This window comes from Allobosea sp. NPDC003192 (assembly GCF_050275675.1).
GTDB lineage: Bacteria > Pseudomonadota > Alphaproteobacteria > Rhizobiales > Beijerinckiaceae > Allobosea.
On record NZ_JBNNPK010000004.1, the window covers coordinates 1 to 54151 of the forward strand.

The following is a 54151-nucleotide window of genomic DNA, read 5'->3' on the forward strand; positions in this document are numbered from 1 at the left end:
GTCGAAGCCGAGGAGGTCATCGAGCCGGGCTTCGATCGAGACGCGCCGTCTGGGCTCCGGCGGGCGAGACGGCGAGCAGCGCCAGGGCTGCGACTGCCGCGCCTCGCCACATCGGGCGGCTCGGGATCGTGATCAGGCTTTTGTCCATGGCGTCTCGGCAACCGGTGTCAAAGGACCCTTGCCATCGAACCATGAAACCAGATTGTCGACCAGAAGCTGGCCCATCTGTTCGCGCGTATGCACCGATGCCGAGCCGACATGCGGCAAGAGCACGATGTGATCCATCGCGATCAGCTCGGCCGGCACGCGCGGCTCGTCCTCGAACACGTCGAGGCCGGCGGAAAGGATCGTCTTGGCCTTCAATGCCTCGATCAGCGCCTGCTCGTCGATCACCGTGCCGCGGCCGACATTGACGACGATGCCGTTCGGCCCGAGCGCCTTCAGCACTTCGGCATTGATGATGTGATAGGTCGAGTCGCCACCCGGCGCGACCGAGACCAGCGTGTCGACATCCTGGGCCATCTCGACGAGCGAGGGATAATAGCGATAGGCGACATCGGCCTGACGCGAGCGGCCATGATAGGCGATCGGCACGTCGAAGGCTTCGAGCCGGCGCGCCACCGCCTTGCCGATCCGCCCGAGACCAACGATGCCGACCTTGCGCTTGCGCAGCGAGGTAGTGAGCGGATAGGCGCCCTGCAGCCATTTGCCGGCACGCAGATAGCGGTCGACCTGCGGCAGCTGGCGTACGGTCGAGAGCAGGAGGCCGATGGCGAGGTCGGCGACCTCGTCGGTCAACACATCGGGCGTGTTGGTGACGACGATGCCGCGCTTGCCGGCAGCCTTGGCATCGACATTGTCGTAGCCGACGCCGAAATTCGAAACGACTTCCAGCTTCGGCAGCGCATCGAACAGCGCGTCGTCGATGCGCACATGCGCGCCACCGCCGGCGACGCCGCGCACCCGGTCCTTCACCGCGGCCAGAGCCGCCGCGCGATCCTGCTCCTTCCAGAGTTCGTGCACGGTGAAGCGCGCCTTCAGCTGGTCGGCGGCATAGGCCATCAGCGGCCCGGTCATGACAATCTCGATCTTGTTCTGCGCGGTCATGGTCCTGCTTTCCTGGAACACTACGTGGCTTGATTTCAAATTATTAAAACGATTAGATCAACATGGCTGCCCGAACGCGACTGGGGAATTCCCGTGGCACGCAAACAGAGGCTGCCTGCCGAGTCCGGTATGATATTCCGGCTCGGCTGTCGATTCAGCCCGATATAGTATGATTTAATCACGTGATTTTTGCCGCCTCGGGCTGTGCCCGCCCGGCCAGCAGGCGCAGAGTGCTGTTCAGGCTGTCGATCACCAGTCCGCTCATTCGCGCCGCTGCGAGGTCGCCATCGCGCTGCACGATCGCCTCCAGCACGCGCTCATGGTCGATCAGCGACGCCGTGAAGAAGAACTGGTCGTCCGGCGCCTTCAGGAACAGCGACCACTGGATCGTCGCGGACACGGCCGGCGCCAGACATTGCAATGGCGGATTGCGGGTCGCGGCGAAGATCGCCTCGTGGAAGGCGAGGTCGGCACTGACCGTCGGCTCGGCATAGGGCGGGTTCTCGACCATGCCGCGAAAGGCCGCCTCGATCCGCTTGAGATCGGCGTCGCTGCGCCGCTGCGCCGCCAGCCGCGCCGCGCTCGGCTCGACGAAAAGCCTGAGTTCGAACAGGTCGCGGATGAATTTCTCGTTGGGATCGGCTTCGAAATGCCAGGCCAGCACGTCCGGATCGAGCAGGTTCCAGGCCTCGCGCGGCGCTACCCGCGTGCCGCTCTTCGGACGGGCCTCGACCAGCCCCTTGCCGCTCAGGAACTTCACCGCTTCGCGATAGGCCGTGCGCGAGACCGAGATCTCGTCCTTCAGGTCATCCTCGTTCGGCAGCAGCGCGCCGGTCGGCGAGGCGCCGGTGATGATCGCGACCGCGAGCCTATGCGCCACCTGGCCGAACAGCCGGTCCGGATTGAGCCTGGTCGCGCGTGCATTGACGTGGAGCTGCATCGAACCGCGCTTTTTCCTCCGTGATCGACGGGTACCGGAGAGGTTGTCTCGCTGCCCGTCCGGCGCTTGACACGCCTGTTTCTATCGTATGACTTTATCCGGGAACGAGGTTGACGCAACAGGCGGCTCGCCAGACTTGCGCGGCCTCGTTCCGATCGGTCGTCAGAAACCGGTATCTGCAACGCCGCCGACGGGGATTGTGTCAGGCACCCCGGGGCAACCTAAAGAGCGGGAGAGAAACACAAGATGGCATCCGTCCAGATCGCCGACGTGCGTAAGGCCTATGGCTCGACGCAAGTCATTCATGGCGTCGACATCGACATCAACGATGGCGAATTCGTCATCCTGGTCGGCCCCTCGGGCTGCGGAAAATCGACCTTGCTGCGCATGATCGCCGGCCTCGAGAACATCTCGGGCGGCGAGATCCGCATCGGCCAGCGCGTCGTCAACGACGTGCCGCCGAAGGAGCGCGACATCGCCATGGTCTTCCAGAACTATGCGCTCTACCCGCACATGACCGTGGCCGACAACATGGCCTTCTCGATGAAGCTGCGGAAGGCGCCGAAAGCCGAGATCGACGAGCGTGTCAGCAAGGCCGCCGGCATTCTCGGCCTGACCAATCTTCTCGAACGCTACCCGCGCCAGCTCTCCGGCGGCCAGCGTCAGCGCGTCGCCATGGGCCGCGCCATCGTCCGCGATCCGCAGGTCTTTCTCTTCGACGAGCCGCTGTCGAACCTCGATGCGAAGCTTCGCGTGCAGATGCGCACCGAGATCAAGGAGCTGCATCAGCGCCTCAAGACGACGACGGTCTACGTCACCCACGACCAGATCGAGGCCATGACCATGGCCGACAAGATCGTCGTGATGCATGACGGCATCGTCGAGCAGATGGGCGCGCCGCTCGATCTCTACGACAATCCCGCCAACCTCTTCGTCGCCGCTTTCATCGGCTCGCCCTCGATGAACCTGCTGAAGGGCACGATCCGCGCCAATGGCTTCGAGACCGAAGGCGGCGTGATCTGGCCCGTCGGCAAGCATCCGGCCGACTCGAACGACCGGGCCGCGGTGCTGGGCATCCGCCCCGAGCACCTCATTCTCGATCCGAACGGCCTGTCCGCGGAGGTCGTGGTCATCGAGCCGATGGGCTCGGAGACGCAGGTCGTCGTCCGCTGCGGCGGCCAGGACCTGACCTGCATCTTCCGCGAGCGCATCAACGCCAAGCCCGGCGAGACGATCAAGATCCGGCCCGATACCTCGGTGACCCATCTCTTCGACGCTGCGACAGGCAAGCGCATCTGACTTCCGTCGCCGCCGCACGGAGAACACTCCGGCGGCGGTGACGTCCGACAAAATCGTGACGAGGCTCCCATGCAGGGCCTCGCGACAACCCGGAGGAGACAAGCGATGAGCATTTCCAGACGTGACGTATTGATTGGCGGCGCGGGCCTGGCAGCCGGCGCCACACTTGCCGCACCGTCGATCGCCCAGACTGCCAACATCGAGAAGGGCGCGACGCTGCGCGTGCTGCGCCCGACCAAGTTCGTCGATCCCGACCAGACGATCTTCAACGAGAACACCGAAGCCTTCACCAAGGCGACCGGCGTCCCGGTCCGTGTCGACTATGCCAGCTGGGAGGATCTGCGTCCGCAGACCGCCGTCACCGCCAACACCGGCGCCGGCCCCGACATCGTCGTCGGCTGGGCCGACGATCCGCACATCTTCGCCGACAAGCTGATCGACCTGACGCCGATCGCCGAGGACCTCGGCAAGAAGTATGGCGGCTGGTACCCGGTCGCCGAGAAGTACGGCAAGAAGGACAAGACCAACCAGTGGATCTCGATCCCGATGGGCGGCTCCGGCGGCCCGGCGGTCTATCGCGAATCCTGGGTCAAGGAGGCGGGCTTCGACAAGTTCCCGACCGACCATGCCGGCTTCCTCGATCTCTGCCGCAAGCTCAAGGCCAAGGGCCATCCGGCCGGCTTTGCCCTCGGCAACGCCGTCGGCGACGGCAATGCCTTCTGCAACTGGCTCGTCTGGTCGCATGGCGGCTACATGGTCGACGAGAACAACAAGGTCGCGATCAACAGCAAGGAGACGATCGAGGCGCTGAAATACGCCAAGGCGCTCTACGAGACCTTCATCCCCGGCACGCTCTCCTGGCTCGACATCAGCAACAACAAGGCGCTGACCGCCGGCGAAATCGGCCTGACCCAGAACGGCGTCTCGCTCTACTTCTCGATCAAGAACTCCAAGGACGAGAAGACCGCGGAGATCGGCAAGGACCTCAACCACGCGCCGATGCCTGTCGGTGCCGGTGTCGGGCGGCCGACCGAGACCTCCCTGGTCATCAACGCCATGGTGTTCAAGCACACCAAGTTCCCGAACGCGGCCAAGGAATATCTCCGCTTCATGATGGAGACGGAGCAGTACGACAAGTGGCTGAGCGGCTGCTTCGGCTACTGGACACAGCCGCTCAAGGGCTATGCGAAGAGCAAGGTCTGGGAGAGCGATCCCAAGATCCTGGTCTATCGCGACACCTGGGAGCGCGCTCTGTGGAGCGGCTACAAGGGCGCGATCACCGAGGCGGCCGGCACCGTCAACGCCGAATATGTCATGGTCCAGATGGTCGCTTCCGTCTGCGCCGGCCAGGCTACGCCCGAGCAGGCGGCCGCCGAAGCCGAGCGCCGCGCCAAGCGCTACTACCGCACCTGATCCGTCGACACCGCGCCGCCTACCGGCGGCGCGGCTCCATCACGGGATAAAGCGCCATGACGATTGCGGCGGAGGCCCGGCCGACCCCCCAGCACGAACAGAGCTGGCTGGTCAGGCTGTTCGACTACAAGCCCTTCCTGATTTTCATCTGCCTGTTGCCGGCAATCGGCCTGCTGCTGGTTTTCCTGAGCTATCCGCTCGGCCTCGGCATCTGGCTCGCCTTCACCGATACGCGCATCGGCCGCAGCGGCTATTTCATCGGCTTCGAGAATTTCGAGTCGCTCTGGCACGACCCGGTGTTCATCACCTCGGTCTGGAACACGCTGCTCTATACCGGCGTTGCGACCGTCGGAAAGTTCGGGCTCGGCCTCTGGCTGGCGCTCCTGCTCAACAACCACCTGCCGTTCAAATCGCTGCTCAGGGCGCTGATCCTGGTGCCTTGGATCGTGCCGACCGTGCTCTCGGCGATCGCCTTCTGGTGGATCTACGATCCGCAGTTCTCGATCATCTCCTATGTGCTGGTCGACGTGCTCGGCTGGCGCGACACCTATATCGACTTCCTCGGCTCGCCCTGGCCGGCCCGCTGGTCGCTGATCGCCGCCAATGTCTGGCGCGGCATCCCCTTCGTTGCGATCTCGCTGCTCGCCGGCCTGCAGACCATCTCGCCGGCGCTCTACGAGGCGGCGATGCTCGACGGCGCCAATGCCTGGCAGCGTTTCCGGCATGTCACCTTGCCGATGCTGATGCCGATCCTGGCGATCGTGCTGACCTTCTCGGTGCTGTTCACCTTCACCGACTTCCAGCTCGTCTACGCCATCACCCGCGGCGGTCCGATCAACTCGACACACCTGATGGCGACCCTGGCCTTCCAGCGCGGCATTCCCGGCGGCCAGCTCGGCGAGGGCGCGGCGATCGCGGTGGCGATGATCCCCTTCCTCGTGATGGCGACGCTGTTCAGCTACTTCGCGCTCGCCCGCCGCAAATGGCAGCAGGGAGAAGACAATGACTGATCAAGCCGCCCCTGCCCCGCGCCCGCATCTCGTCGACAAGGAGCGGACCGGCGTGATCGACTGGTCCTCCGGACCGCGCCGCTTCATCACGCTTTACCTGCCGCTCTCGCTCTTCGTGATCGTGCTGCTGTTCCCGTTCTACTGGATGGCGATCACGGCGATCAAACCGAACGGCGAATTGCTCGACTACAAGAACAACAACCCGTTCTGGGTGAAGTCACCGACGCTCGACAACATCAACAAGCTGCTTTTCCAGACCGACTACCCGCAATGGCTGCTGACGACGATGACGGTCGCCACTGTCGCGACCGCGCTCTCGCTCTTCGCCAGCGTGCTCGCCGCCTATGCGATCCAGCGCCTGAAGTTCAAGGGCTCGAACTATGTCGGCCTTGCCATCTACCTCGCCTATCTGGTGCCGCCCTCGATCCTGTTCATCCCGCTGGCGACGCTGATCTTCCAGTTCGGGCTGTATGACTCGCAGCTCGCGCTGATCCTGACCTATCCGACCTTCCTGATCCCGTTCTGCACCTGGCTCCTGATCGGCTACTTCAAGTCGATCCCCTACGAGCTCGAGGAATGCGCCATGATCGACGGCGCGACGAGGCTGCAGACCCTCTGGAAGATCACCTTGCCGCTGGCGCTGCCGGGATTGATCTCGGCCGGCATCTTCGCCTTCACCCTGTCCTGGAACGAGTTCATCTACGCGCTCGCCTTCATCCAGTCGGCCGAGAAGAAGACCGTGCCGGTCGCGGTGCTGACCCAGCTCGTCGAGGGCGACGTCTACCATTGGGGCTCGCTGATGGCCGGCGCGCTGCTCGGCTCGATCCCCGTCGCGATCCTCTATTCGTTCTTCGTCGACTACTACGTCGCCTCGATGACGGGTGCGGTGAAGGAATAGCTCCCGATGGGCGGCTAAGGCCGCCCATCTTTCAACCAAGGCAAATCGTTGTGACCTCAATCGCCTTCGTCGGGCTCGGCGCCATGGGTGCGCCGATGGCCGAGAATCTCGTCAAGCACCAGTTCCACGTCACCGGCTTCGACATGAGGGAGAGCGCCCGAGCCGCGCTCGTCGCGGCTGGAGGGCACGCCGCCGACAGCGCTGCGGCAGCGGCGAAGAGCGCCGAGGTGCTCGTGCTGATGGTGGTCAACGCTGCGCAAGCCCGCTCGGTCCTGTTCGATGCCGGCGCGCTCGCTGCGCTGGCTCCCGGCGCGACCGTCATCCTGATGGCGACCTGCCCTCCCGGCGAGGTCGAGGCCATTGCCGAGGCCGTGACCAAGACGGGCCGGCATTTCGTCGACGCGCCGGTCTCGGGCGGCGTCAAGGGCGCTGAAGGAGGCACGCTGACCATCATGGTCGGCGCCCCCGCGGAGAGCTTCGCCAAGGCCAGGCCGGTGCTCGACGCGATGGGCGACAAGGTCTTCCATGTCGGGCAGAAGCCCGGCCAGGGCGCGACGGTGAAGACCGTCAATCAGCTGCTCTGCGGTGTCCATATCGCGGTCGCTGCCGAAGCGCTCTCGCTGGCGCAGAAAGCCGGCATCGACGGGGCGCTGCTGTTCGAAATCATGGGCGGCTCGGCCGCCTCATCCTGGATGTTGAAAGACCGTGGCCCACGCATGCTCGACGACGAGCCGCCGGTCGCCAGCGCTGTCGACATCTTCGTCAAGGATCTCGGCATCGTCCTCGATGCCGGCCGCGCCGCCAAGGCGGCCCTGCCGCTCGCAGCCGCCGCGCACCAGATGTTCCTCGCCGCCTCCGGCCTCGGCCATGGCGGGCGCGACGACTCGCATGTGGTTCGCGCCTATCGGGCGCTGAACCGCAAGCCAGACAATGATGCCTGACGAAGCCTCAGGGCCGCGCTTTGGGCGCCGCCGTGGTCCCGCGCACGACCAGTTCCGGCGTCAGCACCACGCGCTGCGGCGGCGCCGACGGGTCGGCGATGCGCCGGATCAGCATCTCCGCGGTCTTGCGGCCCATCTCGTCCTGGAAGTTCTTGACGGTGGTCAGCCCCGGATACCATTGCGCCGCTTCCTGGACGTCGTCGCAGCCGATCAGCGAGAAATCGCTGCCAGCCTCCAAGCCACGATGGCGCAAGCCGAGCATCGCGCCGAATGCGGTGAGATCGTTGAAGCAGACGGCGGCCGTCGGCGGATTGGCGGCATCGAGCACCTTCTGGACGCCCTTGAGCCCGTTCTCGCGCGTGCCGTATGCCGAGTAGACGATGGACGGGTCGAGCGGCAGGCCATGCTTGGCCAGCGTCTCGCAATAGCCGCGATAGCGGTTGCGGCCTGTCGAGATCAGCGGGCTCTCGCCGAGGAAGGCGATGCGGCGATGGCCGAGAGCGAGCAGGTGCTCGACCGCGAGCACCGTGCCGTGCCGATCGTCCGAGCCGACGAAATCGAGGCCGATGCCGGGGATTTCACGCGAGAGCTGCACCAGCGGCACCTGCGCCGCCATCAGGTGCTGCAGCGTCTCGGCCGTGGTGCCGCCGGCCGGACAGATGATCATGCCGTCCGGGCGATACTCCTTGAGCGTGGTGAGGACACGGTCCTGCCGCTGCAGGTTCTCGGCATAGGTGCCGAGCAGGATCGAGCGGCCATGCGCCGCCGCCGTCTCCTCGATCGCCGCAAGCAGCTCGGCGAAATAGGGGTTGGTGATGTCGTGGAAGCCGACGCCGAGGATATTGGTCCGGTCGGTCCGCAGCGAGGCTGCGCTGCGATTGTAGCTGTAGCCCATCTCGCGCGCGATCTGCTGGACCCGCAGGCGCGTACCGTCAGCCACCAGCGGGCTTTCACGCAAGGCGAGCGAGACGGTTGCGGTGGAGACCTCCAGCCGATCAGCGATGATCTGCAAGGTAACGCGCCCGCGCCCACCGGGTCTCACACCCGCCTTCCCCGCCCCCGAGGGATCGCGCGAGTGTCCGTCATTCGCCATCAATCGCTTCTCCTGAAGCCTAGAAGCCGATGCATTCAACCAGTTCTTGGCCAAATCGTTCCGCATTACCTTGTTCCATCTCATATAATTCGGAGAAACTGAAGATGAGCACGACTAAAGAATCGATCGGCTTCATCGGCGTCGGTTACATGGGTCAGGGCATGGCGAGCTGCATTCTCGCCAAAGGCTTCCCGCTTACGGTCATGGGCCATCGCAATCGCACGCCGGTGGAGGAGCTGAAGGCGGAGGGCGCTGCGGAAGCCGCCACGCCGAAGGAGCTTGCCGAGAAGGCGAGCATCATCTTCCTCTGCGTCACCGGTTCGCCCCAGGTCGAGCAGGTCATCAATAGCCCGGACGGCATCGCTGCCGGCGCCAGGCCCGGCACAGTGATCGTCGACTGCTCGACCTCCGACCCGGTCTCCACGATCGCTCTGGCGGAACGGCTGGCTGCCATCGGCCTGCACCTCTGCGACGCTCCACTGGGCGGAACGCCCGCCCAGGCCAAGCTCGGTCAACTCTCGACGATGATTGGCGCCGACAGCGCGGTTTTCGAGCGCATCCGCCCGGTCTGCGAGGCCTGGGCTCAGAAGATCGTTCATCTCGGCCCGGTCGGCGACGGCCACAAGATGAAGCTGCTCAACAACTTCCTCTCCCTCGGCTACGGCGCGATCTACGCGGAGGCGCTTACTCTGGCGCAGAAGGTCGGCATCACCCCGCAGACCTTCGACAGCGTCATTACCGGCGGACGCATGGAGTGCGGTTTCTACCGGACCTTCATGCAATACGTGCTGGAGCGCGACCGCGACGCCCACAAGTTCACGCTCTCCAATGCGCTGAAGGATGTCCGTTATCTGGAGAGCCTCTCCAACGCCGCCGGCGTCCCCAACCCGGTCGGCGGGGCGGTCAAGAACGTCTATGCGGCCGCCGTCGCCAGCGGCAGGGGCGAGGACTACGTGCCGATGCTTTCGGACTTCGTCGCCGGGCAGAGCAAGGTCTCGCTCGGTTGACGCAAACGCCCGTGCCATAGCGGGACACGCTCGGACCACCACTGTGCCGAACGGAGCCGCCGGTAGCCAGTTGCGGTACAAAACCGACATGATGGCCTCCATCCACGGATGGAGGCTTCAAGGATCGTGCCCAAGTCAGTCGAGCCGGGCCGACCCCTCGGGCACGTGCCGGACACGCTCGCGATAGAGCAGGTAGAGCCCCGACGCGATGACGATCCCCGCGCCGATGAAGGTGAAGCGGTCCGGAATCTGGCCGAAGACAAACCAGCCGAGCAGGATCATCCAGACGATCTGCGAATAGATGAACGGCGCCAGGACCGTCGCCGGCGCCCGCTGGTGTGCCAGGATCAGCAGCCAATGGCCGACCGTACCGAAGAAGCCGGTGCCGCACATCAGGAGCCAGCTCTGCCAGTCCGGCGGCCACGACCAGAACAGCGGCAGCAACGGCAGCGTCAGGACGACGCCGCCGATCCCGGAATAGAACATCGTGGTCTGCGGCGAATCGCTCGAGGCCAGCATGCGCGTCGACAGGCTGTAGAAGGCGTAGCAGAAGCAGCCGCAAACACTGAGCAAGGCCGCCGGATGCAGGCCGCCCAGCCCCGGCCGCGTCACCACCAGGACGCCGAGGAAGCCGACGCCGATTGCGATCAGCCGGCGCGGGCCAGCCCATTCCCCGAGCAGCGGCCCGGCGAGCAGCGCAACCAGCAGCGGCGCCGCGAACATGATCGAGACCGTTTCGGCCAGTTGCAGATATTGCAGGGCGAAGAAGTTCAGCGCGGTCGAGCCGAGCAACAGCAGCGAGCGGAAGCCCTGCAGCCAGGGCCGCTTGGTCCGAGTGATGCCGGGATGACTCCAGGGATTGAGCAAAGCTGAGACCAGCGCGACGCTGACCAGATAGCGCGCCAGCACCACCTGCATCGGATGCATCGTGCCGGCGAGCCATTTCGCGCAAGCGTCGAGCAGGGAAAAGCAGATGATCGCCCCGCTCATAAGGGCGATCGCGGTCAGGCGTGTCCGGCGGTTGTCCGGAAGCGGAGCGGGAGCGGCCGACAAGGCTGAGCGTCTCGTCATGCTGGCGCGCTTTCCGATCGACCGAAACGGTCGATCGATCAGAATTCGCGCCAACCCATAATGTTGGAGCATGCTCTCATCGCAAAAGTGGTCCCCACTTTTGCGGAGCATGCTCTGGAGGAATGACGAGACATAGATGAACCGATTTAAGACTTGAAACCAGCCCGCCAGCGCATGCGAGTCATGCTGCCGACGCGCTCGATATCAGGCCGCGTCCTCGGTCTCGTCATCGACCTCGTCGACATCGGCACCGGCCTTCGACAGGCCCTTCGACGCCTTGCGCAGCAGCTTGCGCAATTGCTTGCGCTCCTTGGCGTCGAGCTTCTCGAGCAACTCTTCCTCGACCTGGTTCCAGACCGCATCGAGCGCCGCCGCAGTCTTGTGGCCGTTCTCGGTCAGCGCCACCTGCACCAGTCGGCCGTCGCGGCCGCCACCCTCGCGGGTGACGAGCCCCTGCAGCGAGAGCCGGCCGATGGTCTTTGACACCGTCGGCGGCTTGACGCGCAGCAGGGTCGCGAGCTCGCCCATCGTCATCGGTGCCGTCTGAAGTGATTTCAGGGCCTGCTCCTGGCCCGGAAAGAGTCCGAGCGCGTTGAGCCTTTCGCCCATTCGTGCCCTGTGGAGCCGCGCCGTCACGAGCAGAGCACGGCCGACGCTTTTTTCGAGGGACTTGGTCATGAGCCGGCCCTTGGAAAAGGTTGCGGATACTTTTCGCCGGCTGTGCAATCGCCCGCCTTCATGACAGGCCGATGACAATTGTCAGACAGGCTCTTAAATCCGTGCGATTTCCTGCTCGACCCTGGCGAGAAAAGCGGCGCGGCTCTGCGGCGTCGAGCGGTTCATGTCGTAATGCGCGAGATAGGACACCCGCGCCGCCGGATGGCACACCGCCCGCAAGCCGCGCTTGATCTGCCGGCGCGGCGGATCGCCCATCAATAGGGTGCGCCAGCGCGAACCGCCATAGCTCGTCACCGTCGTCAGCCGGCGAATATTCCAGAGATTGGGGCGAATCGAGCCATCGACCAGCTTGAACGAAACGCCCGGCAGGAAGACGCGGTCGAAATAGCCCTTCATGATCGCGGGGTAGCCATAGTTCCAGACCGGGAAGCAGAGGAACAACGCCTCAGCCCACAACAGGCGATCGACATAGCCGGCTACAGAATTCTGGTTTCTGGCCAGATCATGGTAGCCGACGCGCTCCTCCCGGCTGAGCACCGGATCGAAGCCTTCGGCATAAAGATCGCAATCGTCGACCTCGTGCCCGGCCCGACGCAGGCCGGAGACAACAGTCTCGTGCACTGCTGCGCCGAAGCTCGCGGGATCTGGATGCGCGTAGAGGACGAGCGCACGCATCGGCGGGCTCAGGCGCCGACGCCAGCTTCGCCGAGCGCCTTGAACAGGAAGGTCTTGCCCGAGCGGTAATCGTAGTTCGGGTCCTCCCAGGCGATCATCTTGCCAGGATTGAGCAACCCCTGCGGATCCGCCTCGCGCTTGAAGGCGAGCTGGACCTCGTCGGTCTGCTTCATCCCGCCCTCCTCCAGCGTATAGCGGTGCGGATTGAAGATCGGCGCGCCCATCTCCTCATGGATCGCCATGATCTCCTCCAGCCGCTCCTCGCTGGTAAAGCGCACCAACGGCAGGCCGAAGCAGGTGATCTTGCCGTCGAAGCGGACGAATTCGAGATGGCAGGTGACCTCGTCGCCGAAGCGGGCATGGATCCTGTCGACCTGGTCGACCTGGTTCGGGAAAGGATAGAGCACCTGCAGATAGGTGATCGACGGATCGACCCGCAGCGCCCGCAAGGTGGTGTGATTCCAGCCGAGCTCGAAGGTCGGCGGCAGCCCCTTTGCCTCCTCGGCCGTGAGCTTGTCGGAGCGCATCAGCAGCTGCGAGCCGCCGAAGCGGCGAGCGAAGGCCAGCATCGACTCGACCGCGAAATCGGCGACCATGATCATGACGCAATGGCTATCGCGCGGCAGGAACTTCCTGTGACGCAGGAAATAGTCGTGCGGCGCCGGAGCGGCGACCACGGCGAGGTTCTTCAGCGCCAGCCCGTCCTGCTCGCCGAGCGCATTGGCGAACTCGGTCGCGGCTCGCAATTCGTCGAAGCCGAGGATGACATCGACCCAGGCATAGGCCGGGCCGAGCGGCATCTCGACCTGGGTGATGATGCCATTGGTGCCATAGGCATGCGCGACCTTGTGCAGGTTTTCGCCCTGGAGCTCGAGGATGCGCGGCACCCCCTCCATCGTCGCGACGCGCAGCGAGATGATGTTGCCCCAGTCGCGCAGGCCTCCCCATTTGATCGAGCCGACGCCGCCGGAGCCCCCGGCGATGAAGCCGCCGACCGAGGCGGTGTGATAGGTCGAGGGGTGCAGCCTGATCTCCTGGCGCGAATGGGCCCGCGTTTCCTGGTCGATCTTGGCCAGCACCGCGCCGGGCTCGGCGACGTAGCGCCCGGCCTCGATGCTCGTCACCTTGTTGAAGCCGGCAAGGTCGAGCACGATGCCGCCCGAGAGCGGCATGGCCTGGCCGTAATTGCCGGTGCCTGTACCGCGCGGCGTCACGGGGATGCCGAGCGCATACGCTGCCGAAAGCGTCTCCAGCACCTGCGCCTCGCTGGTCGGCGAGACGATGATGTCGGCGACGACATGGTCGAGCTGGCGCTTCAGCTTCGGCGAATACCAGAAGAAGTCGCGGCTCTTCTGCTTGACCAGCGCCGGATTGTCCTCGGTGCGGATGCCGTTCAGGCGGCGTTTCAGCGCGTCGATATCGTAGCGTGCGGTCATGCGGGGCGGCTCATGAGATGATCGAGTTCGCGGTAATCGGGCAAGGTACGGTCGATGGTGCGACCATCGACCAGCACCGTCCGGTCGGCCTGCGGTCTGGCGAAGAACTCGGTCCAGTCGCGGGCGCGGGTCAGGATCAGATCGGCGGGGCTGCCGACTGCCAGCCGGCCAGCGCTTGAAAGTCCCATGACCTCAGCCGGCGTCGCCGAGATCGCTCTCGCCCAATCCCGGTCGGCATGGTCGAGCTGGAGGATGCAGGTGCCCTCGCGCAGCGTCTCGATCAGATCGAGGTCGCCATAGGCGTAGAACGGGTCTCGCGTATTGTCGGAGGCGATCGTCACCGGCACGCCCGCGGCCTTCAGCTCGTGCAGCGCCGTGACGCCGCGCCAGCGTGGCGTGCGCCCGCGCTGGCGATCCTGCAGGTACATGTTGCACATCGGCAGCGAGACCACGGCGATACCGGCCTCCCTGACCTTGGCGATGATACGCGCCTCGTCCTGCGGCCGCTGCAGCGAGAGCGAGCAGCAATGCCCCGCGAGAATCTTACCGGGAAAGCGGTGGCGCAGGGCCGCATCCGCGATGTGCTCGAGCGAGCGCGCCGAAGGGTCATTGGTCTCGTCGACATGGAAGTCGAGATCGAAGCCATGCTCGATCGCGGTCTGGAAGATCGTGTCGAGCGCGGCGTCAAGTTCCGGCACCATATAGGTGACGGCCCCGAGCAGGCCGTCGCCATGAGCTGTGACCGCACGCGTGATCGCCTGCATATGCGCCGGATCAGCGACGGCATCGATGCCGAACAAGGGCGAGGCCTGCAGCGCGATCCGGCCGGCCCATTCGGCCTTCAGCTCGGCATAGACCGGCCAGGAGATACCGATCTGCTTGCCGAGCGAATCGAGATGGGTGCGGATCGCCGCCGTGCCATGGGCGTAGGCGCAGCTCAGGCCGAACTCCATGCGGGCCCGCACATCCCCGGCCGACCAGTTCGCCTCGCGATCGGCCGCGACCGCGCTCAGCGCCCCCATGAAACTGCCGTCCGGATTGGGCCGACGCGGCCAGATATGGCCCTTGTCGAGATGGGTGTGGACATCGACCAATCGCGGCAACGCGATGCCACCATCGAGATCGAACGCGGGCACATCGTCGAGCGGGGGCGTGCCGGCCGGCAGGAGCGAGGCGATCGCGCCACCCTCGACGGCAATGTCGAGCAGCGCCAAACCGTCGCGATCACTCGCCAGGCTGCCGGCCTCGACCAGGCAGGCAGGCGCCCTGGCATTGCGCAGCACATAGCTGCCGGAAGCCGGGATTGCCGCAAAGCCGGTGGTCACGTCGCTGTCTCCGGCTTGCCCGCCGCCTTCTGATTCACCTGCGGACCATGCTGGCTCGCCGCGCTGCGATCAAGCTGTGCTGGCGACATCCCCGCCCGCGAGACATTCAAGGCACAGCTGCACTTGTCCGTTCTGTCGCAATGCAGCAAGAGAGCGGCGCAGGGCATCAAACCGGAAACTGGAATCCGCTTTTCGATCCGGTGCCTCACCAAGGAGCTGGTCATGACGGCACGCATCATCGACGGCAAGACGGCAGCGGCGGAGCTTCGAGACGAGATCGGCCGCGAGGTCGCAGCGCTCAAGGCCGCCGGCAAGCCCGTGCCCGGACTGCACGTCGTCCTCGTCGGCGAGGATCCGGCCAGCAAGGTCTATGTCGCTTCGAAGGAGAAGCTCGCGGCCGAGATCGGCATGAAGTCGGTCGCGCACCGCCTGCCGGCGGAGACGACCGAAGCGGCGCTGCTCGCCAAGATCGCCGAGCTCAATGCCGATGACGGCGTCGACGGCATCCTGGTCCAGCTGCCCTTGCCGAAGCATATCGACACCGGCCGCATCATCGACGCGATCGACCCCGCCAAGGATGTCGACGGCCTCCATCCGATCAATGCCGGCCTGCTCGCCGGCGGCAAGAACGGCCTCGTGCCCTGCACGCCGCTCGGCTGCATGTTGCTGCTGAAGCAGGCGCTGCCTTCGCTGTCGGGGCTGGAAGCGGTCGTCATCGGCCGCTCGGAACTGGTCGGACGCCCAGTCGCGCAACTGCTGCTGCAGGCCGACTGCACCGTCACCATCGCCCATTCGCGCACGCGCGACCTGCCGGCCGTGGTGAAGCGCGCAGACATCGTCGTCGCGGCGGTCGGGCGCCCGCGCATGGTCAAGGGCGACTGGATCAAGCCCGGCGCCACGGTGATCGATGTCGGCATCAACCGCATGCCCGACGGCAAGCTCGCCGGCGATGTCGACTATGCCGAGGCGGTAGAAGTCGCAGGCGCGATCACCCCGGTTCCCGGCGGCGTCGGCCCGATGACGATCGCCTGCCTGCTGCGCAACACGCTGACGGCCTATCGCGCCCGGCGGGGGTGATAGAACCACGTCATGGCCGGGCTTGACCCGACCATCTTAGGACGAGAAGGCGCCTTTTTCTGCACGAGATTCCCGGGTCGGCGCGGAGCGCCGCCCGAGAATGACGCGCATACCCCGATCACATATGGATCGGGCGCTTGTCGACGGCGAGCGCCGCTTCCTTGACCGCCTCGGCCAGCGTCGGATGGGCGTGACAGGTGCGGGCGAGGTCCTCGGCAGAGCCGCCGAACTCCATCAGCACGGTCACCTCAGCGATGAGGTCGCCGGCATGCGGGCCGATGATGTGGCAGCCGAGCACACGGTCGGTCGTCGCGTCCGCGAGGAACTTGACGAAGCCGTCGGTGTGCCGCATCGCCCGCGCCCGGCCATTGGCCGTGAACGGGAACTTGCCGACCTTGTAGGCGATGCCCGCCGCCTTGAGCTCCTCCTCGGTCTTGCCGATCGCGGCGACCTCGGGGGCGGTGTAGACGATGCCGGGAATGGCATCGTAATTCACATGGCCATGCTTGCCGGCAAGGATCTCGGCGACGGCGACGCCCTCATCCTCGGCTTTGTGCGCCAGCATCGGCCCGCGCACCACGTCGCCGATCGCGTAGATGCCGTCGACATTGGTCTTGAAGTGATCGTCGATGATGACGCGGCCGCGCTCGGTCGCGACACCGGCTTTGTCGAGCCCCAGTCCGTCCGTATTCGGGCGGCGGCCGATCGCGACCAGGACGATGTCGGCGTTCAGCGTCTTGGCCTCGCCGCCCGCGGCCGGCTCGACGGTGACGGTGGCACCGCCCTTCTTGGCCACGTCGACCTTGGTGACCTTCGAGCCGAGATGGAAGGTGAAGCCCTGCTTCTGCAGGATGCGCTGGAACTGCTTGGCGATCTCGTCGTCCATGCCGGGCAGGATGCGGTCGAGGAACTCGACGACCGTGACCTTGGCGCCGAGTCGAGCCCAGACCGAGCCGATCTCGAGGCCGATCACGCCGGCGCCGACGACCAGCAGCTCCTTCGGCACGGAGGCGAGCTCCAGGGCGCCGGTCGAGGTCACCACCGTCTTCTCATCGGTCGTAACGCCCGGCAGCGCCGCCGATTCCGAGCCGGTGGCAATGACGATGTTCTTGGTCTCGAGTTCCTGCGTCTTGCCGTCCTCGGCGGTGACGAGGACCTTGCCGGCGGCCGGGATCGAGGCCGTGCCGTGGAACGGATCGATCTTGTTCTTCTTCAGCAGGAAGGCGACGCCGTTGACGTTGGCGTCGATGGTCTCCTGCTTGTGGACCAGCATCTGCTTCAGATCGAGCTTGGGCTTGCCGACGGTGATGCCGAGGCTCGGGAAAGTATGGCCGGCCTCCTCGAACATCTCCGAAGCGTGCAGCAGTGCCTTGGAGGGGATGCAGCCGACGTTGAGGCAGGTGCCGCCATGCGTCTTGCGCTTCTCGACCACCGCGACCTTGAGGCCGAGCTGGGCGGCGCGGATGGCGCAGACATAGCCGCCGGGGCCGGTTCCGATGACGACAAGATCGTAGGACATGGTCTCTCTTTCGGTCAGTTCTTATGAGTTTTGCGCCAATGGCGCGTTGAAGGCCCAGAGATGGCCGAAGGGATCGCGCAGGCGGCCATAGCGGGCGCCCCAGAACACATCGCTCGCCGGCATGACGACATCGGCGCCCGCAGCCGCGGCCCTGGCGATGGCGGCATCGACATCGGCTGGCGTCGGCAGATTGATGCTGATCGTCATGCTAGCGCCGCTCCGCGAATTCGGTGCCATGACATCGCCGCCGAACTCGGGGAATTCGTCATGCAGCATCACCTCGCTGCCGAACATGGCGAGGTTCGCATGCATCACGCGCTCGCCATCCTCGGCCATCGCCTTGAAGGTGCACTGCGCGCCAAAAGCCTTCTCGTAGAAGACGATCGCCGCTTCACCGCCCTTGACGCAGATATGCGCCTGGATCAGCGGCGGATTGGGTCCGAAGGCCATGCTCCCTCCTCCTTCCGAGGTCAGACCAGCAGGCGGGCCGCCATCAGCACCAGCCCGAGCACGGCCGCCAGCCAGACCAGGCTGCGCCAGTACGGGACGCCGGCGAGATAGAGCGGGATGTAGACGATGCGGGCTGCTAGCCAGAGCGCACCGCCGATGAAGCCGATACCATCGGCCCGACCGCTCGCGATCAGCGCCACGGCCAGCACGGCGAAGGCCGGATACGTCTCCAGATAGTTGCGAAGCGCCCGCTCGGCCCGCCCGGCGACGACGCCCTGCGGCCTCACGTCTTCATCGCGCGGCCCGGCATTCCAGGCCGAGCCCAGTTCGCTGGTCGCCGCGATCGCTTGCGCTCCGATATGGACGAAGAGCAGGACGACGCTCGCGACGATCAGCGAGAGCATGGGCTGGCGTCCTCAGAGGTCGAGCACGAGGCGCGCCGGATCCTCCAGGCCCTCCTTGATGCGCACCAGGAAGGTCACGGCTTCCTTGCCGTCGATGATGCGGTGATCGTAGCTGACCGCGAGATACATCATCGGGCGGATCTCGATCTTGCCGCCGACCACCATCGGCCGCTCCTGGATCTTGTGCATGCCCAGGATCGCCGATTGCGGCGCGTTCAGGATCGGCGTCGACATCAGCGAGCCGTAGACGCCGCCATTCGAGATGGTGAAGGTGCCGCCCTGCATCTCCTCGATCTTGAGGGCGCCGTCGCGGGCCTTCTTGCCGAACTCGCCGATCTTCTTCTCGACGCCGGCGATGGAGAGCTCGTCCGCATCGCGCACCACCGGCACGACCAGGCCCTTGTCGGTGCCGACGGCGACGCCGATGTGGTAGTAGTTCTTGTAGACGATGTCGGTACCGTCGATCTCGGCGTTGACGGCCGGGATTTCCTTCAGCGCCTGCACGGCGGCTTTCACGAAGAAGCCCATGAAGCCGAGCTTCACGCCGTGCTTCTTCTCGAACACGTCCTTGTACTGGTTGCGCAGCGCCATGACGTTGGTCATGTCCACCTCGTTGAAGGTGGTCAGCATCGCGGCGTTGGTCTGGGCTTCCTTCAGGCGGCGCGCGATGGTCTGGCGCAGCTTGGTCATCTTCACGCGCTCTTCACGCGAGGCGTCGTCCGGGGCCGACGGCGCCCGGACCTGAACCGGAGCGGCGGGCGCGGCAGCGGCGACGGCCGGGCCGGTCGCGATCGCAGCCAGCATGTCGCCCTTGGTGACGCGGCCGTCCTTGCCGGAGGCGGCGACCTTGGACGGATCGACGCCGCTCTCGGCGGCGAGCCGCGCCACGGCCGGGCCGGAATCGGCGGCCTTGGTCGCCGGCGCGGTGGCGGCAGGAGCGGGAGCCGGCTTCGGCGCCTCTTCGGTCTTGGCCGGGGCGGCCGCGGCCTTGCCGTCGCCGGCGGCGATGGTGCCGAGCAGCGCGCTGACGCCGACCGTCTCGCCTTCCTTGGCGACGATCTCGCCGAGCACGCCGGCGGCCGGCGCGTTGACTTCGAGCGTCACCTTGTCGGTCTCGAGCTCGACCAAAGGCTCGTCCGCCTTCACCGCGTCGCCGGGCTTCTTGAACCACTTGCCGATAGTGGCCTCGGAGACGGATTCGCCGAGGGTCGGAACGCGGATTTCGGTCGCCATGTCAGGCCTCTTCTCGTGTCTTTTAGATCAGGCGTAGGGTCAGACCGCGAAGGTCTCGTCCAGGAAGGCGTTGAGCTGGGCGACGTGCTTCGACATCAAGCCGGTCGCCGTCGCGGCCGAGGCGGGGCGACCGACATAGCGCGGCCGCTTCGACTTCGAGCCGGCATGGCCCAGCACCCACTCCAGATAGGGCTCGACGAAGGTCCAGGCACCCTGGTTCTTCGGCTCCTCCTGGCACCAGACGACGTCGGCGCTCTTGAAGCGCGCCAGCTCCTGCGCCAGCGACTTCAGCGGGAACGGATAGAGCTGCTCGACGCGCATCAGATAGACATCGTCGATGCCGCGCTTCTCGCGCTCCTCCAGCAGGTCGAAATAGACCTTGCCCGAGCAGAGCACGACGCGGCGGATCTTCGAATCCTTGACCAGCTTGGTGGTCGACTTGCCGCGCTCGGCATCGTCGTGCAGCACGCGGTGGAAGCTCGAGCCCTCGGCCAGCTCGCTGAGGTCGGAGACGCAGCGCTTGTGGCGCAGCAGCGACTTCGGCGTCATCAGGATCAGCGGCTTGCGGAAGTCGCGCTTCAGCTGCCGGCGCAGGATGTGGAAATAGCTCGCCGGGGTCGAGCAGTTCGCCACCTGCATGTTGTCCTCGGCGCACATCTGCAGGAAGCGCTCGAGGCGGGCCGAGGAATGTTCCGGACCCTGGCCCTCATAGCCGTGCGGCAGCAGGCAGACGAGGCCGGACATGCGCAGCCACTTGCGCTCGCCCGAGGAGATGAACTGGTCGAACACGACCTGCGCGCCATTGGCGAAGTCGCCGAATTGCGCCTCCCACATCGTCAGCGCGTTCGGCTCCGACAGGGTGTAGCCGTATTCGAAGCCGAGCACCGCCTCTTCCGAGAGCATCGAGTTGATGACCTCGTAGCGCGCCTGGCCTTCGCGGATGTCATTCAGCGAGGTATGGCGAGCTTCGGTCTCCTGGTCGATCAGGACGGAGTGACGCTGGCTGAAGGTGCCGCGCTCGCAATCCTGGCCGGAGAGGCGCACGGGGTTGCCGTCGAGCAGCAGAGAGCCGAAGGCGAGCGCTTCCGCCGTCGCCCAGTCGATCCCCTGCCCGCTCTCGACCGCCTTGCGGCGGTTGTCGAGGAAGCGCTGAATCGTCTTGTGGACGTTGAAGCCTTCCGGAACGGAGGTGATCCGCTCGGTGATCTCCTTCAGGGTCGCTTCCGGCACGCCGGTGGCACCGCGGCGCGGATCGTCCTCGTCGGCGCGGATCGCCTTCATGCCGGCCCAGCGGCCGTCAAGCCAGTCGGCCTTGTTCGGCTTGAAGGCCTGGCCGGCATCGAACTCGACCTCGAGCTTCTCCTTCCAGGCGGCGCGCATCTGGTCGAGCTCGCCCGGCTGGATCACGCCCTCGGCCTCGAGCTTGGCGCTGTAGAGCTCCAGCGTCGACTTGTGGCCGCGGATCTTGCGGTACATCAGCGGCTGGGTGAAGCCCGGCTCGTCGCCTTCGTTGTGACCGAAGCGGCGATAGCAGAACATGTCGATCACGACCGGCTTGTGGAACTTCTGCCGGAACTCGATCGCGATCTTGGCGGCGAAGACGACCGCTTCCGGATCGTCGCCGTTCACATGGAAGACCGGGGCTTCGACCATCTTCGCCACGTCGGACGGATAGGGCGAGGAGCGCGAATAGCGCGGATAGGTGGTGAAGCCGATCTGGTTGTTGATGATGAAGTGCAGCGAGCCGCCAGTGCGGTGGCCCTTCAGCCCGGAGAGGCCGAGGCATTCGGCGACCACGCCCTGGCCGGCGAAGGCGGCATCGCCATGGATCAGCAGCGGCAGCACCTTGGAACGCTCGACGATGTCGCCGAACTGGTCCTGCTTGGCGCGGACCTTGCCGAGCACGACCGGATCGACGATCTCGAGATGCGAGGGGTTCGCGGTCAGCGAGACGTGGACATTGTTGCCGTCGAACTCGCGGTCGCTCGACGCGCCGAGGTGGTACTTGACGTCGCCAGAGCCCTCGACGTCATCGGGGGCGAAGGAGCCACCCTTGAACTCGTGGAACAGCGCGCGATGCGGCTTGCCCAGAACCTGGGTCAGCACGTTGAGGCGGCCGCGATGGGCCATGCCGAAGACGATGTCGCGCACGCCGAGCGAGCCGCCGCGCTTGATGATCTGCTCCAGCGCCGGGATCAGCGACTCGCCGCCATCGAGGCCGAAGCGCTTGGTGCCGGTGAACTTGAGATCGAGGAACTTCTCGAAGCCTTCGGCCTCGACCAGCTTGTTCAGGATCGCCTTCTTGCCTTCGCGGGTGAAGGCGATCTCCTTGTCCGGTCCCTCGATCCGCTCCTGCAGCCAGGCCTTCTGCTCGGGATCGGAGATGTGCATGAACTCGACGCCGAGCGTCTGGCAATAGGTCCGCTGCAGGATCGCCGTCATCTCGCGGATGGTGGCGAATTCCAGACCAAGGACGTTGTCGATGAAGATCTTGCGGTCGAGATCGGCCTCGGTGAAGCCGAACGCCGCCGGCGACAGCTCCTCCGGATCCTTCTGGCTCTCGATACCAAGCGGGTCGAGCTGGGCATGGAGATGACCGCGCATGCGATAGGCGCGGATAAGCATGATTGCGCGCACCGAGTCGCGCGTCGCCTGCTGGACGTCAGCGGCGGACAGCGCCGCACCGGCGGCCTTGGCCTTGGCGCCGAGCTTCTCGCCGACAGCCTTCTCGACCGCGGCCCAGTTGCCGTCGAGCGCCGAGACCAGCTCGCCGCCGGCCGGGATCGGCCAGTTCGACTTCTTCCAGGACGCGCCCTTGGCGTTGTCGACGATCGCCTGCTTGTCGTCGTTCAGCGCGGAGAAGAAGCCCTGCCACTCCGGATCGACCGACTTGGGGTCAGCCTGATAGCGGGCGTAGAGATCCTCGATATAGGCCGCGTTGCCGCCATAGAGGAAACCCGTCTGGGCGAGAGCCTCGTTGATGTCCTGGCGAGCCATGATCGTCCTGCCTTCCTCTCCGTCATCCCGGGGCCGGCGCAGCCGGAGCCCGGGATCCATAACCGCGACAGCACCCTTGCTGTCGCGACTTGTGTTCATGGGTTCCGGGCCCGCGCCTGCAGCGCGTCCCGGAATGACCCGTTCCTCAGCCCTTCAATACTTCGACCAAGGTCTTTCCAAGGCGCGCCGGCGACGGCGAAACCCGGATGCCGGCCGCTTCCATCGCCGCGATTTTGTCTTCCGCGCCGCCCTTGCCGCCGGAGATGATCGCGCCGGCATGGCCCATGCGGCGGCCGGGAGGAGCCGTACGGCCGGCGATGAAGCCGACCATCGGCTTCTTGCGCCCGCGCTTGGCCTCGTCCTTGATGAACTGCGCCGCGTCTTCTTCGGCCGAGCCGCCGATCTCGCCGATCATCACGATCGACTTGGTCTTCTCGTCGGCGAGGAACATCTCGAGCATGTCGATGAACTCGGTGCCCTTGACCGGGTCGCCGCCGATGCCGACGGCCGTGGTCTGGCCGAGACCTTCGTTCGTGGTCTGGAACACCGCCTCATAGGTCAGCGTGCCCGACCGCGAAACGATGCCGACCGAGCCGGGCTTGAAGATATTGGCCGGCATGATGCCGATCTTCGACTCACCCGCAGTGACAACGCCCGGGCAGTTCGGCCCGATCAGCCGGGTCTTCGAGCCGGAGAGCGAGCGCTTGACGCGCACCATGTCAAGCACCGGGATGCCCTCGGTGATGCAGATCACCAGCGGGATCTCAGCATCGATCGCCTCGCAGATCGCGTCCGCCGCGCCTGGCGGCGGAACATAGACGACAGACGCGGTGGCGCCGGTCTTCTCGCGCGCCTCGGCGACGGTGTCGAAGACGGGCAGGCCGAGATGGAGCGAGCCGCCCTTGCCGGGCGAAGTGCCGCCGACCATCTGCGTGCCATAGGCGATCGCCTGCTCGGAGTGGAAGGTGCCGTTCTTGCCGGTGAAGCCCTGGCAGATGACCTTGGTGTTCTTGTCGATCAGGATGGACATTGGTTTACCTCAAGCCTTCTTGATCGCAGCCACGATCTTCTGGGCGGCGTCGTCGAGATCATCGGCCGGGATGACGTTGAGGCCCGAGGTCCGGATGATCTCCTTGCCTTCCTCGACATTGGTGCCTTCTAGGCGCACCACCAGCGGCACTTCGAGGCCGACCGCCTTCACCGCCGCGATCACGCCGCGGGCGATGACGTCGCACTTCATAATGCCGCCGAAGATGTTGACCAGGATGCCCTTCACCTTCGGGTCGGCGGTGATGATCTTGAAAGCCGCAGTGACCTTCTCCTCGGAGGCGCCGCCGCCGACGTCGAGGAAGTTGGCGGGGCTTTCGCCGTAGAGCTGGATGATGTCGAGCGTCGCCATGGCGAGGCCGGCGCCGTTGACCATGCAGCCGATCGTGCCGTCGAGCGCGATATAGGCGAGATCGTATTTCGACGCCTCGATCTCCTTGGCGTCTTCCTCAGTCTCGTCACGCAGTTCCATCAGCTCGGGATGGCGATAGAGCGAGTTCGAGTCGAACGAGACCTTGGCGTCGAGGCACTTGACCTGGCCCTGCGTCGTCACGATCAGCGGATTGATCTCGAGCATGGCCATGTCCTTGCCGACGAAGGCGGCATAGATCTGCGCGAGCACCTTCTCGGCCTGCTTGGCCTGGTCGCCGGAAAGCCCGAGCGCCTTGGCGACGGTGCGGCCGTGATGTGGCATGATGCCGGTCGCCGGATCGACCGAGAAGGTCAGGATCTTCTCAGGCGTGTCATGGGCCACCTTCTCGATGTCCATGCCGCCCTCGGTCGAGACCACGAAGGCGATGCGCGAAGTCTCGCGATCGACCAGCGCCGAGAGGTAGAACTCCTTGGCGATGTCCGAGCCATCCTCGATGTAGAGGCGGTTGACCTGCTTGCCGGCCGGGCCGGTCTGCAGCGTCACCAGCGTGTTGCCAAGCATTTCCTTGGCATGGGCCTCGACCTCTTCGATCGACTTGGCGAGGCGCACGCCGCCCTTGGCGTCGGCCGGCAGTTCCTTGAACTTGCCCTTGCCGCGCCCGCCGGCATGGATCTGGCTCTTCACCACATAGAGCGGTCCGGGCAGCTTCTTCGCGGCCTCGACGGCCTCCGCCACCGATAGCGCCGGGAAGCCGGCGGAGACGGGCGCGCCGTACTCCTTGAGAACCGCCTTGCCCTGATATTCGTGGATGTTCATGCCTGATGTCCTGTGCCGGTAAAGGGAGAGGCGATGGTGTGATGGCCGACGAAGTTGCCGCCGGCCATCACGCCATCCGTCTGTCTCACGCCAATGACGCGTCGATGCTCTTGCAGGCGTCGATCAGGCTCTGGACCGAGGCGACCGACTTGGCCAGCATCTCCTTCTCGGCGCCGTTGAGGCGGATCTTGACGACCCGCTCGACGCCCTTGGCGCCGATCACCACCGGCACGCCGACGAACATGTCCTTGACGCCGTACTGGCCCTTGAGCGCGGCGGCCGCCGGCAGCACGCGCTTCTGGTCCTTGAGATAGCTCTCGGCCATGGCGATCGCCGAGGCGGCCGGGGCATAGAAGGCCGAGCCGGTCTTAAGCAGGTTGACGATCTCGCCGCCGCCCTTGCGGGTGCGCTCGACGATGGCGTCGAGACGCTCCTGCGTCGTCCACTTCATCTTGACGAGGTCGGGCAGCGGGATGCCGGCGACGCCCGAGTAACGAACCAGCGGCACCATGTCGTCGCCGTGGCCGCCGAGCACGAAGGCCGAAACGTCCTTGACCGAGACCTTGAACTCGTCGGCGAGGAAGTGGCGGAAGCGGGCCGAGTCGAGCACGCCGGCCATGCCGCAGATCATGTTGGGCTTCAGGCCCGAGAACTTCTGCAGGGCCCAGACCATCGCGTCGAGCGGGTTGGTGATGCAGATCACGAAGGCCTTCGGGGCATACTGCTTGATGCCCTCGCCGACCGACTTCATCACCTTGAGGTTGATGCCGATCAGATCGTCGCGGCTCATGCCGGGCTTACGCGGCACGCCGGCGGTGACGATGATCACGTCGGCGCCCTTGATGTCCTCGTAGGAATTCGTGCCCTTGTAGCCGGCGTCGAAGCCGTCGACCGGAGCGGACTCGGCGATATCAAGGCCTTTGCCCTGGGGAATGCCCTCGGCGATATCGAACAGGACGACGTCGCCCAGCTCCTTGAGGCCCGCGAGGTGCGCGAGCGTGCCGCCGATCTGTCCGGCGCCGATAAGGGCGATCTTCTTGCGGGCCATTGCCGAATCCTTGTTGTTGGATGCGAATGCAGGTGAAGCCGAAAAGCCGTGGGTTCTTTGACCCAAGCCGCTCTCGGGCTCAACCCTGTCCAAAATTGGACATTGGAATGTCCCCAAGCGGCGAATTTGGCCATCCGATCACGGAATGCCCAGCAAAACCAATTCGTTAGAAGCTAGCTCACGAAAACGTGCCGTCAACCTGCCGGCAAAACGGGCAGTTACATTTTACAAAATCTGTCATTTTTTTAGATCACACCGGTCGCGAGCGTGCGCAGCGCCACCCTGATCAGGGTGGCAAGCCTGGCATCGACCGATTCCTGCGGGACATCCGCCTCCAGTTCCAGCGCGGCAGGATGGATGAAACGATGGGTGGCGTCGATCACGAAGGCGATGGCGCGATCGCGATCGCGCGGCTCGAAGGCTCCCGTGGCGATGCCGTCATCGATCACGCGTTCGAACAGGGCGCGGACGCGGGTGCGGTTGCGCCGGCTGATCGCATGGCGCTTCGCCACGGCCTGCGACAGCGCCGCGAACAGATGCGGCTCCTCATGCAGCAGGTCGCGGTTCGCCTTGGCGAGTGCCAGGATCAGGCGTTCAAGCTTGTCGTCAGCCGGGTCGGGCCCGTCGGCGATATCGGCGAGCGAGCGCTCGGTCGCCTTCAGCCAGACATCGACCACCGCGTCGATCAGCGCCGTGCGCGAAGGGAAGTAGCGGTAGACATTGGCATGGGTCATGCCCGCTTCTTCCGCCACCGCGACCACGGTGAAACGGCGCAGGCCGTGCTGGCGCAGATGCTCGCCGGCGACCGCGAGAATGCGCATCTCGCTCGGTTCGCGCGGCGTCGCCACGCTCAGGTCTCCACCAGCCCGGTCGCGTCGCCGCTCGCGGCCGAGTCGGCCCGACCATGCGGCAAGGCGAGATATTCCTCCGAGCGCATCTCGATCAGGCGCGACACCGTCCGGTCGAACTCGAAAGCCTCGCGGCCGCTCTGCGCGACATAGAGGCCGGTCGGCTCCGCCGCCGCCGAGGCGACGAGCTTCACATGGCTCTCATAGAGCGTGTCGACCAGGATGATGAAGCGCTTGGCCTCGTTGCGCCGCTCCATGTCCATGATCGGGATGTCGTCGAGGATCAGCGTATGGAAGTGCTGGGCGAGCGCGAGGTAGTCGGAGGCGCCATAGGCCTGGGCGCAGAGATCCTTGAAGCTGGCCCGCGCCACGCCGCCCGCCGCCTGTGGCAGCTTCAGCTCATGGCCCTTGATCGCGATGGTCGCGGGTGCCCCTTGTGCCACGCCGGTGAGCTGGCTGAAGGCCTTGTCGAGCGCAGCCTTCGCCTTGTCGTCGGCGGGCACGTGATAGGTTGGCGCGCCGCCGAGCTTCTCCAGCCGGAAATCGGTACGCGCCTCCAGCTTGATCACATCGACCTTGCTGGCGAGCAGCTCGATGAAGGGCAGGAAAAGCGCGCGGTTGAGCCCGCCCTCGTAGAGGCGCGAGGGCTCGACATTGGAGGTCGCGACCACCGTGACGCCATCGGCGAACAGCCTGGTGAACAGCCGCCCGAGAATCATCGCGTCGGCGATATCGGTGACGGTGAACTCGTCGAAGCAGAGCAGGCTCGCCTCCTCCGCCAGCTCGGCCGCTACCGGCCCGATCGGGTCCGGCTCCTTGACCTTGCCGGCCTTGAGCGCCTGGCGGTAGGCATGGATGCGTTCATGCACATCGGCCATGAAGGCGTGAAAATGCACGCGCCGGCGCGCCGCGACCGGCACCGTCTCGTAGAACAGGTCCATCAGCATGGTCTTGCCGCGGCCGACCGAGCCCCAGATGTAAAGCCCCTTGACCGCGTCCGCCGCCGGCTGCTTCCGGCCAAACAGCCAGCCCAGCGCGCTGCTCTTCTTCGCGAGCTTGCGACTGGCAAGCGTCTCGGACAACGCCTGAAGCCGCCTGACGACGGCGACCTGCGCCGGATCGCGCTCGATCGCACCCGAGGCGACCAGGGCGTCATAACGTTCGGGGAGCGTGGCGGGCATGGCTTCGAGGCAGGAAGAGATGTCGCCTTTCGGGTTACGGCAGGGCGGCCCGACCTGCAACCCTCGGCAAGGCCGCCGCGCTATGCGGCCTGCCGCGGGCGCTGCCAGCCGGCGCGCAGATGGCGGGCAAGCTCGCGCGTCGCTTCCGAGGGCTGCGAGCGCGACAGATGCAGCGTGATCGCAAAGGGCGGCAGCTCGGGCAGGCCTTCCGATGACCCAAGAATATCGAGATCGGGCGGCACCGTGCAGGCGAGCCAGGCGGTGACGGCGAGGTCGGTCCTGACCGTTGCGGTCGTCGCATCGATATTGCCGTTCTCGAAGACGGAACGCCAGGCGCGCCCCCGCTCGTCGAGCGCTGCGGTCACCGCAGGCCGGAAGGCGCAGCTATCGGCGACGAGCGAGAGCGGCAGCGGCTGTTTCAAATAGGCAGCGCCGGCCCTGGCGCCGACCCAGACCAGCCGTTCGATGCCGAGGCATTCGCCGCCCGCTGCCGCGAGCGGCTGTTCCACCAGGGCAAGATCGACCTCGCCCTTGCCGAGCGCCTCGAGCAGTTGCGGCGAGGAAGCGCAGACCAGAGAGATCTCGACCAAAGGGCTCGCCTCGGCGAAGCCCTTCAGGATCGGCGCGAGACCGGTGCCGACAAGATCATAGGGCACGCCGAGCCGCACCGTCCCGGTGCAGCCCGTCGTCATCTCTGCCCAGATCTCATCGTTGAGGCCGATCAGCCGGCGCGCCTTGGCGAGGAGGCGGTCGCCCGAGGCTGTCAGCTTCAGCCCGCGCCGCTCGCGCAGGAACAGGCCCTGCCCGAGCCGCCGCTCCAACCGCATGATCTGCTGGCTGACGGCGCTCTGTGTCAGGTGCAGCACGTTGCCGGCGATGGTCATGCTGCCATGGTCGGCGACCGCGACGAAGGCCCGGATCAGTTCGAGGTCGAGATTGCGCATGATCAGCATTATGAATCGTAATGCCATTTCACTTCAACATTCGTTTTTATCATCCAGCTGACACGCCTAATTCCATGGCTCCCGCCCGGAGCCATCCATGTCACCAGATCAGACCCTACCGCTCATCGCCTTCGCTGCCGCCGCGATGGTGACGCCGGGTGCCACTACCACGCTCGCCACCGCCTCTGGCGCCCATTTCGGCTTTCGCCGCTCCTTGCCCTTCATGATCGGCGTCACGATCGGCGTGATGGCGATGGCGACCGCCGCGGCGGCCGGCCTTGCGAGCCTGCTTCTGGCAATGCCTTCGCTCGAACTGGTGATGAAGCTCGCCGGCTCCGCCTATCTTCTCTGGCTTGCCATCAAGATCGGGCGAAGCGGCCCGCCGCATCTCGACCGGAGCATTGCCAAGCCGACCAGCTTTCTCGGCGCGCTCTGGATCCAGCTGCAGAACCCCAAGGGTTGGGCGGTCACGCTCGGTGCCGCGGCCTCCTTCGGCGAGCTTGCCCGCGGCGCAGGAGAGCTCGCCGCCCTGCTCGGCGCCGTCTTCGGCGTTCTCGCCTTGCTGTCGCTGATGCTCTGGTGCGTCGCAGGCCTGCTTCTGGCTCGGCTCCTGCGGCAGGCCTGGCAATGGCGCGTACTCAACATTGCGCTGGCTCTGGCGCTCGCCACCTCGATCCTCACAATGTGGCGTTAGCGCGCAGTCTTAACCATTTCCGCCAGTTTTACAGGCATTTAGCCGTAAATTGCCGCAATCGCGCCTCTTGCATTCCCAGATCGCGAGCGCATCTTGCTCTCCGAGTTAGGGAAGACACGCCTCCTTTGGGCAGCGCAACCGCGCTTTCACAGGAGCTGCAATTGAATCGTTCGATCAAGTCTGGCGCCAAGGCCAGGCACGGCGAGGTCAGGCGTCTCTGGCCTGCCGAGCGCGACCTCTTCACCGCCCATCTGCTTCGTCTCGACGCCGCCACGCGGCGTGAGCGTTTCGGGACGGCGGTCACCGATGATTTTCTTCGTGCTTACGCCGAGACCACCTTCGGCATCGGCGGGCTCGTCTACGCCTATGTCGAGGCCGGCGAGGTCCGTGGCGCCGCGGAGCTGCGCGGGCTGGAGGAAATCATCATCCAGACCGGCGAGGCCGCCTTCAGCGTCGAGCGCGACTGGCGCCGGCGCGGCATCGGCGGGGAGCTGTTCGGCCGCCTGATGACGGCGGCGCGCAACCGCAATATCCGCACGCTCTATATGACCTGCCTGCCCGAGAACGCGGCGATGCGGAATCTCGCGCGCAAGTTCGAGGCCGAGATGGTCGGTGGTTACGCCGACGTCGAAGGCCGAATCGCCACCGGCGCACCGACGCCGTTCACCTTGCTCGACGAGGCGCTCGACAATGCCCGCAGCTTCGCGACCCTGTCGCTCTCGCTGCAGCGCAAGTTCTGGCCGCAGGCCCTGTTCGGCCGGACCGCCTCGCGACACTGACCAAGAACGGGCGCCGCGCTCTAGCGATTCATCGAGAGCCCGGCGCCCGATTTCGTGATTGCTCCGTTCATGGTGCCGGCGCTGCCGACGCGCAGACGCGCCACCACCGAGCCGCCGCGCTGGTAGAGGTAGACCTCGCCGTCACGATAATCCCAGGCATTGACCTGCTGCAGGTCGCGATTGCTGCAGCCCGTGGCATTGGCGCGGTAGAGGTCGAGCGAGGGCGAGCTCGAGAGCTGTACCCGGCAGGAACCACCGGTCGCCTCCTGCGCCGTCCAGTTGCCGATCACGCCGTCGCGGTTCGAGACCGAACCGGAGCGTGTCGAGCCGCCACCCGGCGTTGCGCCGGGGTTGGCGTTGGCGACCTGTGGCGGCGCCGGCTCGACCGGGCGCTGTTGCTGCACCGGTGGTTGCTGCCCAGGCTGTCCCGCCTGGGGGTCAAAGTAAGGATCGTTCTGGGGCGGCATGCCGCCTGCGCCGGGGGCGGGTCCGCTGGCCGGGTACCCCCCCGCTTGCGGCGGCGCGCTCGGATAGCCGCCCGGCGGTGGCAGCGGCTCGGAGGTGACCGGGGCCGACTGGATCGGCGGCGCCGACTGCATCGGCTCGCCATAGGCCGGCGCGCGGGCGACGGCCTGGCCCGAGCCATACCCGCCGAACCGTTGCGAACCCGCGCAGGCGGTCAGCAACAGGAGAGGCAGCAGGCTCGCGGCCCGCAGCAACGCAGAAGTCCTCAAGCTCATCCCCGTCATCTCGATAGCTCGGCCACCTGGAGCACTGTGAAACCTGTCGCCTGAACGTGGCATGAGCGCGTTCAAGGCTGCAAAAGAGGCGTTGGTCAAGTCCTGACATGGTTTTGCAGCGCGCGAGCGACGTGGCAGAAGAGTGCCCCGCTTTCCGGACCATCAAATGAAGCCGCTCAACCCCTCTTCGATCCGCGCTCCCTTCGCCCGCTACAGCCACGGCACCGAGCTGCCGGCCGGCCAGCGGCTGGTGTTCTGCTCCGGCCAGCTCGGCATCGCCGCCGACGGTACGATCCCCGAGGGCGTCCGGGAACAGGCCGATCTCTGCTTCGCCAACATCGCGGCGATCCTGGGCGAAGCCGGCATGGCGCTGAAGGACATCGTCCGTATCAACGCCTATGTCACCGACCGCGCCCATATGAAGGGCTATATGGAATCGCGCGATGCCCATGTCGGCACGCCGCCGCCGGCCTCGACCTTGATGATCGTCTCCGGCTTCACCCTGCCGGAGTTCAAGGTCGAGATCGAAGTCGTCGCCGCTGCTCCCGAGAAGCGGCGCAAGCCGTCGCGCAGCGCGAGCGCGCCGCAGTTCTAGCAGGCCGTCAGCTCGCGTCGGGCGCCCGCCACGGGAAGCTCCAGGTCTCGGTCAGCGTCTTGCTGCCGCTCTTCAGGAAGGCGCGCATCTCGGCGAGCTGGCCCGGCTCGACCACGATGTCGATGAAGGCGCGGAAGCCCTCCGTCTTCGGGTTCGGCACCAGGAAGGCGCGGTTGATCCGGCCATAGGCGATCGAGGGCACGATCTCGACCTTTTCTGGCTGCTTCAGATAGTAGCCGAGATCGCCGCCGGCGAAGTCGACGATGAAGCGCCTTGTATTCTCCGTCACCGCCTCGCCCGAGCCGAGCGCCTTGGGCTTGGCCTGGTAGGTATTGATCGCTCGCCCACCCGGATGCAGATCGCTGGAATCGAGCATCGCGGTGAGCTTGTAGCCGAAGCGGAACTCGCGGCCCGGCTCCAGCGCCAGCTTCGGCGCCCAGAGTGCGACGATGTTGTCGTTGGTCTCGTCGGTGGTCGGCAACTCGATCAGCTCGACCACACCCTCGCCCCAGTCGCCCTGCGGCTCGATCCAGTAGGACGGCCTGAGCTCATAGTTGAGGTCGAGGTCCTGATAGTGCTCGAAGACGCGGTCGCGCTGCATCAGGCCGAAGCCCCGCACATTGCGCTCGACGAAGGAAGAGGCCGCCGGAACGCGGGCATTACGCAGGGGACGCCAGATCCACTCGCCGGTACTGGAATGGATCAGCAGCCCGTCGGAATCGTGCAGCTCGGTGCGGAAATCGTCATGGAAGCGCCGGTCGTTCTCGCCGGTGAAGAACATCGAGGTCAGCGGCGCCAGGCCGAGCTTGTCGATCGGCTTGCGCGGGAACAGTGCGGCACCGACATCAACCACGCTGTCACCGTCCGGATAGATATGAAAGCGATAGGCGCCGGCGACAGAAGGCGAATCGAGCAGCGCATAAACGGTGACGCGGTCGGCATCGGCCGCCGGCGTCTCGACCCAGAATTCGCGGAAGACCGGAAATTCCTCGCCACCCGGCACGCCGGCACCGATCGAAAGGCCGCGCGCCGAGAGGCCATAACGCTGGCCGCGCCCGAGCACGCGGAAATAGCTGGCGCCGATGAAGGAGATCAGCTCGTCGAAAACACGGGGGTCGTTGAGTGGATAGTGCAGCCGGAAGCCGGCGAAGCCGAGATTGACCGGCAGGGGCTTCTCGAACTTGGTGCGCCCGTAGTCGAAGAGATTGGCCGCATAGGGCACCGGCATCGGCACGCCGTCGCGGATCACGTTCACCGTCACCGGCCGCGTGAACAGGAAGCCGGGGTGGAACATCTGCATGCGGAAGCCGGAATTCGACTGGGCGAGCAGCGCCCGCTCGGGCCGGAAGCGGATTTCGCGCCAGGCGTCGAAATCGAGCCGCGTCAGCGCCTCTGGCAGCGCCGGCCCTGCTTCATAAGGCACCGCGGCGATCTCGCGGGCCCGGCGCGCCACCTCCTCGAAGCCGAATCGCGGCTGCGGTGGCGCCTGCTCCGGCTGCTGCGCCAGCAACGCCTGCGGCGCGGCGGTGGCGCACAGGGCTGCGCTCAGCCCGGCGAGAACCCGGCGGCGATCGGTAACGGCCATAATCGAAACTTGCCCCGTCGAAATAGGCGCGCGAAGGCGCGCTACGCCAACGACTTAGGCGATGAAATGGGGCTGGTCTAGGGCGCTGTCGCGACATCCGTCAGGCTGAGGCCGGCAAGACCTGCTGCGACCTCCTCGGGCGCGACATCGCCGAGGATCGCGGCCTGGACGACGAAGCCGAAAAGAATCGAGAGGATCAGCTTGGCGACCTCCTTCGCCGGGGTCTCCGGAGCCGCCTGCCCCGCACGCTGCCAACCTGTCGCCACCCGCTCGAGCTGTCCGCGCACCATGGCGTAATAGCCGCGCATAGTCTGCCGAAGCAGCTCGTTGCGCTGGGCCTCGGTCCAGCCGAGCAGCGCGATCCGCTTGAGGTCGTAGTCCTTGCGCACGGTGAAGCGCTCGATCGCCGCCGTCACCTCGCCCAGCAACCGCTGCGGCGGCAAAGGCGGCTCGGCCATCAGGATCGGCGCGATCAGCCCGCTCAACTCGGTGAGCGAGGTCGTCACCGCCGCCATGATCAGCTCGTCCTTGCTCGGGTAGTAGGAATAGACCGCGCCGGCCGACAGCCCGCTGGCACGGATGATGTCGTCCATCGTCGTGGCGTGCAGCCCTTCCCTCTGAAAACAGCTCCAGGCTGCCTCGAGGATCTGGGCTCGGCGCGCAGCCCGCTTCTCATCGCTGATTTTCGGCATGCCTACCAAATAAAACGAACGCTCCCTCTTTACAAGGCGTCGAACTCCTGCCTTATAAAAAACGAATAGCCGTTCTTTTTTAATTGGAGTCGAGATGATCAGGATCACCGCCGTCGAGACCGGCAAGGCCCGGATGAAGACCGCCCAGCGCACCGGCCGCGACGACCGCGGCCCTGTCGGGCTCAAGCTCGACATTTTCCGCGACCGCAACTGGGTCGAGCCGCTGCCGATCCTCTGCTACCTGATCGAGCACCCCGAGGGACGCTTCCTGGTCGACACCGGCGACACCTGGCGCAACTCGGTGCCGGGCTACCTCCCTGGCTGGAACCCGTTCTACAAGCAGGTCTCGATCAAGGTCGCCCCGCATGAGGAGATCGGCCCCCGCCTGCTCGCCCAGGGGATCGACCCGGCCGATATCAGCACGGTCATCCTGACCCATTTCCACCATGACCACACTGGCGGGCTCGACCACTTCCCGCATAGCCGGATCATCGGCCCGCGCGATAATTACGCGGTCTCGACCGGCCTGCGCGGCATGATGATGGGCTGCCTGCCGCAGCGCTGGCCGGTCTGGCTGGAGCCCGAGCTCGTCGCGATGGACGGGCCGCCGATCGGTCCTTTCCCGGCCTCGCACCCGATCACCCGGGACGGCCGGATCCTGCTTGTTCCGACGCCGGGCCATGTCGCCGGCCATGTCGCGGTCGTCGTCCGCGACGACGACGTGACCTACTTCCTCGCCGGCGACGCGACCTATTCCCAGGACAACCTGCTCGCCGAAAAGACGGACGGGGTCACCAACGATCCGGCGACCGCGCTGGCGACGCTGCGCACGATCAAGCAGTTCGCCGCCCACGAGCGGACGGTGCTGCTGCCGGCGCATGACCCGCTCGCTCCGGCGCGGCTTCGCGCCAGGGAGCCGATGCGCTGACGGCCTCCCCGCCTCAGCCGACGTCCCTCCCTCCTTCCGTTCCGAGAGCCGACGATGAACGCCGAACGCCTGAAGGCCATGCCGGGGACGGCCTGGATCTATCCGTTGCTGGGGCTGCTCTTCTACGCCGTCGCCTCGGCGATCGGCTTCGCCGACCAGCTGGCGCCCGGCCCGGCCGGCATCCTACTCGCCGTGCTGCTCATCCCGGTGATGTTCGCCGCCATTTTCGCAGCGGTCTACCACGCCGAGGTGATCGCGCACTGGACCGGCGAGCCCTATGGCACGCTCGTCCTCACTGCGGCCGTGACCATCATCGAGGTCGCCCTGATCGCCTCGGTCATGCTGTCGGGCAAGGACGGCAGTCCGGAGCTGGCGCGCGACACGGTCTATGCGGTGGTGATGACGGTCTGCGCCGGCCTCACTGGCCTGTGCATCCTGATCGGCGGGCTGCGCTATCGCGAGCAGAGCTTCCGCGTCTCCGGCGCCGGCGCCTATCTCGCTGTCCTGCTCGTGCTGGCGACGCTCACCCTGATCCTGCCGAACTACACCGAGCATGCCCCCGGCCCGACCTATTCGCCGGTTCAGCTCGCCTTCGCGGCCATCGTCACCCTCGTGCTTTACGGAGCCTTCCTCTACATCCAGACGGTCCGTCACCGCGACTACTTCATCGCCTCATCGGACGAACACGACTGGCACGTCAACCTCTCGCCGCGCCGTGTCGCGATCAGCCTCACATTGCTGCTCGTCGCCCTCGTCGCGGTGGTGCTGCTGTCGAAGAAATTCTCCGTCATCGTCGAGCTCGGCCGTGAGGCGATGGGCGCGCCGCCACCGGTGACAGGCCTGCTCGTCGCCATCCTCATTCTGCTGCCGGAGGGGATCGCCGCCGTCCAGGCGGCCCGCGGCGACGCCTTGCAGAAATCGCTCAACCTCGCCCTCGGCTCGGCGCTGGCGACGATCGGCATGACCGTTCCCGCCGTGGCGCTCGTCACGCTCCATCTCGGCAAGCCGCTCGCGCTCGGTCTCGACGGTGCCGATTCGGTGCTGCTCGCGCTCACCCTGCTGGTCAGCACCCTCACCTTCGCGACGGGCCGCACCAACATCCTGCACGGCATCGTCCATCTCGTGATCTTCGCGACCTTCCTGTTCCTGACTTTCCAGCCTTGAAACCGGCGGCGAACGGCCCGTGCGGGTCGCCGCCGATCAGCGCTCCCGCCCTGCATCGCGTCCTGTAAAAAATCCGGCCCCGGCCGTCAGAAAAAACTTGAAGCGAAGTGCACCCGTCCGTATATGGGGCTCACCCAATTCGCACGTGCCTGTGGCCGCGTGCTGGTCGGTGGGCATCCGGACAAGAGGCCGGACAGCCGCCAGGGATGGGAAACGGATGGAGGGGGATGGATATCCCCTCAAATCACGCTCCCGGCGCTCGCAAGAGGGCCGCTCCCGAACAGCGACCGGCAGCCGGAGGCAAAACCGGCGAACCCCGAATCTCCACGGGGGACGCAGCTTAAAGCAACGACGGAGCGGGCTTTTTTGGTCTCGCCGGCTTTCCACAGGCCGGCACCGAAGAGGCTTGTCCTTCATTGCCGGCCGTGCGGGGTTCTCCCAATCGACGGTGTTTCGGGTCCGGACGTTTCGTCCGCAGTCCTTAGGCGTCTCCACAGCGCCTCGGATCGCGAACGTTTCTCCCCGGCTACACGTCGTATCGGCGCCGCTTGCGCCGAAGAGGAGCAGCGTCTCATGACCGAGCGCATCCGTGAATTTCTGCGTGACCGCCGCGAGGATGGTCCCTGCGTCGTGATCGACCTCGAGGTCGTGCGCGAGAACTATGTCGCCTTCTCCCGGGCGCTGCCGGACACCCGTGTCTTCTACGCGGTCAAGGCGAACCCGGCGCCGGAAGTGCTGCGCCTGCTGGCCAAGCTCGGCTCCTGCTTCGATTGCGCCTCGGTCGTCGAGATCGAGCTCGCCCTCGCGGCCGGCGCCACGGCGGATCGCATCTCCTTCGGCAACACCATCAAGAAGGAGCGCGACGTCGCCCGCGCCATGGAGCTCGGCGTGCGCCTGTTCGCCGTCGACTGCCAGGCCGAGGTCGAGAAGATCGCCCGTGCCGCCACGGCAACCAAGGCCGAGGGCGCGCGCATCTTCTGCCGCATCCTCTGCGACGGCGCCGGCGCCGACTGGCCGCTCTCGCGCAAGTTCGGCTGCGTACCCGAGATGGCCGCGGACGTGCTCGAGCACGGCCATCGCCTCGGCCTGCAGGCCTATGGCATCTCGTTCCACGTCGGCTCGCAGCAGGCGAACGTGAACGCCTGGGATTCGGCCCTGGCCTCGGCCTCGGCCGTGTTCAAGGAGTGCGCCACCCGCGGCCTGTCGCTGTCGATGGTCAACCTCGGCGGCGGCTTCCCTGCGCGCTACCTGCGTCCGATTCCGGGCGTGCCGGCCTATGGCGATGCGATCTTCCAGGCGCTGTCGAAGCATTTCGGCAACCGTCTGCCGGAGACCATCATCGAGCCGGGCCGCGGCATGGTCGGCGAAGCCGGCCTGATCGAGGCCGAGGTCGTGCTGATCTCGAAGAAGAGCGAGGACGACCAGGTTCGCTGGGTCTATCTCGACATCGGCAAGTTCAACGGTCTCGCCGAGACGATGGACGAGGCGATCCGCTACCCGATCCGAACGATCCGGGACGGCGACGCCACGGTTCCCTGCGTGCTCGCCGGCCCGACCTGCGATTCGGTCGACGTCATGTACGAGAAGACCCCGTACATGCTGCCGTTCAGCCTGGAGATCGGCGACAAGGTCCTGATCGAAGGCACCGGCGCCTATACGACGACCTATTCGGCCGTCGCCTTCAACGGCTTCCCGCCGCTGAAGCAGTACGTCATCTGACGAAACGGGAGGGTTGAGAGACCCTCCCTCACCAATCGGGTCCGGCGAAGCGCCCTGCCACCGATCGGCAGGCCGCCCGGGAAACCGGGCGGAGCGTTCGTGCCTCCAAGAATGGAGCGCGGGCGTGGCTCCCGCCGGACCCTCTTCCACACATTCCCCTGTTTGTGGCCGCTCGCTGAGCGGCGCCGGGAAGGTCCGCGCGATGGCGGGCGCTCCGGCAGGAGGTGCGTCATGATCACGATCCGCGACGAGATCGAGACCGATATCCCGGCCCGCGAGGCCCTGCTCGACCGCTGCCTCGGCGAGCGCCGTACGACCAAGTCGAGCGAGCGCCTGCGCGAGGGCCGCCTGCCGGCGGAAGGACTGGCCCTGACCGCCGAGCGCGACGGCGCCGTCGTCGCGACCGTACGCCTCTGGCATGTCGAGGCCGCCGGCAAGCCGGCGCTGCTGCTCGGCCCGCTCGCGGTTTCGCCGGACTTGCAGGGCGAGGGTCTCGGCAAGGCGATGATGCGCGAGGCGATCTGGCGCGCTGCCTGCCGCGGCCATGGCGCGATCCTGCTCGTCGGCGATGCGCCCTATTACGCACGCTTCGGCTTCACAGCCGAGCCGATGGCCGAGCTCGCCATGCCCGGCCCGTTCGAGCGCGAGCGTTTCCTCGGCCTCGAGCTGCGTGACGGCGCGCTCCAGGGCGCGAGCGGCGTCCTGAAAGCCACGGGGGCGCTCGCCCCGGCCGAGGGAATGGAAGGTCTCCGACGTCGCGCCGCCTGACCTCGCTCTCGGATCGTAGTCGATCCGTCATCAAATCGCGTCATTGAAGCCCGCGCAGCCTTGGCTGCGCGGGCTGCCGTCAGGTAAGGCGGCCTGCAACGCCTTCCCTGACGAAGAAGACCAAATGCTGATCGCCCATCTCTCCGACCTGCACATCTGCCCGCCGGGCCGCCTCGCCCTCAAGGTCTCCGACACGATCGGCATGACCCAGCGCGCCTTCGACGCCGTCGCCGCCCTACCCATCCGGCCGGACGTGCTCGTCATCACCGGCGACCTGACCGAGAGCGGCCTGCCGGAGGAATATGCGCTCGTCCGCTCGATGCTGGACAAGCTCGGCCTGCCGACGCTGCTGATCCCCGGCAATCACGATGTCCGCGAGGCGATGATCGCCGGGCTCGACCTCGGCCCGCATGCCGATCTCGCCGGCGGCTTCATCCAGTTCAAGGCCGATCTCGGCCCCCTCAGGCTGATCGGCCTCGACACGCTGCTGCCGGGCTCCAGCGCCGGCGCGATCTGCGATGCACGCCTCGACTTCCTCGAAGGGGCGCTGGCGGAAGCCGAAGGTAGGCCCGCCATCCTGTTCACGCACCATCCGCCCTTCTCCTGCGGCCTCGGCTATATGGACGCGGTCATGCTCAAGGACGGGGCGGCGCGGTTGACCGAGATTGTCTCGCGGCACCCGAACATCGAGCGCGTGCTCAGCGGCCATCATCACCGCCCGGTCCAGGTCCGCTATGCCGGCACGATCGGCCAGGTCGTGCCGGGTGTCGCGCATCAGGTCATCCTCGACCTGACGCCAGGCGCGGAGGCGCGCTTCCTAATGGAGCCTCCGGCCTTCATGCTGCACATCTGGCAGCCCGGCGCCGGCCTGATCTCGCACACCGCCTATGTCGGCGCCTTCGAGGGGCCCTACCCGTTCAGCCTCGGCAAGGACTGAGCCTGCCGGCATTGACGCCGGAGACCCCGCCCCATACCAGCGTCCGCTTATCCTCAACCCGACCACCCAGGAGTGAAAAAGAATGACGGATTGGCCCGTATACGGCGAGATCAGTGGCCCGATCGTGATGATCGGCTTCGGTTCGATCGGCCGCGGGACACTGCCGCTGATCGAGCGGCATCTCAAATTCGACAAGAGCCGGTTCGTGGTGATCGCACCCGACGACGACAACCGCGCCTTGCTGGACGAGCGCGGCATCCGCTTCATCCAGGAAGCCGTGACGCTCGAGAACTACAAGACCATGCTGGAGCCGCTGCTGACCGCGGGCGGTGGCCAGGGCTTCTGCGTCAACCTGTCCTGCGACACCGGCTCGCGCGACATCATGGAGCTCTGCTCCAGCCTCGGCGCGCTCTATATCGACACGGTCAACGAGCCTTGGCTCGGCTTCTATTTCGACGAGACGAAGGGCCCGGGCGAGCGCTCGAACTACGCGCTGCGCGAGATGACGCTCGCCGCCAAGCGCGCCCGCGCGCCGGGCTCGACGACGGCCGTCTCCTGCTGCGGCGCCAATCCCGGCATGGCCTCCTGGCTGGCCAAGAAGGCTCTGCTGAACATCGCCTCCGACATGCGCCTCAACGTGCCGCAGCCGACCACCCGCGAGGAATGGGCCGGGCTGATGAAGCAGGTCGGCGTCAAGGGCATCCATATCGCCGAGCGCGACACGCAGCGCTCGAAGAACCCGAAGCCGCCGGGCGTCTTCGTCAACACCTGGTCGGTCGAGGGCTTCATCTCCGAGGGCGTGCAGCCGGCCGAACTCGGCTGGGGCACCCATGAGAAGTGGATGCCGGACAACGCCCGCACCCATGAGACCGGCTCGCAGGCGGCGATCTACCTGATGCAGGCCGGCGCCGAGACCAAGGTGCGCAGCTGGTGCCCGACGCCTGGCCCGCAATACGGCTTCCTAGTGACGCATAACGAGTCGATCTCGATCGCCGACTACTTCACCGTGCGCGACGAGGCCGGCAAGGCGGTCTACCGACCGACCTGCCACTACGCCTATCACCCGGCCAACGACGCGGTGCTCTCGCTGCACGAGATGTTCGGCAATGCCGGCCGTCCGCAGGAGGAGCACCACATCCTCGAGGAGAACGAGGTCATCGACGGCATCGACGAGCTCGGCGTGCTGCTCTACGGCCACGACAAGGGCGCCTACTGGTTCGGCTCGCAGCTCTCGACGGAGGAAGCGCGCAAACTCGCTCCCTATCAGACTGCGACCGGCCTGCAGGTCACCTCGGCCGTGCTCGCCGGCATGGTCTGGGCACTGGAGAACCCCAAGGCCGGCATCGTCGAGGTCGAGGAGATGGATCTCGACCGCTGCCTTGCGATCCAGATGCCCTATCTCGGGCCGGTGAAGGGCTATTACACGGACTGGACTCCGCTCGACGGCCGCCCGGGCCTGTTCCCCGAGGACATCGACACCAGCGATCCCTGGCAGTTCAGGAACATCCTGGTCCGCTGACGCGCATAACTGCGTTCCGGGCTGCCGCATGGTGGCCCGGAACGACGGAATCAGCGCTGTTCAAAAGAGATCGCTCCGGCATTCCGCCATTCTGCGCGGCCAGCGATGGATGCGGTGCCTTGACCGCGCTATGATGCCAGCATGTGGCGAGCCGCGACCATCCTGTTTCTGTCGCTTACAGCTCAGATGGCGACCACTATCCCGGCACACGCTTGTCGTGGGGCGCAATTTCATCAAGTCGTGCTGCTGCCGGCCATACCGCCCATCGCTCAGAACAGCCCAGTGATCGCACGGGTCGAGATCCTGCGCATCGATCGTGATAAGCTGGCCGGTAGCCCTCCGAATTTTGAGAGGGCGACAGCGATCGCCAAGGTATTGGAGGGCATCCGTGGCGTCGAAACCAACGAGACCATCCGCATCCCGGCAGACCGGACAAGTTGCGGCGGCGGCGTCAACGGCGGCAATATCGGCCGGAGTGCCTACGTTGCCGGCAAGTTCACCGAGTCCGGGCTTTTCGACGGAACTTGGACCTTAGGCCAGATCGGCATGGACTTTTTCAAAGCCCATCCGAATTAGTTTACTATCGGCTCGACCGGCAAGACAACGTCATCCCGATCGCTTCTTCAGTCCGCGCGAAGAAGCTTTATTCCGATTCCCTCTCAACTTAGTTGAGTGTCATTGCGAGCGTGGCGACGACGCAATGACACAAAATCACCGAACGCAGCTCAAAAGCGCGGCGACGAGAAGCTGTTGGCGAACGGGTTGGCACCCGAGCCGATGCGCGAGGGCAGCGTGCCTTCACCGTAGAGCTCGCCGGAGGCCGAATAGACCGGACTCGCCACGATGTTCTGCGTCGCATAGCGGTTCATGCTGCCGACCGGCACGACATTGCCGGCGTCGAAATAGCTGCGCTTCTGCACGGTGACGCGCAGTGGACGGCGCTGCTGCTGGGCTTCGGCCACCGAGACCGCGAAGGTGACGGCTGCGACGGACAAGGCCAGGCCGGCGGCGAGGCGGGAAAGCGAACGCATGACGATCTCCTGAGGCGGTTGCCTCCGCCGAAGCTGCCGGCGGATCGGCTGTCGCTGACGATACAATTCCAGAGTTAATGCTTTTGTTGCGGCCCGCCAGTGCCGCGGAGCAACACGAGGCCGTTACCGCGCCTGCGCCTGCTTGCCGCTAGATCACCGCGCGTCCGACAGAACGCGATAACGGTGATCTATCTCACTGTCACAGCATCGGATTTTTCCGAAAAGTGGATTCCACTTTTCGGTCCGATGCTTTGGTCGGCCGCAGCGCCGGCGCCTTGCTGTCGGCGTCGAGCCAGGAGCCCTTGCGGCCGGTCGCGGCGAGCCGTGGCACCGAACAGCCCTGCCGGCGGTTGAGCTCGGTGCGGGCGAAGCTGGTGCGCAACTCCGGATCGTCGCCGGCGCTCAGGAGATCGATCCGATCGATCAGGCAGATCAGTTGCGCCCGGTCGGCCGGCCTGGCCTCGCTGCCGCACCACCAGCCCGAGAAGGAGAGATGCGCCGCCGCGTCGAGATGGCGGAAGGCGATACAGGCGCGTCCGGCCGCGCCGTCGCTGAGGCCGATATCGGCGGTCTCGACGGTACCGAACTTGGTCTCGATCGTGGTAGCCGCGCCGCTGCGCCCGACCGAGAGGCCACGCGCTGCACTCTCGCGCACGAGACCGATCACGAAGGGCTGCGATACTCCGGCGAGCACTTTCTGCGCCTGCGCATCGCGGTTGATCCGGAATTTGAGCGACAGGAACGACTTGCCGTCATCGAACGCGCCAAAAGTCAGCACGTCCTCGCGACTCTGTCCGTCCTGGCTGCGCCGCGCTTCATAGGCGTTGCGCTTGTCGAGTTCCGGGGATTCCACCCCGAACAGCGCGATCGGCCGGCCGATCGTCACCCAGCCTTCCTGTCCGGCGGCCATCGGCAGTGCCTGCAGACGGACATCGCGCACCACGGGAGCGGCTGAAGCCTCCGTCAACGTCAGGCTGGCGAGCGCGGGTTCCGACGAACCAGAAGAGAGACCGGCAACGAGCATCGCGGTCAGGCTGACCCCGGTCAGGGCCGCCAGGCCGCGCCAGACGAGGCCGCCGGTCAAGCCGATGGCGCTGGACCGGAAGACGCGCCGCACCGGCCGCATGACCCGTCCGAGGCCGGCCTCGGCTGCATCTGCGAGATCGACCAGCCGTGCGGCAAGGTCGAAGCGCCCCGGCGCGGCATCGGCCAGGCCTTGCAGGCGCGGCTGAACGCGTTGGCCGCTTTCCTGCAGGCGCAGTTTGACTCGTTGCCAGATGGCGCTGATCTCGTCCCCGGACACGACAGAACCCGACCCATTGGGCAGCCCGCACCCCTGCAAGCCGCCTCGTCCCACTCGCTGGCGAGCTTTCGCCGTCCGCAATGAGCAGGCCGTTACCAGGCGCCTTCCATCACGAAACAGGGTCAATGACGGGTAAGGAGGCAGGGTTAACGTCGGCGAGCCAGCAGGACGATTGACTTTTTACGGCAGCTTGTGTTTGGGATTGCGCGCCGGGCTCCTATCTCCCGGCTTCGCGATGATGCTCAGGTTGGCTCTGTGACGTTCCGTCTGACGACGAAAACCACGACCAAAACGACGGCCGGGAAAACCCGGACGTCGCACTGACACGTCGCCTCGATTCCGGGTTCTCCCCCCCGGCCGGGGTCAACCGGCCGAACCCGCAAGCGAGATCAGCGGCGACGGCTCCCCGGGGAGGCATAACCGGTTTCGCCAGAAGGAATTCACGAAGATGAGCTTCAAGGTCGCGGTCGTCGGCGCCACGGGCAATGTGGGCCATGAAATGCTCGACATCCTCGCCGAGCGCGCTTTCCCCGTCAGCGAGGTCGTGGCGCTCGCCTCCTCCCGCTCCGTCGGCACCGAGGTCTCCTTCGGCGACAAGACGCTGAAGGTAAAGGCGCTCGAGCATTACGACTTCTCCGACACCGATATCTGCCTGATGTCGGCCGGCGGCGCGGTCTCGAAGGAATGGTCGCCGAAGATCGGCGCGCAGGGCGCGGTCGTGATCGACAACTCCTCGACCTGGCGCATGCATCCCGACGTGCCGCTGATCGTGCCGGAGGTGAACGCCGCCGCAGCCGCCGGCTTCAGCAAGATGAACATCATCGCCAACCCGAACTGCTCGACGGCGCAGCTCGTCGTGGCGCTGAAGCCGCTGCATGAGCGCTTCGGCGTCAAGCGCGTCGTGGTCTCGACCTATCAGTCGGTCTCCGGCGCCGGCAAGGAGGCGATGGACGAGCTCTTCAACCAGACCCGCTCGGTCTTCGCCGCCGGCGAGGTCGAGGCCAAGAAGTTCTCCAAGCGCATCGCCTTCAACGTCATTCCGCACATCGACGTCTTCATGGAAGACGGCTTCACCAAGGAAGAGTGGAAGATGATGGCGGAGACCAAGAAGATCCTCGATCCGAAGATCAAGCTGACCGCTACTTGCGTGCGCGTGCCGGTCTTCATCGGCCATTCCGAGAGCGTCAACATCGAGTGCGAGAAGCCGGTCACCGCCGACGAGGCGCGCGAGGTGCTGCGCACCGCCCCCGGCATCCTCGTCATCGACAAGCACGAGCCCGGCGGCTACATCACCCCGCATGAGGCAGCCGGCGAGGACGCGACCTATATCTCGCGCATCCGCGAGGACGCCACGGTCGAGAACGGGCTCGCCTTCTGGTGCGTCTCCGACAATCTGCGCAAGGGTGCGGCACTCAATGCGGTCCAGATCGCCGAGGTTCTGGTCAACCGCAAGCTGATCCAGCCGCGCAAGCAGGCGGCCTGAATTCGGGCCACCCTGTTCAAAGAAAATTTCAAGGCGGGCCTCGTGCCCGCCTTTTTCTTGCGCGGACGCATGGCGGCCGTGCCGGATTTGCGCAAGGGATCGCCGCGATCCTCGGCTAGGGTCGGCTTCTCCTAGAGATTTGTCGAAGACCTTGCCCGACACCTTGACCAGAGTGCCTCTGCCGGTCGAACCAGCCCCGGCCGAGCCGCCGCAGCGCCCTGCGCCGCGGCGCGACAACAGCCTGCGCGCCATCGGCCTGATGCTGCTCGGCAGCGTCTTCCTCTCCGCCGCCGACGTCGCCTCGAAATACCTCACCGCCACCACGCCGGCGATCCAGGTCGTCTGGCTGCGTTATGCCGCCTTCGCACTGATCATGCTGGCGGTCGCTGCTCCCGGCGGCTTCAAGCAACTGAAGCCGCGGCGCGCCAGCATGCAGATCCTGCGTGGCGTCGCCGTGACAGTCTCTTCGATCCTGTTCGTCTCCTCGCTCCGATATCTGCCGATCGCCGACGCGACCGCGACGAGCTTCGTCTCGCCGCTCTTCGTCACCGCACTCTCGATCCCGATCCTCGGCGAGAAAATCGGCTGGCGGCGCTGGACCGCGACGGCCGTCGGCCTAATCGGCGTGCTGATCGTCGTCCGACCGGGCGGCAGCGATTTCCAGCTCGCCTCGATATTGCCGGTGCTGTCGGCGGTGACCTGGGCCTTCGCGCTGATCGTCACCCGGATGATGAGCGCGACCGAAAACCCTGTGACGACGCTCGCCTGGTCGGCAGTGGTCGGCTGCCTGGTGCTGTCGGCGCTGCAACCGCTGACCTGGCAGCCGCTATCGACCGAAGCTCTGCTGGTCGGCCTGTTCATCGGCGTGTCCTCGACCGTCGGCCACTGGTTCGTGATCCAGGCCTTCCGGCACGCCGACGCCTCGCTGCTGGCGCCCTTCTCCTATGTCCAGCTGCTCTGGGCCTCGGCCTTCGGCTTCATCCTGTTTTCGGTGCTGCCCGACGTTTTCACCTGGTTCGGCTCGGCGATCATCATCGCGTCGGGCCTCTACACCGCCCATCGCGAGCGCATCAGGGCGCACAAGGTCACGGGGCACTGAACTTTCGCGGCAGTCTCAGACCGCCTTTACGCCATAGCGCGCCATGAAGGTCGTCACCGCCTCGCCGACCACGCGCGCGATCTCGTCCTCGCTCGGCGGCGTACGTACCGCATTGAACAAGCGCGGGCGCATCAGGGTCGACTGCGAGAGATCGACGAACTGCGCGGCAGCCAGGGCAGTGTCCGCGATCGCCAATTCGCCCTTGGCGACGCGCTGGTCGAGAAAGGCCGCCAGGTTCCGGGCGCCCTGCATCGGGCCGCGCTCGTAGAATTCGCGACCAAGCTCGGGCATGCGCTCGGCGACCCCCAGCACGATCCGGTGGGCGCTCAGTGCAAACGGGCCGGTCAGCAGGCGCACCAGCCCCACGCCGAAATTCGTCAGCGCCAGGGCGAGATCCGGCTCCTCGGCCAGCGCCTCGTACATGCCCTGCTTCTGCTTCTCGCGCTCGCGCTCGATCAGCGCGACGAAGAGATGCTCCTTGTCCTCGAAATAGACATAGAGCGTGCCCTTGGAGACATTCGCCGCCGCGGCGATGTCGTTCATGCTGGCCGCATCGAAGCCGCGCGCCGTGAACACGGCGTGCGCGCCCTCGAGAATCTGATGACGCTTGTCGGGATCCGCCCCGGCGACACGCCGGTTGCGGGAGATCGCCTTGACGTGCCGCGGCTCCAGCGTCGCGCTCATCATCGTCCTTCCGTTTCGCGCATAGTCGCGCTTGCAAAAATAATCGAACCGATTGGTTCGATTTCCTCTTGATATGCACCGCGTCCGGCGCTATTTCAACCACAATCGAACCGAGCGGTTCGAATTGTGATTGTCAGGGCATAGCCACCATGACTGTCGAATCTGCCGTTGAAAAGCGCACCGAGCCCCGCCGCGACCGGCTGAAGCTGGTCGATCCCGTGCTCGAGCAGACGCCAGCACCTGCCGAAGCCCGCAAGGCTGACGGAGAACGCACTTCTTCCCCCCAGGCAGGCGAGAAGCCGGCGCCTAAGCGCAGCGGCGCCAAGCGCGTCGCGCTGATCCTCGTCGCGGGCACGGCCCTCGCCGCCGGCCTCTGGTTCGGCGTCGACTGGTGGCGCAATGGCCGCTTCATCGTCTCCACCGACGACGCCTATGTCGGCGCCGAGATGGCGACGATCTCGGCCAAGCTGCCCGCCAACATCGCGACGATCGCGGTGACGCAGAACCAGGAGATCAAGGCCGGCCAGCAGCTGGTCAAGCTCGACAACGGCGACCAGCGCATCGCGCTGGAGAGCGCACAGGCCAAGAGCGCGACCGCCAAGGCCACGCTCTCGCGCATCGATGCGCAGGTCGAGGCTGCCCGCGCCAGCCTGCAGCAGGCGCAGGCGCAGCAGAGCTCAGCCGAGGCTGCCGTCACCCGCACCGCCGCCGATTTCGACCGCGCCAGCAATCTCGCCGCCAAGTCCTATGGCTCGCAGGCGACGCTCGACGCCGCCACCGCCGCGCGCGACCAGGCAGTCGCCTCGCTCGCCAGCGCCAAGGCCGGCGTCGTCCAGGCCCAGGCCAATATCGAGGTGCTGAAGGCGCAGCGCGTCGAGGCCGCCCGGCAGATCGACGAGCTCAAGGTCGCCGAGGACAAGGCGGCGCGCGATCTCTCCTTCATGACGATTTCCGCCCCGATCGACGGCCTCGTCGCCAACACCAACATGCAGCTCGGCGACCTCGTCAGCGCCGGCAAGCGCCTGATGTCGATCGTCCCGCTCGACAAGGTCTATGTCGACGCCAATTTCAAGGAGACGCAGGTCGGCCCGCTGAAGATCGGCGACAGGGCGAAGATCACCGTCGACGCCCTGCCCGGGCAGGTCTTCGACGGCACCGTCAGCGGTATCGCCGGCGGCACCGGCTCGGTCTTCACCCTGCTGCCGCCCGACAATGCCACCGGCAACTTCACCAAGATCGTCCAGCGCGTGCCGGTCCGCATCGCCCTGTCGCCGGAATCGGCCGGCAAGCACATTCTGCGTCCTGGCATGTCGGTCGTGGTCTCGATCGACCCGCGGCCAGGCGCACAGAAGTAAGTTTCCGGACCCTCGACCCGAGGAGCCGTTCCCGACCGGGGAATGGCGATGCGCCAAGGCTCAATCGCCCCTTCTGGGCCAAAGCGCACCGCGCCTCACGGCGCTCCTCGGGCCGGGGGCCCGGCCCTATCAACCAGACAGCGATACCCTGTCGAGGAGGCCTGAATGGCCACCGCCACGACTGCGCTTCCCGCCGGTCCCACGCCGGCCGAGGACGCCATTCCGATGCGCCGGATCTTCGCCTTCCTGGCGATGGTCTTCGGCATGTTCATGGCGATTCTCGACATCCAGATCGTCTCGGCCTCGCTCGCCGAAATCCAGGCCGGGCTGTCGGCCTCCAGCGACGAGATCGCCTGGGTCCAGACCGCCTATCTGATCGCTGAAGTCATCATGATCCCCTTGTCCGGCTATCTCAGCCGGGCGCTGTCGACCCGCGTCTTCTTCTCGATCGCCGCCGCCGGCTTCACCGTCGCGAGCGTGCTCTGCGCCACCTCCAGTTCGATCAACGAGATGATCCTATGGCGGGCAATCCAGGGCTTCATCGGCGGCGGCATGATCCCCGGCGTCTTCGCCGCGGCCTTCACCATCTTCCCGGCCTCGAAGCGGCCGATCGTCTCGCCGCTGATCGGCCTGATCGCCACGCTCGCCCCGACCATCGGCCCGACCGTCGGCGGCTATCTCAGCCACGCCTTCTCCTGGCACTGGCTCTTCCTGGTCAATGTCGTGCCCGGCATCGGCGTCACCATCGCCGCCTGGACGCTGATCGATTTCGACAAGCCCGACCACAGCCTGCTCCGCCGCTTCGACTGGGTCGGCCTCGGCGCCATGGCCGCCTTCCTCGGCAGCATGGAGTATGTGCTCGAAGAGGGCACGCGGCTCGACTGGTTCGAGAGCCATGAGATCGTGCTCTTCACCTTCGTGATGATCATCGGCGCCATCCTGTTCTTCTGGCGGGCGCTGACGCGCGACGATCCGCTCGTCGACCTCTACGCCTTCCGCAACCGCAACTTCGCCTTCGGCTCGCTGTTCTCCTTCACCATGGGCATCGGCCTCTACGGGCTGACCTATCTCTACCCGGTCTATCTCGGGCGCATCCGCGGCTATGACGCGCTGATGATCGGCGAGACCATGTTCGTCACCGGCCTCGCCATGTTCCTGACGGCGCCGATCGCCGGGCGCCTCTCGGCCAAGCTCGACCCGCGCATCATGATGATGATCGGCTTCGGCGGCTTCGCGCTCGGCACCTACATTGCCTCGGCCATCACCGCCGATTGGGACTTCTACGAGCTCCTGGTGCCGCAGATCCTGCGCGGCTGCTCGCTGATGCTGTGCATGGTGCCTATCAACAACCTGGCGCTCGGCACCTTGCCGCCGCAGCAGCTCAAGAACGCCTCGGGCCTCTACAACCTCACCCGCAATCTCGGCGGCGCGGTCGGGCTCGCGGTGATCAACACCCTGCTCAACAGCCGCACCGACCTGCATATCACCCGCCTGCACGAGGCCGTCGCCGCCGGCCGCCAGATCGCCGAGGAGAACCTGGCGTCGATGACGCAGCGCTTCATCGAATATGGCGACGCTGCCCAGTCGATGGCACTGAAGCTACTGACGCAGCGGGCTCATAAGCAGGCGCTGGTCATGGCTTTCGGCGATGTCTTCCTCGGCCTGACCTGCATTTTCGCAGCCCTGGTCGTGCTCGCCATCTTCATGAGCAAGCCGCCAGCGGCCAAGCCCGGGGCCGGAGGTGGTGGGCACTGACGCCTCCGGAACGAGGCCTCCTGCACCGTGGACAACCCCCTGATGCGTCTTGCCGCAGGTGCGAAGAGATTGACAGTCGGCTTCGGAGACGGCAAAAATATGAGCAATATCAGTAGTTTAGATAAATTCTAAACTGCGAGCACACCGATCTTCGAGTTGGAAGGCGTTCATGAGCATTCTGTCTCTCAAGGATGGCAGCCCGGTGCGAGCCCAGGTGGACCAGATTCCCTGGCCGCAGAAGGCTCCGGCAGCCTGCCCGATCAGCGCGGTCAAGGCGCGCCTGCGCAGCGTCGGCCTGCGTCCGACCCGCCAGCGCATGGCGCTCGGCTGGCTGCTCTTCGCCAAGGGCGACCGTCATGTCAGCGCCGAGATGCTCTATGAGGAAGCGCTGCGCGCCCGTGAGCCGCTTTCGCTGGCGACCGTCTACAACACGCTGCGCCAGTTCTCGGAAGCGGGCCTGTTGCGGCAGGTTTCGGTGTCGGGCCCCAAGACCTTCTTCGACACCAACGTCTCGGAGCACCACCACTTCTACAATGAGGACGACGAGACGGTCGTCGACATCCCGGGCTCCGAGATCCATGTCTCGGGCCTGCCGGTCGCGCCGGACGGCATGATGATCTCCTCGGTCGAGGTGATCGTGCGCCTGCGTCGCGCCGATGGCGAGGAGACGGTGACGAAGGTCGCCGGGGGCCACAGGGCGTGATCGTCTGCTCCTGCAACGTCCTCTCCTGCCGACAGATCAAGGGCACGATTGCCCCTGACGGCAGCGGCCCGCGCACCGCGGGCGAGGCCTATGACTGCCTCGGCTGCAGCCCGGATTGCGGCCGTTGCGCTCGCGAAGTCCGCTCTTTGCTTGTCGAGGCGCGCGCCGCCTGCGCCAGCCAGTGCCATAGCTGCGCCAGCCACGATGTCGAATGCGCCGTGCATGTTTCGGTCGGCCTGATGATGGCGGGCATCGAAGAGAACGACGACCGCGTCGCCGCCTGATCGCTGCGACCCGATTTTTCTCCCGTCAGGCGCGCAATCCGCCCTTCCCTTTCCGCCCCTGTCGCTCTACATTAGGATCATTCTAATGTAACCGATTGCGAGGAGAGCGGCATGAAGGGCGACAAGAAGGTCATCGAATACCTCAACAAGGGCCTGCGCTCCGAGCTCACGGCCATCAACCAGTATTGGCTGCACTACCGGATGCTCGACAATTGGGGGCTGAAGGACATGGCCAAAACCTGGAAGAAGGAATCGATCGAGGAGATGGTCCATGCCGACCGTTTCGTCGACCGGATCCTCTTCCTCGAAGGCTTCCCGAACCTGCAGACGCTCGACGCGCTGCGCATCGGCGAGAACGTCAAGGAAGTGATCGAGTGCGACCTCAAGGCCGAGGTCGAGGCCCGCGCCCTCTATCAGGAAGCGGCGAAGTATTGCCGCGACGTTGGCGACTACCCGTCCGAAGACCTGTTCAAGGCACTGATGAAGGACGAGGAAGGCCATATCGACTTCCTCGAGACACAGCTTGACCTGATCGGCCGTATCGGCCTCGAACTCTACACCCAGAAGCATGTCGGCGGCCTCGAGGGCGACGAGCACTGAGCAACTGCAGGTTTATAAAGGGGTGATAGACCGGGCCTGGTGATAGGCCCGGTTTTTTGTTGCGCATTCGGCTCCCGAATCGTCGCGCCTCATGCCAGAGAGCGGCCACCAGCATGGAGGTCAGGACGATGGGAACAATCGTAGCCGTGGCGCGGGACGACGGTCACCGGTTCAGCAAGCCGATCCTGCCGGCGATTCGGCTGCTTGCCGGCCTCGGCGTCGAGGGAGATGCCCATTGCGGGAAGACGGTGAAGCACCGCTCGCGCGTCGCCGTCGATCCGACACAACCTAACCTGCGCCAGGTCCACCTCATCCACGCCGAATTGTTCGAGGAGCTCGCGGACAAGGGTTTCTCGCTTCAGCCGGGAGACATGGGCGAGAACGTCACCACGCGCGGGCTCGACCTGCTCGGCCTGCCCGCCGGCACCCGCCTGCGGCTCGGCTCCGAGGCGCTCGTCGAGGTCACCGGGCTGCGTAACCCATGCGTCCAGATCGAAGCCTTCCAGCCCGGCCTACTCAAGGCCGTGCTCGGCCGCGACGCGGATGGAAATCTGATCCGCAAGGCCGGGGTCATGGCGGTCGTGCTCCAGGGCGGCGAGGTCCACCCCGGCGATTCGATCGGCATCACCTTCCCGGCCCTGCCGTACCGGGCCCTTGAACGCGTTTGAGGCGGCGGAGCCTTCCGGCCCGCCGCCTCATCGATATATCAAGACCATAGCCCGGTCAGGCTGGTTCAGCCTGACCGACGCGATACGCTCGCGGCCAGCTCCTCAGAGGAAGCTGATGTTCGCGGCCTCGGGGCCCTTCTTGCCGGCGCGGATCGAGAAGCGCACGCGCTGTCCATCCATCGGCGGCTGCAGGCCGCTGCGGCTCAGCGACGAGACGTGCAGGAACACATCCGGCCCGCCTTTGTCGGGGGCGATGAAGCCAAAGCCGCGATCGGTGTTGAAGAACTTCACCGCGCCGTCGAACGGGCCTTCCATCGGGGCGCTGGCGCCGCGATCGAAGCCACCGCGATCACCGCGGTCGAAGCCACCACGGTCGCCGCGGTCATAGCCGCCGCCACCGCCATAACCGCCGCCGAAATCGTCACGCGGCGGGCGCGGCGAGAACGGACGGCCACCGCCGCCAGGACCGCCGGCGCCACGCGGCGCGGCAGGGGCTGCGGTCGAGGCGTCGATCTCGTGGACGGAGACGACCTGGAGGCCGCGCCGGCCTTCGCCGAGATCACAGATGATGGTCGCACCGGGCTGCAGATCCTGCGGATCCTGCGGGCCGATGGCCGAGATGTGGAGAAAAACGTCGCCGGAGCCGTCCGCCGGAGAGGCAAAGCCGAAGCCTTTCTCCGGATCGAACCACTTGACCTTGGCTTCGATATTCTCGTGGGTGACGAAGGGCGCCGGGGCGGCGGGCTTACGACGATCGAACATGCAGCTTCAACGATAGTGACCGGGAGCGCGCAATCTAGCGCAAGCTTCCGGGTTCGTCATCGGTGCGGCGCAGCAAAAATGCTTGTCCGGCGAAATCAGGCCGGATCGCAAATTTTTTCCCCAGCGACCGCCGTTTCAAGCGGCGGATTGACTAAAACTCACTCGTTCCGGAGCAGACGTCAACCGTCCTGTCCGGGCTCCGCCTCCGAGCAGCGGATCATCTGTACTTTTTTCGGCATCTCGCCGACCGCCGGGACGAATTGCCCGGTCTGCGGGTCGAGCAGCATCAGCACGCCGCTCGCGACTGCGAAATAGGCGCCGTGCAGATGCAGCCTGCCTTTGCTCTCGAGGATGTTGATGCAGGGGAAGGTTCGCAGGTTTGCAAGCGACTGCTGCACCGAGAGCAGGGCGAGGCGCTCGACATAGTCATCGAGCGTCTCGTTCCGGCCGCGTCCGCCCGAGCGCCTGGCCGCCGGTTCGACCAGCGTGATCCAGCGGCCGATGAAGTCACCGGACGACAGTGGCCCTTGCGTATCGTCGGCAAAGGCCTTGATGCCACCGCAGCGGCCATGGCCAAGCACGACGATATGCTCGACCTTGAGCGCCTGGACACCGTATTCGAGTGCGGCCGAGGTACCGTGCAGCTGGTCGTCAGGCGAGAAGGGCGGAATCAGGTTGGCGATGTTGCGGATCACGAACATCTCGCCGGGGCTCGCATCGAAGATCACCTCGGGCGAGACGCGCGAATCGCAGCAGCCGATCAGCATGATCTTCGGCGTCTGCCCGCTCTCGGCGAGCTTTTCGTAGCGGCTCTGCTCTCGGACGAAGCGATCGTCGAGGAAGGCGCGATAGCCTTCCGTCAGGCGCTGCGGGAACGGCTGAGGAGTTGGCTGGTCCATGGCCGCAGTTGGGCCAGAAGGCGAGTGCCTTCGTCAAGAGCCGTCGGCGATGATTCTGCTGCAACGCAGCATCAAATCTCGCAAAGTCGCTTCTGCAATTGCGCCGCCAGAGCCTCGCCATCGCCCTGAACCGCGACGCGCTTCAGCCGCGCGCTTGCGCCTGCGGTCAGCGAAATCTGTGAACGGGAGACCTGGAGCTCCCTGGCCAGCAGCGCGATCAGCGCGACGTTGGCCTCGCCCTCGCTGGGGGCGGCCCGGACCCGGGCTTTCAGTACTTGGCGGCCATCTGACAGGGTCTCGACGCCGTCGAGGCCATCGCGGCCACCGCGCGGCGTCAGGCGGACGGCGATCGCAAGCCCGTCCAGCGTGGCGGACCAGGCCGCCATCCGGCTAGAACACGTTGGGGTAGATGTAGCGCTGGATCACGCTCTGGATGAAGAAGATCACCAGCAGCAGGATGATCGGCGAGATGTCGATGCCGCCGAGATTGGGCAGCATGTTCCTGATCGGCCGCAGCGCCGGCTCGGTGATCCGGTAGAGGAAATCCCAGACGGTCGAAACGAACTGGTTGCGGG

54 protein-coding genes (1 of these 54 cut by a window edge) are annotated in these 54151 nt (G+C 65.9%); 25 read left to right on the top strand and 29 right to left on the bottom strand.

Annotated features, from left to right (window positions below):
• Positions 1–132: 132 nt before the first annotated feature.
• Together ACQKLX_RS06865 and ACQKLX_RS06870 are read right to left on the bottom strand one after the other, a co-directional pair.
• Positions 133–1107, bottom strand: a complete 975-nt coding sequence (locus ACQKLX_RS06865) for a 2-hydroxyacid dehydrogenase (protein ID WP_427360691.1) — start codon at positions 1105–1107, stop codon at positions 133–135.
• Positions 1108–1285: 178 nt separating this feature from the next.
• Positions 1286–2047: a FadR/GntR family transcriptional regulator gene (locus ACQKLX_RS06870; protein WP_427360693.1), complete on the bottom strand. Its 762-nt coding sequence runs from the start codon at positions 2045–2047 to the stop codon at positions 1286–1288.
• A 246-nt stretch (positions 2048–2293) separates the two neighbouring features.
• Between ACQKLX_RS06870 and ACQKLX_RS06875 the strand changes: the two genes are divergently transcribed.
• From ACQKLX_RS06875 to ACQKLX_RS06895, 5 genes are all read left to right on the top strand, one after another.
• Positions 2294–3346 carry an ABC transporter ATP-binding protein gene (locus ACQKLX_RS06875; protein ID WP_427360695.1) on the top strand — a complete coding sequence of 351 codons (1053 nt, stop codon included), beginning with the start codon at positions 2294–2296 and terminating at the stop codon, positions 3344–3346.
• Between the two features lie 105 nt (positions 3347–3451).
• Positions 3452–4759 (top strand): ABC transporter substrate-binding protein, encoded by a 1308-nt coding sequence (locus tag ACQKLX_RS06880; protein ID WP_427360697.1) that lies wholly within the window; start codon positions 3452–3454, stop codon positions 4757–4759.
• Positions 4760–4815: 56 nt separating this feature from the next.
• Positions 4816–5769 carry a carbohydrate ABC transporter permease gene (locus ACQKLX_RS06885; RefSeq protein WP_427360699.1) on the top strand — a complete coding sequence of 318 codons (954 nt, stop codon included), beginning with the start codon at positions 4816–4818 and terminating at the stop codon, positions 5767–5769.
• On the top strand, positions 5762–6667 hold the full coding sequence (locus ACQKLX_RS06890) for a carbohydrate ABC transporter permease (RefSeq protein WP_427360700.1): 906 nt from the start codon (positions 5762–5764) through the stop codon (positions 6665–6667). Before ACQKLX_RS06885 ends, ACQKLX_RS06890 begins: the two co-directional genes overlap by 8 nt.
• Positions 6668–6693: 26 nt before the next feature.
• Positions 6694–7608: an NAD(P)-dependent oxidoreductase gene (locus tag ACQKLX_RS06895; RefSeq protein ID WP_465247605.1), complete on the top strand. Its 915-nt coding sequence runs from the start codon at positions 6694–6696 to the stop codon at positions 7606–7608.
• Positions 7609–7615: 7 nt separating this feature from the next.
• Here the strand turns inward: ACQKLX_RS06895 and ACQKLX_RS06900 are convergent, their stop codons facing one another.
• The gene (locus ACQKLX_RS06900) at positions 7616–8701 is read right to left on the bottom strand and encodes a LacI family DNA-binding transcriptional regulator (protein ID WP_427360702.1); all 1086 of its coding nucleotides are present in this window, start codon (positions 8699–8701) and stop codon (positions 7616–7618) included.
• 104 nt (positions 8702–8805) lie between these two features.
• On the opposite strand from ACQKLX_RS06900, the gene ACQKLX_RS06905 reads away from it, so the two are divergent.
• Positions 8806–9708, top strand: coding sequence for an NAD(P)-dependent oxidoreductase (locus ACQKLX_RS06905; RefSeq protein ID WP_427360704.1), 903 nt, complete (start codon positions 8806–8808; stop codon positions 9706–9708).
• A gap of 135 nt (positions 9709–9843) precedes the next feature.
• Here the strand turns inward: ACQKLX_RS06905 and ACQKLX_RS06910 are convergent, their stop codons facing one another.
• The 5 genes from ACQKLX_RS06910 to ACQKLX_RS06930 form a co-directional block, all read right to left on the bottom strand.
• Positions 9844–10779, bottom strand: coding sequence for a DMT family transporter (locus ACQKLX_RS06910; RefSeq protein WP_427360706.1), 936 nt, complete (start codon positions 10777–10779; stop codon positions 9844–9846).
• A 204-nt stretch (positions 10780–10983) separates the two neighbouring features.
• A complete protein-coding gene (locus ACQKLX_RS06915; RefSeq protein WP_427360708.1) occupies positions 10984–11457 on the bottom strand; it encodes a MarR family winged helix-turn-helix transcriptional regulator in 474 nt (157 codons plus the stop codon).
• 93 nt (positions 11458–11550) lie between these two features.
• Complete coding sequence (locus tag ACQKLX_RS06920) at positions 11551–12132, bottom strand: NAD(P)H-dependent oxidoreductase (RefSeq protein WP_427360710.1); 582 nt, start codon at positions 12130–12132, stop codon at positions 11551–11553.
• Between the two features lie 8 nt (positions 12133–12140).
• Positions 12141–13568 carry an FAD-binding oxidoreductase gene (locus ACQKLX_RS06925; protein ID WP_427360712.1) on the bottom strand — a complete coding sequence of 476 codons (1428 nt, stop codon included), beginning with the start codon at positions 13566–13568 and terminating at the stop codon, positions 12141–12143.
• A complete protein-coding gene (locus tag ACQKLX_RS06930) occupies positions 13565–14893 on the bottom strand; it encodes a cytosine deaminase (protein WP_427360714.1) in 1329 nt (442 codons plus the stop codon). The genes ACQKLX_RS06925 and ACQKLX_RS06930 overlap by 4 nt, the downstream gene beginning before the upstream one ends.
• Before the next feature lie 222 nt (positions 14894–15115).
• Between ACQKLX_RS06930 and folD the strand changes: the two genes are divergently transcribed.
• A complete protein-coding gene (gene folD, locus ACQKLX_RS06935) occupies positions 15116–15970 on the top strand; it encodes a bifunctional methylenetetrahydrofolate dehydrogenase/methenyltetrahydrofolate cyclohydrolase FolD (RefSeq protein WP_427360715.1) in 855 nt (284 codons plus the stop codon).
• Between the two features lie 118 nt (positions 15971–16088).
• Here folD and lpdA read toward each other — a convergent pair whose 3' ends face one another.
• The 11 genes from lpdA to ACQKLX_RS06990 all read right to left on the bottom strand — a co-directional run bounded on the left by lpdA (position 16089) and on the right by ACQKLX_RS06990 (position 28839).
• The gene (lpdA, locus tag ACQKLX_RS06940) at positions 16089–17489 is read right to left on the bottom strand and encodes a dihydrolipoyl dehydrogenase (protein WP_427360717.1); all 1401 of its coding nucleotides are present in this window, start codon (positions 17487–17489) and stop codon (positions 16089–16091) included.
• 21 nt (positions 17490–17510) lie between these two features.
• Positions 17511–17939: a VOC family protein gene (locus ACQKLX_RS06945; protein WP_427360719.1), complete on the bottom strand. Its 429-nt coding sequence runs from the start codon at positions 17937–17939 to the stop codon at positions 17511–17513.
• Between the two features lie 20 nt (positions 17940–17959).
• Positions 17960–18343 carry an MAPEG family protein gene (locus ACQKLX_RS06950; protein ID WP_427360721.1) on the bottom strand — a complete coding sequence of 128 codons (384 nt, stop codon included), beginning with the start codon at positions 18341–18343 and terminating at the stop codon, positions 17960–17962.
• Positions 18344–18355: 12 nt separating this feature from the next.
• Positions 18356–19576, bottom strand: a complete 1221-nt coding sequence (gene odhB, locus ACQKLX_RS06955; protein ID WP_427360723.1) for a 2-oxoglutarate dehydrogenase complex dihydrolipoyllysine-residue succinyltransferase — start codon at positions 19574–19576, stop codon at positions 18356–18358.
• A 39-nt stretch (positions 19577–19615) separates the two neighbouring features.
• Positions 19616–22573 (bottom strand): 2-oxoglutarate dehydrogenase E1 component, encoded by a 2958-nt coding sequence (locus ACQKLX_RS06960; protein WP_427360725.1) that lies wholly within the window; start codon positions 22571–22573, stop codon positions 19616–19618.
• 145 nt (positions 22574–22718) lie between these two features.
• Positions 22719–23603, bottom strand: coding sequence for a succinate--CoA ligase subunit alpha (gene sucD / locus ACQKLX_RS06965; protein ID WP_427360727.1), 885 nt, complete (start codon positions 23601–23603; stop codon positions 22719–22721).
• A 9-nt stretch (positions 23604–23612) separates the two neighbouring features.
• Entirely contained in the window at positions 23613–24809 is a 1197-nt protein-coding gene (gene sucC / locus ACQKLX_RS06970; protein ID WP_427360728.1) for an ADP-forming succinate--CoA ligase subunit beta, read from the bottom strand.
• Between the two features lie 85 nt (positions 24810–24894).
• Positions 24895–25857 (bottom strand): malate dehydrogenase, encoded by a 963-nt coding sequence (gene mdh / locus ACQKLX_RS06975; RefSeq protein WP_291680556.1) that lies wholly within the window; start codon positions 25855–25857, stop codon positions 24895–24897.
• 245 nt (positions 25858–26102) lie between these two features.
• On the bottom strand, positions 26103–26705 hold the full coding sequence (locus ACQKLX_RS06980; protein WP_427360730.1) for a TetR/AcrR family transcriptional regulator: 603 nt from the start codon (positions 26703–26705) through the stop codon (positions 26103–26105).
• 2 nt (positions 26706–26707) lie between these two features.
• Positions 26708–27886, bottom strand: coding sequence for a cell division protein ZapE (gene zapE, locus ACQKLX_RS06985; protein ID WP_427360732.1), 1179 nt, complete (start codon positions 27884–27886; stop codon positions 26708–26710).
• A gap of 80 nt (positions 27887–27966) precedes the next feature.
• On the bottom strand, positions 27967–28839 hold the full coding sequence (locus ACQKLX_RS06990) for a LysR family transcriptional regulator (RefSeq protein WP_427360734.1): 873 nt from the start codon (positions 28837–28839) through the stop codon (positions 27967–27969).
• Between the two features lie 88 nt (positions 28840–28927).
• Between ACQKLX_RS06990 and ACQKLX_RS06995 the strand changes: the two genes are divergently transcribed.
• Positions 28928–29524: a LysE family translocator gene (locus ACQKLX_RS06995; RefSeq protein WP_427360736.1), complete on the top strand. Its 597-nt coding sequence runs from the start codon at positions 28928–28930 to the stop codon at positions 29522–29524.
• Between the two features lie 161 nt (positions 29525–29685).
• A complete protein-coding gene (locus ACQKLX_RS07000) occupies positions 29686–30303 on the top strand; it encodes a GNAT family N-acetyltransferase (RefSeq protein WP_427360738.1) in 618 nt (205 codons plus the stop codon).
• A 20-nt stretch (positions 30304–30323) separates the two neighbouring features.
• Here ACQKLX_RS07000 and ACQKLX_RS07005 read toward each other — a convergent pair whose 3' ends face one another.
• Positions 30324–31037: an AprI/Inh family metalloprotease inhibitor gene (locus ACQKLX_RS07005; RefSeq protein ID WP_427360740.1), complete on the bottom strand. Its 714-nt coding sequence runs from the start codon at positions 31035–31037 to the stop codon at positions 30324–30326.
• Between the two features lie 172 nt (positions 31038–31209).
• Here ACQKLX_RS07005 and ACQKLX_RS07010 point away from each other — a divergent pair, with 172 nt between their 5' ends.
• Positions 31210–31638 carry a RidA family protein gene (locus ACQKLX_RS07010; RefSeq protein ID WP_427360742.1) on the top strand — a complete coding sequence of 143 codons (429 nt, stop codon included), beginning with the start codon at positions 31210–31212 and terminating at the stop codon, positions 31636–31638.
• A 7-nt stretch (positions 31639–31645) separates the two neighbouring features.
• Here the strand turns inward: ACQKLX_RS07010 and ACQKLX_RS07015 are convergent, their stop codons facing one another.
• Together ACQKLX_RS07015 and ACQKLX_RS07020 are read right to left on the bottom strand one after the other, a co-directional pair.
• Entirely contained in the window at positions 31646–33223 is a 1578-nt protein-coding gene (locus ACQKLX_RS07015; protein WP_427360744.1) for an OpgD/OpgG family glucan biosynthesis protein, read from the bottom strand.
• A gap of 77 nt (positions 33224–33300) precedes the next feature.
• Positions 33301–33915, bottom strand: a complete 615-nt coding sequence (locus ACQKLX_RS07020; RefSeq protein ID WP_427361129.1) for a TetR/AcrR family transcriptional regulator — start codon at positions 33913–33915, stop codon at positions 33301–33303.
• Positions 33916–34009: 94 nt separating this feature from the next.
• Between ACQKLX_RS07020 and ACQKLX_RS07025 the strand changes: the two genes are divergently transcribed.
• From ACQKLX_RS07025 to ACQKLX_RS07055, 7 genes are all read left to right on the top strand, one after another.
• The gene (locus ACQKLX_RS07025) at positions 34010–34843 is read left to right on the top strand and encodes an MBL fold metallo-hydrolase (RefSeq protein ID WP_427360746.1); all 834 of its coding nucleotides are present in this window, start codon (positions 34010–34012) and stop codon (positions 34841–34843) included.
• Positions 34844–34897: 54 nt separating this feature from the next.
• Complete coding sequence (locus ACQKLX_RS07030; RefSeq protein WP_427360748.1) at positions 34898–36007, top strand: calcium:cation antiporter; 1110 nt, start codon at positions 34898–34900, stop codon at positions 36005–36007.
• Positions 36008–36580: 573 nt separating this feature from the next.
• A complete protein-coding gene (locus ACQKLX_RS07035; protein WP_427360750.1) occupies positions 36581–37726 on the top strand; it encodes a type III PLP-dependent enzyme in 1146 nt (381 codons plus the stop codon).
• A gap of 231 nt (positions 37727–37957) precedes the next feature.
• Complete coding sequence (locus ACQKLX_RS07040) at positions 37958–38494, top strand: GNAT family N-acetyltransferase (RefSeq protein WP_427360751.1); 537 nt, start codon at positions 37958–37960, stop codon at positions 38492–38494.
• Between the two features lie 124 nt (positions 38495–38618).
• Complete coding sequence (locus ACQKLX_RS07045) at positions 38619–39431, top strand: phosphodiesterase (protein WP_427360753.1); 813 nt, start codon at positions 38619–38621, stop codon at positions 39429–39431.
• A gap of 82 nt (positions 39432–39513) precedes the next feature.
• The gene (locus ACQKLX_RS07050; RefSeq protein ID WP_427360754.1) at positions 39514–40950 is read left to right on the top strand and encodes a homospermidine synthase; all 1437 of its coding nucleotides are present in this window, start codon (positions 39514–39516) and stop codon (positions 40948–40950) included.
• A gap of 141 nt (positions 40951–41091) precedes the next feature.
• A complete protein-coding gene (locus tag ACQKLX_RS07055; RefSeq protein ID WP_427360756.1) occupies positions 41092–41526 on the top strand; it encodes a hypothetical protein in 435 nt (144 codons plus the stop codon).
• Between the two features lie 149 nt (positions 41527–41675).
• Here the strand turns inward: ACQKLX_RS07055 and ACQKLX_RS07060 are convergent, their stop codons facing one another.
• Positions 41676–41981: a hypothetical protein gene (locus ACQKLX_RS07060; RefSeq protein WP_427360758.1), complete on the bottom strand. Its 306-nt coding sequence runs from the start codon at positions 41979–41981 to the stop codon at positions 41676–41678.
• A gap of 199 nt (positions 41982–42180) precedes the next feature.
• Positions 42181–43284: a hypothetical protein gene (locus ACQKLX_RS07065; protein ID WP_427360759.1), complete on the bottom strand. Its 1104-nt coding sequence runs from the start codon at positions 43282–43284 to the stop codon at positions 42181–42183.
• A gap of 448 nt (positions 43285–43732) precedes the next feature.
• On the opposite strand from ACQKLX_RS07065, the gene ACQKLX_RS07070 reads away from it, so the two are divergent.
• Both ACQKLX_RS07070 and ACQKLX_RS07075 read left to right on the top strand, forming a co-directional pair.
• Entirely contained in the window at positions 43733–44767 is a 1035-nt protein-coding gene (locus ACQKLX_RS07070) for an aspartate-semialdehyde dehydrogenase (RefSeq protein WP_427360761.1), read from the top strand.
• 172 nt (positions 44768–44939) lie between these two features.
• Complete coding sequence (locus ACQKLX_RS07075; RefSeq protein ID WP_427361130.1) at positions 44940–45866, top strand: DMT family transporter; 927 nt, start codon at positions 44940–44942, stop codon at positions 45864–45866.
• A gap of 15 nt (positions 45867–45881) precedes the next feature.
• Here ACQKLX_RS07075 and ACQKLX_RS07080 read toward each other — a convergent pair whose 3' ends face one another.
• Positions 45882–46550, bottom strand: coding sequence for a TetR/AcrR family transcriptional regulator (locus tag ACQKLX_RS07080; RefSeq protein WP_427360762.1), 669 nt, complete (start codon positions 46548–46550; stop codon positions 45882–45884).
• A gap of 149 nt (positions 46551–46699) precedes the next feature.
• On the opposite strand from ACQKLX_RS07080, the gene ACQKLX_RS07085 reads away from it, so the two are divergent.
• The 6 genes from ACQKLX_RS07085 (at position 46700) to ACQKLX_RS07110 (ending at position 51915) form a co-directional block, all read left to right on the top strand.
• Positions 46700–47905 (top strand): HlyD family secretion protein, encoded by a 1206-nt coding sequence (locus ACQKLX_RS07085; RefSeq protein WP_427360764.1) that lies wholly within the window; start codon positions 46700–46702, stop codon positions 47903–47905.
• Between the two features lie 165 nt (positions 47906–48070).
• On the top strand, positions 48071–49660 hold the full coding sequence (locus ACQKLX_RS07090) for a DHA2 family efflux MFS transporter permease subunit (RefSeq protein WP_427360766.1): 1590 nt from the start codon (positions 48071–48073) through the stop codon (positions 49658–49660).
• A 169-nt stretch (positions 49661–49829) separates the two neighbouring features.
• Positions 49830–50363 carry an iron response transcriptional regulator IrrA gene (gene irrA / locus ACQKLX_RS07095; protein ID WP_427360768.1) on the top strand — a complete coding sequence of 178 codons (534 nt, stop codon included), beginning with the start codon at positions 49830–49832 and terminating at the stop codon, positions 50361–50363.
• Positions 50360–50647: a (2Fe-2S)-binding protein gene (locus ACQKLX_RS07100; protein WP_091836568.1), complete on the top strand. Its 288-nt coding sequence runs from the start codon at positions 50360–50362 to the stop codon at positions 50645–50647. Before irrA ends, ACQKLX_RS07100 begins: the two co-directional genes overlap by 4 nt.
• A gap of 111 nt (positions 50648–50758) precedes the next feature.
• Positions 50759–51247, top strand: a complete 489-nt coding sequence (gene bfr, locus ACQKLX_RS07105; RefSeq protein ID WP_092156792.1) for a bacterioferritin — start codon at positions 50759–50761, stop codon at positions 51245–51247.
• Between the two features lie 128 nt (positions 51248–51375).
• The gene (locus ACQKLX_RS07110) at positions 51376–51915 is read left to right on the top strand and encodes an MOSC domain-containing protein (protein ID WP_427360770.1); all 540 of its coding nucleotides are present in this window, start codon (positions 51376–51378) and stop codon (positions 51913–51915) included.
• A 102-nt stretch (positions 51916–52017) separates the two neighbouring features.
• Here ACQKLX_RS07110 and ACQKLX_RS07115 read toward each other — a convergent pair whose 3' ends face one another.
• The 4 genes from ACQKLX_RS07115 to ACQKLX_RS07130 form a co-directional block, all read right to left on the bottom strand.
• A complete protein-coding gene (locus tag ACQKLX_RS07115) occupies positions 52018–52677 on the bottom strand; it encodes a cold-shock protein (RefSeq protein WP_091836574.1) in 660 nt (219 codons plus the stop codon).
• 179 nt (positions 52678–52856) lie between these two features.
• Positions 52857–53576 carry a carbonic anhydrase gene (locus ACQKLX_RS07120; protein WP_427360773.1) on the bottom strand — a complete coding sequence of 240 codons (720 nt, stop codon included), beginning with the start codon at positions 53574–53576 and terminating at the stop codon, positions 52857–52859.
• A 71-nt stretch (positions 53577–53647) separates the two neighbouring features.
• A complete protein-coding gene (locus ACQKLX_RS07125) occupies positions 53648–53962 on the bottom strand; it encodes a DUF167 family protein (RefSeq protein ID WP_427360775.1) in 315 nt (104 codons plus the stop codon).
• A 4-nt stretch (positions 53963–53966) separates the two neighbouring features.
• Positions 53967–54151, bottom strand: the 3' portion of a protein-coding gene (locus tag ACQKLX_RS07130) for a YggT family protein (RefSeq protein WP_427360776.1). 106 nt of this gene lie beyond the right edge of the window; only the last 185 of its 291 coding nucleotides appear in the window; its start codon lies beyond the right edge, outside the window — the gene reads right to left on this strand; its stop codon occupies positions 53967–53969.

Coding starts and splice junctions, on each gene's coding strand:
- ACQKLX_RS06905 (WP_427360704.1), top strand. CDS start 8,806: ATGAGCACGACTAAAGAATCGATCGGCTTCATCGGCGTCGGTTACATG.
- ACQKLX_RS06920 (WP_427360710.1), bottom strand. CDS start 12,132: ATGCGTGCGCTCGTCCTCTACGCGCATCCAGATCCCGCGAGCTTCGGC.
- ACQKLX_RS07035 (WP_427360750.1), top strand. CDS start 36,581: ATGACCGAGCGCATCCGTGAATTTCTGCGTGACCGCCGCGAGGATGGT.
- lpdA (WP_427360717.1), bottom strand. CDS start 17,489: ATGTCCTACGATCTTGTCGTCATCGGAACCGGCCCCGGCGGCTATGTC.
- ACQKLX_RS06900 (WP_427360702.1), bottom strand. CDS start 8,701: ATGGCGAATGACGGACACTCGCGCGATCCCTCGGGGGCGGGGAAGGCG.
- ACQKLX_RS07110 (WP_427360770.1), top strand. CDS start 51,376: ATGGGAACAATCGTAGCCGTGGCGCGGGACGACGGTCACCGGTTCAGC.
- ACQKLX_RS06865 (WP_427360691.1), bottom strand. CDS start 1,107: ATGACCGCGCAGAACAAGATCGAGATTGTCATGACCGGGCCGCTGATG.
- mdh (WP_291680556.1), bottom strand. CDS start 25,857: ATGGCCCGCAAGAAGATCGCCCTTATCGGCGCCGGACAGATCGGCGGC.
- ACQKLX_RS06960 (WP_427360725.1), bottom strand. CDS start 22,573: ATGGCTCGCCAGGACATCAACGAGGCTCTCGCCCAGACGGGTTTCCTC.
- ACQKLX_RS07045 (WP_427360753.1), top strand. CDS start 38,619: ATGCTGATCGCCCATCTCTCCGACCTGCACATCTGCCCGCCGGGCCGC.
- ACQKLX_RS06995 (WP_427360736.1), top strand. CDS start 28,928: ATGTCACCAGATCAGACCCTACCGCTCATCGCCTTCGCTGCCGCCGCG.
- ACQKLX_RS07125 (WP_427360775.1), bottom strand. CDS start 53,962: ATGGCGGCCTGGTCCGCCACGCTGGACGGGCTTGCGATCGCCGTCCGC.
- ACQKLX_RS07115 (WP_091836574.1), bottom strand. CDS start 52,677: ATGTTCGATCGTCGTAAGCCCGCCGCCCCGGCGCCCTTCGTCACCCAC.
- ACQKLX_RS06950 (WP_427360721.1), bottom strand. CDS start 18,343: ATGCTCTCGCTGATCGTCGCGAGCGTCGTCCTGCTCTTCGTCCATATC.
- ACQKLX_RS06915 (WP_427360708.1), bottom strand. CDS start 11,457: ATGACCAAGTCCCTCGAAAAAAGCGTCGGCCGTGCTCTGCTCGTGACG.
- ACQKLX_RS07050 (WP_427360754.1), top strand. CDS start 39,514: ATGACGGATTGGCCCGTATACGGCGAGATCAGTGGCCCGATCGTGATG.
- ACQKLX_RS06875 (WP_427360695.1), top strand. CDS start 2,294: ATGGCATCCGTCCAGATCGCCGACGTGCGTAAGGCCTATGGCTCGACG.
- ACQKLX_RS06885 (WP_427360699.1), top strand. CDS start 4,816: ATGACGATTGCGGCGGAGGCCCGGCCGACCCCCCAGCACGAACAGAGC.
- ACQKLX_RS06910 (WP_427360706.1), bottom strand. CDS start 10,779: ATGACGAGACGCTCAGCCTTGTCGGCCGCTCCCGCTCCGCTTCCGGAC.
- ACQKLX_RS06890 (WP_427360700.1), top strand. CDS start 5,762: ATGACTGATCAAGCCGCCCCTGCCCCGCGCCCGCATCTCGTCGACAAG.
- ACQKLX_RS06880 (WP_427360697.1), top strand. CDS start 3,452: ATGAGCATTTCCAGACGTGACGTATTGATTGGCGGCGCGGGCCTGGCA.
- ACQKLX_RS07090 (WP_427360766.1), top strand. CDS start 48,071: ATGGCCACCGCCACGACTGCGCTTCCCGCCGGTCCCACGCCGGCCGAG.
- ACQKLX_RS07060 (WP_427360758.1), bottom strand. CDS start 41,981: ATGCGTTCGCTTTCCCGCCTCGCCGCCGGCCTGGCCTTGTCCGTCGCA.
- ACQKLX_RS07120 (WP_427360773.1), bottom strand. CDS start 53,576: ATGGACCAGCCAACTCCTCAGCCGTTCCCGCAGCGCCTGACGGAAGGC.
- ACQKLX_RS06870 (WP_427360693.1), bottom strand. CDS start 2,047: ATGCAGCTCCACGTCAATGCACGCGCGACCAGGCTCAATCCGGACCGG.
- ACQKLX_RS07055 (WP_427360756.1), top strand. CDS start 41,092: ATGTGGCGAGCCGCGACCATCCTGTTTCTGTCGCTTACAGCTCAGATG.
- ACQKLX_RS07040 (WP_427360751.1), top strand. CDS start 37,958: ATGATCACGATCCGCGACGAGATCGAGACCGATATCCCGGCCCGCGAG.
- sucD (WP_427360727.1), bottom strand. CDS start 23,603: ATGTCCATCCTGATCGACAAGAACACCAAGGTCATCTGCCAGGGCTTC.
- ACQKLX_RS07030 (WP_427360748.1), top strand. CDS start 34,898: ATGAACGCCGAACGCCTGAAGGCCATGCCGGGGACGGCCTGGATCTAT.
- ACQKLX_RS06925 (WP_427360712.1), bottom strand. CDS start 13,568: ATGACCGCACGCTACGATATCGACGCGCTGAAACGCCGCCTGAACGGC.
- ACQKLX_RS07085 (WP_427360764.1), top strand. CDS start 46,700: ATGACTGTCGAATCTGCCGTTGAAAAGCGCACCGAGCCCCGCCGCGAC.
- irrA (WP_427360768.1), top strand. CDS start 49,830: ATGAGCATTCTGTCTCTCAAGGATGGCAGCCCGGTGCGAGCCCAGGTG.
- ACQKLX_RS07070 (WP_427360761.1), top strand. CDS start 43,733: ATGAGCTTCAAGGTCGCGGTCGTCGGCGCCACGGGCAATGTGGGCCAT.
- ACQKLX_RS07010 (WP_427360742.1), top strand. CDS start 31,210: ATGAAGCCGCTCAACCCCTCTTCGATCCGCGCTCCCTTCGCCCGCTAC.
- odhB (WP_427360723.1), bottom strand. CDS start 19,576: ATGGCGACCGAAATCCGCGTTCCGACCCTCGGCGAATCCGTCTCCGAG.
- ACQKLX_RS06990 (WP_427360734.1), bottom strand. CDS start 28,839: ATGCTGATCATGCGCAATCTCGACCTCGAACTGATCCGGGCCTTCGTC.
- ACQKLX_RS06945 (WP_427360719.1), bottom strand. CDS start 17,939: ATGGCCTTCGGACCCAATCCGCCGCTGATCCAGGCGCATATCTGCGTC.
- ACQKLX_RS07080 (WP_427360762.1), bottom strand. CDS start 46,550: ATGAGCGCGACGCTGGAGCCGCGGCACGTCAAGGCGATCTCCCGCAAC.
- ACQKLX_RS07020 (WP_427361129.1), bottom strand. CDS start 33,915: ATGCCGAAAATCAGCGATGAGAAGCGGGCTGCGCGCCGAGCCCAGATC.
- zapE (WP_427360732.1), bottom strand. CDS start 27,886: ATGCCCGCCACGCTCCCCGAACGTTATGACGCCCTGGTCGCCTCGGGT.
- ACQKLX_RS07025 (WP_427360746.1), top strand. CDS start 34,010: ATGATCAGGATCACCGCCGTCGAGACCGGCAAGGCCCGGATGAAGACC.
- ACQKLX_RS07015 (WP_427360744.1), bottom strand. CDS start 33,223: ATGGCCGTTACCGATCGCCGCCGGGTTCTCGCCGGGCTGAGCGCAGCC.
- bfr (WP_092156792.1), top strand. CDS start 50,759: ATGAAGGGCGACAAGAAGGTCATCGAATACCTCAACAAGGGCCTGCGC.
- sucC (WP_427360728.1), bottom strand. CDS start 24,809: ATGAACATCCACGAATATCAGGGCAAGGCGGTTCTCAAGGAGTACGGC.
- folD (WP_427360715.1), top strand. CDS start 15,116: ATGACGGCACGCATCATCGACGGCAAGACGGCAGCGGCGGAGCTTCGA.